Annotated in this window: 81 protein-coding genes (1 of these 81 only partly in view); 45 read left to right on the top strand and 36 right to left on the bottom strand. The window is 62.3% G+C overall.

Annotated elements, in window-relative coordinates:
* Window positions 1-150 precede the first annotated feature (150 nt).
* Both miaA and ACFP9U_RS04930 read left to right on the top strand, forming a co-directional pair.
* Complete coding sequence (miaA, locus tag ACFP9U_RS04925) at window positions 151-1,083, top strand: tRNA (adenosine(37)-N6)-dimethylallyltransferase MiaA (protein ID WP_378619483.1); 933 nt, start codon at window positions 151-153, stop codon at window positions 1,081-1,083.
* Between the two features lie 112 nt (window positions 1,084-1,195).
* Window positions 1,196-1,987: a GGDEF domain-containing protein gene (locus ACFP9U_RS04930; protein WP_378619484.1), complete on the top strand. Its 792-nt coding sequence runs from the start codon at window positions 1,196-1,198 to the stop codon at window positions 1,985-1,987.
* Window positions 1,988-2,105: 118 nt separating this feature from the next.
* On the opposite strand, the gene ACFP9U_RS04935 is transcribed toward ACFP9U_RS04930, so the two are convergent.
* The gene (locus ACFP9U_RS04935; protein WP_378619486.1) at window positions 2,106-3,884 is read right to left on the bottom strand and encodes an ATP-binding protein; all 1,779 of its coding nucleotides are present in this window, start codon (window positions 3,882-3,884) and stop codon (window positions 2,106-2,108) included.
* Between the two features lie 187 nt (window positions 3,885-4,071).
* Here ACFP9U_RS04935 and ACFP9U_RS04940 point away from each other — a divergent pair, with 187 nt between their 5' ends.
* On the top strand, window positions 4,072-4,893 hold the full coding sequence (locus ACFP9U_RS04940; RefSeq protein ID WP_378619488.1) for a DUF1194 domain-containing protein: 822 nt from the start codon (window positions 4,072-4,074) through the stop codon (window positions 4,891-4,893).
* A 115-nt stretch (window positions 4,894-5,008) separates the two neighbouring features.
* On the opposite strand, the gene ACFP9U_RS04945 is transcribed toward ACFP9U_RS04940, so the two are convergent.
* The 3 genes from ACFP9U_RS04945 to ACFP9U_RS04955 all read right to left on the bottom strand — a co-directional run bounded on the left by ACFP9U_RS04945 (window position 5,009) and on the right by ACFP9U_RS04955 (window position 6,639).
* The gene (locus tag ACFP9U_RS04945) at window positions 5,009-6,007 is read right to left on the bottom strand and encodes a GlxA family transcriptional regulator (RefSeq protein WP_378619489.1); all 999 of its coding nucleotides are present in this window, start codon (window positions 6,005-6,007) and stop codon (window positions 5,009-5,011) included.
* 161 nt (window positions 6,008-6,168) lie between these two features.
* Window positions 6,169-6,297, bottom strand: coding sequence for a hypothetical protein (locus ACFP9U_RS04950; protein ID WP_322452039.1), 129 nt, complete (start codon window positions 6,295-6,297; stop codon window positions 6,169-6,171).
* A 36-nt stretch (window positions 6,298-6,333) separates the two neighbouring features.
* Complete coding sequence (locus tag ACFP9U_RS04955; RefSeq protein WP_378619491.1) at window positions 6,334-6,639, bottom strand: hypothetical protein; 306 nt, start codon at window positions 6,637-6,639, stop codon at window positions 6,334-6,336.
* Window positions 6,640-6,643: 4 nt separating this feature from the next.
* Between ACFP9U_RS04955 and ACFP9U_RS04960 the strand changes: the two genes are divergently transcribed.
* Window positions 6,644-7,546, top strand: a complete 903-nt coding sequence (locus ACFP9U_RS04960; protein WP_378619492.1) for a LysR substrate-binding domain-containing protein — start codon at window positions 6,644-6,646, stop codon at window positions 7,544-7,546.
* 93 nt (window positions 7,547-7,639) lie between these two features.
* Complete coding sequence (gene ligD, locus ACFP9U_RS04965; protein WP_378619494.1) at window positions 7,640-8,551, top strand: non-homologous end-joining DNA ligase; 912 nt, start codon at window positions 7,640-7,642, stop codon at window positions 8,549-8,551.
* A 76-nt stretch (window positions 8,552-8,627) separates the two neighbouring features.
* Here the strand turns inward: ligD and ACFP9U_RS04970 are convergent, their stop codons facing one another.
* The 29 genes from ACFP9U_RS04970 to ACFP9U_RS05110 all read right to left on the bottom strand — a co-directional run bounded on the left by ACFP9U_RS04970 (window position 8,628) and on the right by ACFP9U_RS05110 (window position 22,017).
* Window positions 8,628-9,068 (bottom strand): hypothetical protein, encoded by a 441-nt coding sequence (locus ACFP9U_RS04970; RefSeq protein ID WP_378619497.1) that lies wholly within the window; start codon window positions 9,066-9,068, stop codon window positions 8,628-8,630.
* 238 nt (window positions 9,069-9,306) lie between these two features.
* Complete coding sequence (locus tag ACFP9U_RS04975; RefSeq protein ID WP_378619498.1) at window positions 9,307-10,374, bottom strand: tyrosine-type recombinase/integrase; 1,068 nt, start codon at window positions 10,372-10,374, stop codon at window positions 9,307-9,309.
* Complete coding sequence (locus ACFP9U_RS04980) at window positions 10,371-10,544, bottom strand: hypothetical protein (RefSeq protein ID WP_378619500.1); 174 nt, start codon at window positions 10,542-10,544, stop codon at window positions 10,371-10,373. Before ACFP9U_RS04980 ends, ACFP9U_RS04975 begins: the two co-directional genes overlap by 4 nt.
* Window positions 10,541-10,867: a hypothetical protein gene (locus ACFP9U_RS04985; protein ID WP_378619503.1), complete on the bottom strand. Its 327-nt coding sequence runs from the start codon at window positions 10,865-10,867 to the stop codon at window positions 10,541-10,543. Before ACFP9U_RS04985 ends, ACFP9U_RS04980 begins: the two co-directional genes overlap by 4 nt.
* Window positions 10,864-11,187, bottom strand: a complete 324-nt coding sequence (locus tag ACFP9U_RS04990) for a hypothetical protein (RefSeq protein WP_378619504.1) — start codon at window positions 11,185-11,187, stop codon at window positions 10,864-10,866. The genes ACFP9U_RS04985 and ACFP9U_RS04990 overlap by 4 nt, the downstream gene beginning before the upstream one ends.
* A 237-nt stretch (window positions 11,188-11,424) precedes the next feature.
* Window positions 11,425-12,012, bottom strand: a complete 588-nt coding sequence (locus tag ACFP9U_RS04995; protein ID WP_378619506.1) for a hypothetical protein — start codon at window positions 12,010-12,012, stop codon at window positions 11,425-11,427.
* Window positions 12,013-12,552, bottom strand: a complete 540-nt coding sequence (locus ACFP9U_RS05000) for a hypothetical protein (RefSeq protein WP_378619507.1) — start codon at window positions 12,550-12,552, stop codon at window positions 12,013-12,015.
* Window positions 12,542-12,814, bottom strand: a complete 273-nt coding sequence (locus ACFP9U_RS05005) for a hypothetical protein (protein ID WP_378619509.1) — start codon at window positions 12,812-12,814, stop codon at window positions 12,542-12,544. Before ACFP9U_RS05005 ends, ACFP9U_RS05000 begins: the two co-directional genes overlap by 11 nt.
* A complete protein-coding gene (locus ACFP9U_RS05010) occupies window positions 12,811-13,041 on the bottom strand; it encodes a hypothetical protein (RefSeq protein WP_378619511.1) in 231 nt (76 codons plus the stop codon). The genes ACFP9U_RS05005 and ACFP9U_RS05010 overlap by 4 nt, the downstream gene beginning before the upstream one ends.
* The gene (locus ACFP9U_RS05015; RefSeq protein ID WP_378619512.1) at window positions 13,038-13,472 is read right to left on the bottom strand and encodes a hypothetical protein; all 435 of its coding nucleotides are present in this window, start codon (window positions 13,470-13,472) and stop codon (window positions 13,038-13,040) included. The genes ACFP9U_RS05010 and ACFP9U_RS05015 overlap by 4 nt, the downstream gene beginning before the upstream one ends.
* Window positions 13,469-13,864 (bottom strand): HNH endonuclease signature motif containing protein, encoded by a 396-nt coding sequence (locus tag ACFP9U_RS05020; RefSeq protein WP_378619514.1) that lies wholly within the window; start codon window positions 13,862-13,864, stop codon window positions 13,469-13,471. The genes ACFP9U_RS05015 and ACFP9U_RS05020 overlap by 4 nt, the downstream gene beginning before the upstream one ends.
* A complete protein-coding gene (locus ACFP9U_RS05025; protein WP_378619515.1) occupies window positions 13,864-14,256 on the bottom strand; it encodes a hypothetical protein in 393 nt (130 codons plus the stop codon). The genes ACFP9U_RS05020 and ACFP9U_RS05025 overlap by 1 nt, the downstream gene beginning before the upstream one ends.
* Before the next feature lie 214 nt (window positions 14,257-14,470).
* Window positions 14,471-15,193, bottom strand: a complete 723-nt coding sequence (locus ACFP9U_RS05030) for a hypothetical protein (RefSeq protein ID WP_378619517.1) — start codon at window positions 15,191-15,193, stop codon at window positions 14,471-14,473.
* Window positions 15,186-16,319: a hypothetical protein gene (locus tag ACFP9U_RS05035; RefSeq protein ID WP_378619519.1), complete on the bottom strand. Its 1,134-nt coding sequence runs from the start codon at window positions 16,317-16,319 to the stop codon at window positions 15,186-15,188. The genes ACFP9U_RS05030 and ACFP9U_RS05035 overlap by 8 nt, the downstream gene beginning before the upstream one ends.
* Window positions 16,316-16,519 carry a hypothetical protein gene (locus ACFP9U_RS05040; protein WP_378619521.1) on the bottom strand — a complete coding sequence of 68 codons (204 nt, stop codon included), beginning with the start codon at window positions 16,517-16,519 and terminating at the stop codon, window positions 16,316-16,318. Before ACFP9U_RS05040 ends, ACFP9U_RS05035 begins: the two co-directional genes overlap by 4 nt.
* Window positions 16,519-17,529: a PD-(D/E)XK nuclease-like domain-containing protein gene (locus tag ACFP9U_RS05045; RefSeq protein WP_378619526.1), complete on the bottom strand. Its 1,011-nt coding sequence runs from the start codon at window positions 17,527-17,529 to the stop codon at window positions 16,519-16,521. Before ACFP9U_RS05045 ends, ACFP9U_RS05040 begins: the two co-directional genes overlap by 1 nt.
* Before the next feature lie 2 nt (window positions 17,530-17,531).
* Window positions 17,532-17,654, bottom strand: coding sequence for a hypothetical protein (locus ACFP9U_RS05050; RefSeq protein WP_378619527.1), 123 nt, complete (start codon window positions 17,652-17,654; stop codon window positions 17,532-17,534).
* Window positions 17,647-17,904, bottom strand: a complete 258-nt coding sequence (locus ACFP9U_RS05055) for a hypothetical protein (RefSeq protein WP_378619529.1) — start codon at window positions 17,902-17,904, stop codon at window positions 17,647-17,649. Before ACFP9U_RS05055 ends, ACFP9U_RS05050 begins: the two co-directional genes overlap by 8 nt.
* Entirely contained in the window at window positions 17,901-18,083 is a 183-nt protein-coding gene (locus ACFP9U_RS05060) for a hypothetical protein (RefSeq protein ID WP_378619530.1), read from the bottom strand. Before ACFP9U_RS05060 ends, ACFP9U_RS05055 begins: the two co-directional genes overlap by 4 nt.
* Window positions 18,083-18,385 carry a hypothetical protein gene (locus tag ACFP9U_RS05065; protein WP_378619532.1) on the bottom strand — a complete coding sequence of 101 codons (303 nt, stop codon included), beginning with the start codon at window positions 18,383-18,385 and terminating at the stop codon, window positions 18,083-18,085. Before ACFP9U_RS05065 ends, ACFP9U_RS05060 begins: the two co-directional genes overlap by 1 nt.
* The gene (locus ACFP9U_RS05070) at window positions 18,385-18,651 is read right to left on the bottom strand and encodes a hypothetical protein (RefSeq protein WP_378619533.1); all 267 of its coding nucleotides are present in this window, start codon (window positions 18,649-18,651) and stop codon (window positions 18,385-18,387) included. The genes ACFP9U_RS05065 and ACFP9U_RS05070 overlap by 1 nt, the downstream gene beginning before the upstream one ends.
* Window positions 18,648-18,935 carry a hypothetical protein gene (locus tag ACFP9U_RS05075; RefSeq protein ID WP_378619535.1) on the bottom strand — a complete coding sequence of 96 codons (288 nt, stop codon included), beginning with the start codon at window positions 18,933-18,935 and terminating at the stop codon, window positions 18,648-18,650. The genes ACFP9U_RS05070 and ACFP9U_RS05075 overlap by 4 nt, the downstream gene beginning before the upstream one ends.
* Before the next feature lie 120 nt (window positions 18,936-19,055).
* A complete protein-coding gene (locus ACFP9U_RS05080; RefSeq protein ID WP_378619537.1) occupies window positions 19,056-19,301 on the bottom strand; it encodes a hypothetical protein in 246 nt (81 codons plus the stop codon).
* Between the two features lie 43 nt (window positions 19,302-19,344).
* Window positions 19,345-19,581 (bottom strand): hypothetical protein, encoded by a 237-nt coding sequence (locus ACFP9U_RS05085; RefSeq protein WP_378619538.1) that lies wholly within the window; start codon window positions 19,579-19,581, stop codon window positions 19,345-19,347.
* Between the two features lie 65 nt (window positions 19,582-19,646).
* Entirely contained in the window at window positions 19,647-19,910 is a 264-nt protein-coding gene (locus ACFP9U_RS05090) for a hypothetical protein (protein WP_378619540.1), read from the bottom strand.
* A 10-nt stretch (window positions 19,911-19,920) separates the two neighbouring features.
* The gene (locus ACFP9U_RS05095) at window positions 19,921-20,184 is read right to left on the bottom strand and encodes a hypothetical protein (protein ID WP_378619542.1); all 264 of its coding nucleotides are present in this window, start codon (window positions 20,182-20,184) and stop codon (window positions 19,921-19,923) included.
* Window positions 20,185-20,744: 560 nt separating this feature from the next.
* Window positions 20,745-21,026 (bottom strand): CopG family transcriptional regulator, encoded by a 282-nt coding sequence (locus tag ACFP9U_RS05100; protein ID WP_378619543.1) that lies wholly within the window; start codon window positions 21,024-21,026, stop codon window positions 20,745-20,747.
* Window positions 21,023-21,241 carry an Arc family DNA-binding protein gene (locus ACFP9U_RS05105; protein WP_378619545.1) on the bottom strand — a complete coding sequence of 73 codons (219 nt, stop codon included), beginning with the start codon at window positions 21,239-21,241 and terminating at the stop codon, window positions 21,023-21,025. Before ACFP9U_RS05105 ends, ACFP9U_RS05100 begins: the two co-directional genes overlap by 4 nt.
* A 440-nt stretch (window positions 21,242-21,681) precedes the next feature.
* Complete coding sequence (locus ACFP9U_RS05110; RefSeq protein ID WP_378619546.1) at window positions 21,682-22,017, bottom strand: helix-turn-helix domain-containing protein; 336 nt, start codon at window positions 22,015-22,017, stop codon at window positions 21,682-21,684.
* Between the two features lie 96 nt (window positions 22,018-22,113).
* On the opposite strand from ACFP9U_RS05110, the gene ACFP9U_RS05115 reads away from it, so the two are divergent.
* From ACFP9U_RS05115 to ACFP9U_RS05165, 11 genes are all read left to right on the top strand, one after another.
* The gene (locus ACFP9U_RS05115) at window positions 22,114-22,350 is read left to right on the top strand and encodes a YdaS family helix-turn-helix protein (protein ID WP_378619548.1); all 237 of its coding nucleotides are present in this window, start codon (window positions 22,114-22,116) and stop codon (window positions 22,348-22,350) included.
* Entirely contained in the window at window positions 22,347-22,610 is a 264-nt protein-coding gene (locus tag ACFP9U_RS05120) for a hypothetical protein (protein WP_378619550.1), read from the top strand. Before ACFP9U_RS05115 ends, ACFP9U_RS05120 begins: the two co-directional genes overlap by 4 nt.
* A complete protein-coding gene (locus ACFP9U_RS05125; protein ID WP_378619551.1) occupies window positions 22,607-22,822 on the top strand; it encodes a hypothetical protein in 216 nt (71 codons plus the stop codon). The genes ACFP9U_RS05120 and ACFP9U_RS05125 overlap by 4 nt, the downstream gene beginning before the upstream one ends.
* On the top strand, window positions 22,819-23,415 hold the full coding sequence (locus tag ACFP9U_RS05130) for a GcrA family cell cycle regulator (RefSeq protein WP_378619553.1): 597 nt from the start codon (window positions 22,819-22,821) through the stop codon (window positions 23,413-23,415). The genes ACFP9U_RS05125 and ACFP9U_RS05130 overlap by 4 nt, the downstream gene beginning before the upstream one ends.
* Window positions 23,416-23,631 (top strand): hypothetical protein, encoded by a 216-nt coding sequence (locus ACFP9U_RS05135; protein ID WP_378619554.1) that lies wholly within the window; start codon window positions 23,416-23,418, stop codon window positions 23,629-23,631. It abuts the gene before it with no gap.
* Window positions 23,632-23,961, top strand: coding sequence for a hypothetical protein (locus ACFP9U_RS05140; RefSeq protein ID WP_378619556.1), 330 nt, complete (start codon window positions 23,632-23,634; stop codon window positions 23,959-23,961). It begins immediately after the preceding gene.
* Window positions 23,962-24,335: 374 nt separating this feature from the next.
* Window positions 24,336-24,707, top strand: a complete 372-nt coding sequence (locus ACFP9U_RS05145; RefSeq protein WP_378619558.1) for a hypothetical protein — start codon at window positions 24,336-24,338, stop codon at window positions 24,705-24,707.
* Entirely contained in the window at window positions 24,704-25,279 is a 576-nt protein-coding gene (locus ACFP9U_RS05150) for a hypothetical protein (protein WP_378619559.1), read from the top strand. Before ACFP9U_RS05145 ends, ACFP9U_RS05150 begins: the two co-directional genes overlap by 4 nt.
* Entirely contained in the window at window positions 25,227-26,138 is a 912-nt protein-coding gene (locus tag ACFP9U_RS05155) for a phosphoadenosine phosphosulfate reductase family protein (RefSeq protein ID WP_378619561.1), read from the top strand. Before ACFP9U_RS05150 ends, ACFP9U_RS05155 begins: the two co-directional genes overlap by 53 nt.
* Window positions 26,139-26,229: 91 nt before the next feature.
* The gene (locus tag ACFP9U_RS05160) at window positions 26,230-27,615 is read left to right on the top strand and encodes a helicase (RefSeq protein WP_378619562.1); all 1,386 of its coding nucleotides are present in this window, start codon (window positions 26,230-26,232) and stop codon (window positions 27,613-27,615) included.
* Window positions 27,612-28,616, top strand: coding sequence for a DNA-methyltransferase (locus tag ACFP9U_RS05165; protein ID WP_378619564.1), 1,005 nt, complete (start codon window positions 27,612-27,614; stop codon window positions 28,614-28,616). Before ACFP9U_RS05160 ends, ACFP9U_RS05165 begins: the two co-directional genes overlap by 4 nt.
* A gap of 2 nt (window positions 28,617-28,618) precedes the next feature.
* Here ACFP9U_RS05165 and ACFP9U_RS05170 read toward each other — a convergent pair whose 3' ends face one another.
* Window positions 28,619-28,873: a DUF982 domain-containing protein gene (locus tag ACFP9U_RS05170; protein ID WP_378619565.1), complete on the bottom strand. Its 255-nt coding sequence runs from the start codon at window positions 28,871-28,873 to the stop codon at window positions 28,619-28,621.
* 889 nt (window positions 28,874-29,762) lie between these two features.
* Here ACFP9U_RS05170 and ACFP9U_RS05175 point away from each other — a divergent pair.
* The 7 genes from ACFP9U_RS05175 (at window position 29,763) to ACFP9U_RS05205 (ending at window position 33,837) form a co-directional block, all read left to right on the top strand.
* A complete protein-coding gene (locus tag ACFP9U_RS05175; protein ID WP_378619567.1) occupies window positions 29,763-30,341 on the top strand; it encodes a hypothetical protein in 579 nt (192 codons plus the stop codon).
* Window positions 30,338-31,786 carry a replicative DNA helicase gene (locus tag ACFP9U_RS05180; RefSeq protein WP_378619569.1) on the top strand — a complete coding sequence of 483 codons (1,449 nt, stop codon included), beginning with the start codon at window positions 30,338-30,340 and terminating at the stop codon, window positions 31,784-31,786. Before ACFP9U_RS05175 ends, ACFP9U_RS05180 begins: the two co-directional genes overlap by 4 nt.
* Entirely contained in the window at window positions 31,783-32,094 is a 312-nt protein-coding gene (locus tag ACFP9U_RS05185) for a hypothetical protein (protein WP_378619570.1), read from the top strand. The genes ACFP9U_RS05180 and ACFP9U_RS05185 overlap by 4 nt, the downstream gene beginning before the upstream one ends.
* Window positions 32,091-32,534 carry a hypothetical protein gene (locus ACFP9U_RS05190; protein ID WP_378619572.1) on the top strand — a complete coding sequence of 148 codons (444 nt, stop codon included), beginning with the start codon at window positions 32,091-32,093 and terminating at the stop codon, window positions 32,532-32,534. The genes ACFP9U_RS05185 and ACFP9U_RS05190 overlap by 4 nt, the downstream gene beginning before the upstream one ends.
* Entirely contained in the window at window positions 32,531-32,779 is a 249-nt protein-coding gene (locus ACFP9U_RS05195) for a hypothetical protein (RefSeq protein WP_378619573.1), read from the top strand. Before ACFP9U_RS05190 ends, ACFP9U_RS05195 begins: the two co-directional genes overlap by 4 nt.
* A complete protein-coding gene (locus ACFP9U_RS05200; protein ID WP_378619575.1) occupies window positions 32,776-33,465 on the top strand; it encodes a hypothetical protein in 690 nt (229 codons plus the stop codon). Before ACFP9U_RS05195 ends, ACFP9U_RS05200 begins: the two co-directional genes overlap by 4 nt.
* 207 nt (window positions 33,466-33,672) lie before the next feature.
* Window positions 33,673-33,837 (top strand): hypothetical protein, encoded by a 165-nt coding sequence (locus ACFP9U_RS05205; protein WP_378619576.1) that lies wholly within the window; start codon window positions 33,673-33,675, stop codon window positions 33,835-33,837.
* Here the strand turns inward: ACFP9U_RS05205 and ACFP9U_RS05210 are convergent, their stop codons facing one another.
* Window positions 33,838-34,083 carry a hypothetical protein gene (locus ACFP9U_RS05210; protein ID WP_378619578.1) on the bottom strand — a complete coding sequence of 82 codons (246 nt, stop codon included), beginning with the start codon at window positions 34,081-34,083 and terminating at the stop codon, window positions 33,838-33,840.
* Between the two features lie 52 nt (window positions 34,084-34,135).
* Here ACFP9U_RS05210 and ACFP9U_RS05215 point away from each other — a divergent pair, with 52 nt between their 5' ends.
* The 20 genes from ACFP9U_RS05215 to ACFP9U_RS05310 all read left to right on the top strand — a co-directional run bounded on the left by ACFP9U_RS05215 (window position 34,136) and on the right by ACFP9U_RS05310 (window position 47,550).
* Complete coding sequence (locus tag ACFP9U_RS05215) at window positions 34,136-34,564, top strand: hypothetical protein (protein ID WP_378619579.1); 429 nt, start codon at window positions 34,136-34,138, stop codon at window positions 34,562-34,564.
* Window positions 34,497-35,831 (top strand): DNA-packaging protein, encoded by a 1,335-nt coding sequence (locus tag ACFP9U_RS05220; RefSeq protein ID WP_378619581.1) that lies wholly within the window; start codon window positions 34,497-34,499, stop codon window positions 35,829-35,831. Before ACFP9U_RS05215 ends, ACFP9U_RS05220 begins: the two co-directional genes overlap by 68 nt.
* Entirely contained in the window at window positions 35,828-37,672 is a 1,845-nt protein-coding gene (locus tag ACFP9U_RS05225; protein WP_378619583.1) for an anti-CBASS protein Acb1 family protein, read from the top strand. Before ACFP9U_RS05220 ends, ACFP9U_RS05225 begins: the two co-directional genes overlap by 4 nt.
* Entirely contained in the window at window positions 37,669-37,959 is a 291-nt protein-coding gene (locus tag ACFP9U_RS05230) for a DUF7681 family protein (protein WP_378619584.1), read from the top strand. Before ACFP9U_RS05225 ends, ACFP9U_RS05230 begins: the two co-directional genes overlap by 4 nt.
* 10 nt (window positions 37,960-37,969) lie before the next feature.
* Complete coding sequence (locus tag ACFP9U_RS05235; RefSeq protein ID WP_378619586.1) at window positions 37,970-38,188, top strand: hypothetical protein; 219 nt, start codon at window positions 37,970-37,972, stop codon at window positions 38,186-38,188.
* Complete coding sequence (locus ACFP9U_RS05240; RefSeq protein ID WP_378619589.1) at window positions 38,188-39,012, top strand: phage minor head protein; 825 nt, start codon at window positions 38,188-38,190, stop codon at window positions 39,010-39,012. Before ACFP9U_RS05235 ends, ACFP9U_RS05240 begins: the two co-directional genes overlap by 1 nt.
* Window positions 39,012-39,422, top strand: coding sequence for an HK97-gp10 family putative phage morphogenesis protein (locus ACFP9U_RS05245; protein ID WP_378619590.1), 411 nt, complete (start codon window positions 39,012-39,014; stop codon window positions 39,420-39,422). The genes ACFP9U_RS05240 and ACFP9U_RS05245 overlap by 1 nt, the downstream gene beginning before the upstream one ends.
* Entirely contained in the window at window positions 39,423-41,279 is a 1,857-nt protein-coding gene (locus ACFP9U_RS05250; protein WP_378619592.1) for a beta strand repeat-containing protein, read from the top strand.
* Between the two features lie 11 nt (window positions 41,280-41,290).
* Window positions 41,291-42,427, top strand: coding sequence for a DUF2213 domain-containing protein (locus ACFP9U_RS05255; RefSeq protein WP_378619593.1), 1,137 nt, complete (start codon window positions 41,291-41,293; stop codon window positions 42,425-42,427).
* Window positions 42,428-42,502: 75 nt separating this feature from the next.
* Window positions 42,503-42,964, top strand: a complete 462-nt coding sequence (locus ACFP9U_RS05260; protein ID WP_378619595.1) for a structural cement protein Gp24 — start codon at window positions 42,503-42,505, stop codon at window positions 42,962-42,964.
* A gap of 56 nt (window positions 42,965-43,020) precedes the next feature.
* The gene (locus ACFP9U_RS05265) at window positions 43,021-44,037 is read left to right on the top strand and encodes a major capsid family protein (protein WP_378619597.1); all 1,017 of its coding nucleotides are present in this window, start codon (window positions 43,021-43,023) and stop codon (window positions 44,035-44,037) included.
* A 65-nt stretch (window positions 44,038-44,102) separates the two neighbouring features.
* On the top strand, window positions 44,103-44,420 hold the full coding sequence (locus tag ACFP9U_RS05270; RefSeq protein WP_378619598.1) for a hypothetical protein: 318 nt from the start codon (window positions 44,103-44,105) through the stop codon (window positions 44,418-44,420).
* Between the two features lie 2 nt (window positions 44,421-44,422).
* Window positions 44,423-44,896: a DUF4054 domain-containing protein gene (locus tag ACFP9U_RS05275; RefSeq protein ID WP_378619600.1), complete on the top strand. Its 474-nt coding sequence runs from the start codon at window positions 44,423-44,425 to the stop codon at window positions 44,894-44,896.
* Entirely contained in the window at window positions 44,893-45,198 is a 306-nt protein-coding gene (locus ACFP9U_RS05280; protein ID WP_378619601.1) for a hypothetical protein, read from the top strand. Before ACFP9U_RS05275 ends, ACFP9U_RS05280 begins: the two co-directional genes overlap by 4 nt.
* Entirely contained in the window at window positions 45,176-45,565 is a 390-nt protein-coding gene (locus tag ACFP9U_RS05285; RefSeq protein ID WP_378619603.1) for a hypothetical protein, read from the top strand. The genes ACFP9U_RS05280 and ACFP9U_RS05285 overlap by 23 nt, the downstream gene beginning before the upstream one ends.
* A complete protein-coding gene (locus tag ACFP9U_RS05290) occupies window positions 45,552-45,770 on the top strand; it encodes a hypothetical protein (protein ID WP_378619604.1) in 219 nt (72 codons plus the stop codon). Before ACFP9U_RS05285 ends, ACFP9U_RS05290 begins: the two co-directional genes overlap by 14 nt.
* Window positions 45,760-46,182 (top strand): DUF3168 domain-containing protein, encoded by a 423-nt coding sequence (locus tag ACFP9U_RS05295; RefSeq protein ID WP_378619606.1) that lies wholly within the window; start codon window positions 45,760-45,762, stop codon window positions 46,180-46,182. The genes ACFP9U_RS05290 and ACFP9U_RS05295 overlap by 11 nt, the downstream gene beginning before the upstream one ends.
* A gap of 41 nt (window positions 46,183-46,223) precedes the next feature.
* A complete protein-coding gene (locus ACFP9U_RS05300; RefSeq protein ID WP_378619607.1) occupies window positions 46,224-46,955 on the top strand; it encodes a phage tail tube protein in 732 nt (243 codons plus the stop codon).
* Window positions 46,956-46,963: 8 nt separating this feature from the next.
* Window positions 46,964-47,380 carry a GTA-gp10 family protein gene (locus ACFP9U_RS05305; RefSeq protein ID WP_378619609.1) on the top strand — a complete coding sequence of 139 codons (417 nt, stop codon included), beginning with the start codon at window positions 46,964-46,966 and terminating at the stop codon, window positions 47,378-47,380.
* Between the two features lie 20 nt (window positions 47,381-47,400).
* Window positions 47,401-47,550 carry a hypothetical protein gene (locus ACFP9U_RS05310; protein WP_378619611.1) on the top strand — a complete coding sequence of 50 codons (150 nt, stop codon included), beginning with the start codon at window positions 47,401-47,403 and terminating at the stop codon, window positions 47,548-47,550.
* On the opposite strand, the gene ACFP9U_RS05315 is transcribed toward ACFP9U_RS05310, so the two are convergent.
* A complete protein-coding gene (locus ACFP9U_RS05315) occupies window positions 47,547-47,897 on the bottom strand; it encodes a hypothetical protein (protein ID WP_378619612.1) in 351 nt (116 codons plus the stop codon). The two genes, ACFP9U_RS05310 and ACFP9U_RS05315, sit on opposite strands and share 4 nt — an antisense overlap.
* 78 nt (window positions 47,898-47,975) lie before the next feature.
* Here ACFP9U_RS05315 and ACFP9U_RS05320 point away from each other — a divergent pair, with 78 nt between their 5' ends.
* Both ACFP9U_RS05320 and ACFP9U_RS05325 read left to right on the top strand, forming a co-directional pair.
* Complete coding sequence (locus ACFP9U_RS05320) at window positions 47,976-49,805, top strand: hypothetical protein (protein WP_378619614.1); 1,830 nt, start codon at window positions 47,976-47,978, stop codon at window positions 49,803-49,805.
* 10 nt (window positions 49,806-49,815) lie between these two features.
* On the top strand, window positions 49,816-50,073 hold the 5' portion of the coding sequence (locus tag ACFP9U_RS05325) for a hypothetical protein (protein WP_378619615.1). The gene runs 465 nt beyond the window's last position; the window shows 258 of its 723 coding nt (coding positions 1-258); the start codon lies at window positions 49,816-49,818; its stop codon lies off the right edge, out of view.

Genomic DNA, 50,073 nt, shown 5'->3' on the forward strand with positions numbered 1-50,073 from the left:
GCTGCCTCGGCCTCGGCCGCGGCGAGCCCGGGGGCGGGGACGATGTCGCAGGCGACATCCGGGGCGAGCCAGGCGATCTCTCTTGCACCGAGCGCCCGTCTGGCCATATTCGCCGTAGCGGGCGTCAGGGCGGCGGCCCTGGGATCGGAGATGAGCGTTGCGACGAGTTTCATGGAAAGGTCCGCTGCGGCCGGCCGGAAGACAGTGCTGAAGAATGCGACCCTGATAGCCGGCCCCACGGCCAGCGGCAAGTCGTCGATGGCGCTCGATCTCGCGCGGCGGACGGGGGGCGTCATCGTCAATGCCGATTCCATGCAGGTCTATTCCGTCCTGCGGCTTCTGACGGCGCGCCCCGGCCCGGAGGAGCTCGCTGCCGCGGAACATCGGCTCTACGGCCATGTCCATCCGAGCCGGGACTATTCCACCGGGCAGTGGCTGCGTGATGTGGAGGCACTCGTCGAGGCGGAAGATCTGGCCGGGAGGCAAGCGATCTTCGTCGGTGGGACCGGACTTTACTTCCGCGCGCTGACGGAAGGGCTTTCGCCCATGCCGGACATTCCGCCACAGGTGCGCCGGGCCTGGCGCACGCGCCTGGCGGAAGAGGGGAGCGCGGCACTGCACGCGGTTCTTTCTCGTACCGATCCCGAATCGGCAGAGCGCATCCGGCCCTCCGACGGACAGCGCATCGTGCGGGCGCTCGAGGTGCTTGAAGCCTCGGGCGAGGCAATCGCCTGTTGGCAGGCGCGGCGTTCGACCCCTTTGGTCGAGGCGGCCTCCGCGCGCAAGATCGTTCTGGAGCCGGACCGGGCCGGCCTTGCAGAAAAAATCGATCGAAGATTCGCGCGCATGCTGGAAGAAGGCGCGCTCGAAGAGGTGCGCGCGCTTGTTGGCCTCGACCTGCCGGCGGACAAGCCGGCGATGAAGGCGATCGGTGTGCGCGAGCTTGCCGATGTCCTTGCCGGCCGTGCCAGCGTGGCTGAGGCCGCCGCGCATGTCGGCACGGCGACACGCCGATACGCGAAGCGGCAGATGACCTGGTTCCGCCATCAACTCGGCCCCGACTGGGAGCGCCTGCCGGCGTGAATCGAACCCGGTCGGAAGAAGGCCGACTGCGGCGAATCTGCACGCACGGATTAACCTCCCCCTAAGGCGCCTCATGCCAGAAGATGTGAAAAGGGCATGTAGCGGGTAGGGCATGCGTTTCCACAAAGCGGAATCGGCGTTTTTTCTCTTTATCGCCCTGGTTTCCGGGGCCGGCGTTCTCCTGTTTTTCGCCTACGGGATGGTGCGCGCAAGAGCCCTCCAGCTGGCCGCCGTCGGTGGCGCGGCGGACCTGGATGCGTTCACGCATCTTCTCCTGACGACCGGTACGCTGCTCTTCGCGTCGGTCGTCTTCGGCCTGTTCTTCATTTATCCGCTCATCCGCACCCAGGTGCGTGAGGAGGGCAAGTTGCGCGCGATGACCGAATCGCTCAGCGCGCGTTCCGAACTGCTCCAGCACGCGGCCCTGACCGACAGCCTGACGGGCACGCAGAACCGGCGCTTCTTCGACGATGCGCTGCGCGAATATCTGCGCGAGTTCGGCCGTATCAGAAAACCAGTGGGGCTGATGGTGCTCGATCTCGACCATTTCAAGCAAGTCAACGACACGTATGGCCATGACGTGGGCGACCAGGTGCTGCGCGAGGTCGCGCGCTGCCTGAAGGACATGACGCGCTATCACGACGTGGTGGCCCGGCTTGGCGGCGAGGAGTTCGCCATCGTGACGCCGAACATGGATTTCGATTCGCTCGTCAAGCTTGGCGAACGCATCCGCAACGCGATCGCCGCCTTCGACGTGGAGGTCGGAAACCTGCGGCTGAAGGTCACCACCAGTATGGGGCTCGCCGTCTGGGACGGCAAGGAAGGGGCCGAAGGCTTTTATCGTCGGGCCGACAAGATGCTTTACGAGGCGAAGCGGCTCGGCCGCGACCGGGTCTGCGCCTGACGATACGCCCGTGCCTGGTTAGAGCAGCGTGCGCTCACATTCGCCCGCTTGGCTGCTCGATCTGCTCTAGCCGCAGTTGCGCGCCGCCAAGCGGTTCCATCTGCTCCAGGCGCCGGGGTTACCCGAGGCGTCCCCGGGGCCGAGCGGCGGGCTGGAAAGGACTTTCATAGACGCTGTGCGGGGCGCTCTCCGCCGTGCTTGCGAAGGCGCTCGTGCGGGTGCGCGCGCGCCGTCCCGTCTCGCGCATGCGCGCCACGATCGACTCAAGATCGATATCGTCGGTCGAGTGGCCATCGTGCGCCTGCCGCCCCTTACCGGGTGCATCCTTCACACCCGGCAGGAGCCAATCGGGTAGCCGTTCGAAGGTCATGCGCATGGTGGTCGCCACCCCGTCGCCGAAGGCGATCGCTTCGCGCTGGCCCATGGAGGACAGGAAGGTGAGGATCGAAGCCGAAGAATCGGCGATCGCCGAGCGGATGATGGACTGGTCCTGCTCGTTGGCCAGGCGCATGGCGAACACGGTCGAGCATTGCGAGAGCACGGCCGGGTCGAGGTCTCCGGGGCGCTGGGTCACCACGCCCAGGGAGCATCCGTATTTCCGCCCCTCCTTGGCGATGCGTGCCAGGGCGTGGCGGGTCGGGGCGAAGCCGAGTCTGGAGTCGGCCGGCATATAGCGATGCGCCTCCTCGCAAAGGAGCAGGAGCTTCAGGCGTCCCTCGCTCCAAAGGGTCAGGTCGAAGGCGATCCGCGCCAGGACCGAGCAGACCGAGTTGACCACCTCCGACGGTAGGCCGGCCATCTCGAAACAGGTGACCGGGCGGCCTTCACCGGGCACGCGAAAGATGCGCCCGATGGTTTCGTGGATCGAATCCTCGACGAGGCGCGAGGCGAACATGAACCGGTAGCGCGGATCGGCCAGTGCCCCCTCGATCCGCGTGCGAAGCTGGCGGTAATGGGGGCGGTCGGTCTTGGCGTCGAGCTGGCCCATGCGCTCGTCGATCTGGCCAATGAGGTCGGCCATGCGGTAGGGCACCGGGGTGTCGGCGGTGATGCCGCCGCCATCGCCCCGCTTGAGCATGCTGTCGCCGGGACCGCGATAGAGGTGTTTCGCACGGGTGACGAGGTCGCGCAGCAGTTCCACCTCCTCCGCCACCGGCTCGCGGCCGCGGAAAAGAACCTCCACCAGCTCCTCCAGCCGGAACATCCAGAACGGCAGATCGAGCGAAGCGCCGTCAAGGCGCACGCAGTAGTCGGGCAGGGCGGCGGCGAATTCGTTGTGCGGGTCCAGGATGAGGATGCGCAGATCAGGGCGTGCCTCGATGGCTTTGCGCAAAAGCAGGGAGACCGCGGTGGACTTGCCGACGCCGGTCGTACCGACGATGGCGAAATGCCGGTCGAGCGTTTCGTCGATCGCAAGGCGGGCGGCAATGGCGCCGTCCTGGGACAGATGCCCGACGGTGACAGCCGGGCGGCCGCCCAGATCGTAGACGGCTTCCAGATCGCTGGCGCGGATGCGGTGGGCGATGGCGCCGATATGCGGATAGACGGTGATGCCGCGGTCGAAGACAGGCGTGCCGTTCAGATCGCGCACCTCGCCGATGAGCTCGGCAAGAACCATGATCGGGTTGCTGCCGTCCTCGTCCCAGCGCCGCTGCGGCCGCTCAATGCCGTAGATCAGGCCGACGGTGCGCGTCTTGCCAAGATTGATGGAGATCAGCTTGCCGACCGTCCAGCTTTCGGCGACAGCCGTCTCGGAGCCTCCGATGGACACGGCAATGCCGGCGCGCGCGGCGACGCATTGCACGACGTGGCCCAGAACGCGCGCTGCGGGTTGTCCCGCGGCACGCCGCTCCCGCGCAGTGGCTGCGCCCGGGGCGCTCTCTTCAGGCTGATACATGAGGAATGCCCCTTTTGCCCAACGTTCCCATGCTAGTGCCGGCGGGGTTAAGGCGGGATGAGGGGGGATGGTTGAGGAGCCGTTAAACCGGCGATTCCGGCCTGCCGTGGCCGATCGCGGCCAAGGTGGCGGCTGCCGGGTATTACCGCATATTGCCGCGTTCGGCCCTCGGGCGTAAACTTGTCCCATGTGGACTTTGCATCCCGCTCGCGTCTTCTACGGCGTGCTTGCCGCGCTGGCGGCGATGCTGAGCCCGATTGAGGCAAAGGCGCAGGATGCGGTCGATGTCGAACTGATCCTGGCCGTCGACGTTTCGCTTTCCATGTCGCCCGGCGAGATGGAAATCCAGCGCCGGGGCTATGCGGCCGCGCTTACCCACGAGACGGTGGTCCAGGCGATCGAGAGCGGCCTCAACGGCCGCATTGCCATCGCCTATTTCGAGTGGGCGGGAGACACGACCCAGCGGCTCGTCGTGCCGTGGACAACCATCGCTTCCGCGGAGGACGCGGCGCGCGTCGCCGAGATGCTGATGGTCAGCCCGCCGCGCAGCGCCCGGCGCACCTCGATCTCGGGCGCCATCAATTTCGCTGCCGATCTGTTTGTGGAAAGCGGCTATCGGAGCATGCGCCGCGTGCTCGATATATCCGGCGACGGTCCCAACAACCAGGGAGCGCCGGTGGTCCAGGCGCGCGACGACCTCGTCGCCGCCGGCGTGACAATCAACGGCCTGCCGCTGATGACCAATGAGGGCTTCAGCACTTCCTACGACATCCGGGATCTCGACCGCTACTACAGCGGCTGTGTGATCGGCGGTCCCGGCGCATTCATGATCCCGGTCAACGAGTGGGCGCAGTTTCCCGAGGCCGTGCGCCGGAAGCTGGTGATCGAACTGGCCGGGACCGGGGACCCCGAGGTGCCCGTGGTCCTTGCTCAGGCAAGCGACGACTTCGACTGCATGATCGGGGAAAGGATGTGGCAGGAGCGCCTGTGGATGTGGGACGAGCAGTAAGATCTGCAGCCCTTTGCGATCCGAGCGGGTGCTCCCTCTCCCTCTCTCTCTCTCTCTCGCAACTTTGCGGACCAACCGGCTGCCGGCCGCCGGTCTTCCGTCCGGCGTTGCCGTGTCAGGCGGCGACGAGCTGTTTGCGGTCCGCCCGTTCCTGCTGCGGGGAGCGGGCATAGAGTTCGCGATAGCACTTGGAGAAGTGGGAGGCGGAAACGAAGCCGCAGGCGACGGCCACTTCCACGACCGGCATGGAGGACTGGACGAGAAGGTGGCGGGCCCGGTCGAGCCGGATCTCCAGATAATAACGTGCCGGCGAGCGGCCCATCTCCTGACGGAAGAGCCGCTCGATCTGGCGGCGCGAAAGGCCGACGGCCTCGGCGATCTCGATCAGCGACAGCGGTTCCGACAAATTCGCCTCCATCAGCTCGATGATGGTGAGCACCTTCGAGTTCTGTACGCCGAGCCGGGCTCTCAGCGGCAGGCGCTGGCGATCGGAGGGGCTGCGCACGCGGTCGGTCAGCATCTGCTCGCACACGCGGTTGACGAGATTGTCGTCGAAGTCTTCGCCGATGAGCTGGAACATCATGTCCATGGCGGCCGTGCCGCCGGCGCAGGTGTAAATGTTCGAATCGACCTCGAAAAGATCGGCGAAGACGTTGGCCTTCGGGTACTTCTCGGCGAAGCCGGGCAGGTTCTCCCAATGGATGGCGCAGCGCTTGTTGGCGAGCAGGCCGGCGGCCGCCAGGATCTGCGCACCGGTGCACAGTCCGCCCAGGGCGACGCCGCGATTGTATTCCTCGCGGAGCCAGGCAAAGACCGACTTGTTGACATAAGCATCGACATTGAGGCCGCTGCACACGACGACCATGGTCGGCCGCTCGCGGCCGGTCATCTTCTGCCGCTCATCGGACAATGACGAGGTGACGGCGACCTCGACGCCGTTGGAGGCGCGCACCGGCTTGCCGTCGACGCTCGCCAGCCGCCACGTATAGGCCTGGTAGCCGGCCATGCGATTGGCCGCCCGCAGGGGTTCCAGCGCTGTAGCGAAAGCGACCAGCGTGAAATCCGGGACAAGAAAAAATACCAGCGAGCGCTTGACCTGCCTATCGTCCCGCATTTCGTCCTCCTGCGGACTGCGACCTAATGCGATGTCGCCCAGAGGCAAGCCTGTCCCAAAAAAATCTTAACTGTCAATGGAGTGCGCGGTCGCGCAAAGAGAAATTTTTGCTTGTCCGGCGGCCGCGCTGTGGGCATGGCGGCCGCCGGACGAGTCAGCCTTCACGGGCGGGGGTCCGTCTGGGCGGGCGATTGCCGCCGTGCGGGCCTGCGCCCCGTGCGCGCGTGCTCGTGGATATCTCCGAACTCGCGCAGGAAAGACCTCAGCCTGGTCAGATAGTTCATCTTCATTTCACCGTCTCCTTTTCTCTATGACAGAGGGTTTGCCTACCAGCGCCGTTCCCAGAAGGAATCCCGCACCTGACGGGGGATCCGCCGGCGGCTCTCTGCGGCCGGCCATCCGATATCCTTCTGAATCTCGGCGGGCAGATTACTGATGAACTTTTCGGTGCGGCGACGCTCCCAGAGCGCCATCCGATGACGCAGATAATCAAGCATTGCAGCTTGTACAGACATGGCTTTCTCGCTCCTCTGTTGAGCCGGCCACCCGGCTTCGGGATTGACTATCGCCACAATCTCCTGTTCAATCAAACGCAATGAAATGATCATTTGGTTCAGGGAAATTGAAGGCAAGGCGATGAACGCTCCACTCAACCATCCGATGCCGCTGCTCGAACTCGACGTTTTGCGCACCTTCGTGGCGATTTCCGAGACCGGCAGCTTCACCGGCGCCGCGAATGCGGTTTTCCGCACGCCCTCGGCCGTGTCCATGCAGATCAAGAAGCTCGAGGAGATCCTGGGCCGCGCCGTCTTCGTGCGCGATGCCCGTTCCGTCACGCTGACGCCCGACGGAGAGATGCTTCTGAGCTATGCGCGCCGTCTCCTGGCGCTCAACCGCGAGGCGGTTTCGAAATTCGTCGCGCCCGATATCAGCGGCATCGTGCGGCTGGGCTCGCCCGACGATTTCGGCGAGCGGGTGCTGCCGAGCGTGCTCAGGCGCTTTTCCCAGTCGCATCCGGCCATTGCCGTCGACGTGGTCATCGACCAGAGCGTTAACCTGCGGAAGCGCATGGCGTCCCGCCAGCTCGACATAACGCTCCTGACCTGTTCGGGCGATCTGGAACGCGAGGTAGGAGTCGAGGTCCTGTTGAGCGAACCCATCGTCTGGGCCGGCGCCAAGGGCGGATGCGCGCATCTGCGCGAGCCGCTGCCGGTCTCCCTCTGGGAGGAGGGATGCGTGTGGCGCAACGCGGCCGTGACCGCGCTCGGCGAGCTCGGCCGCGATTATCGCGTCGCCTATATGAGCGCGCACACGGCCGGCCAGAGGGCGGCCATTCTCGGCGGGCTGGCGGTAGCGCCCCTGCCGAAGTCGTTTATCGGCGAGGATCTCGTCGAACTCGGCCCGCAGGACGGCCTGCCGAAGATGGGCAACTACAATCTGGGTATGGTGGTCACGCCGGATGCTTCCGCGCCGGTCAAGGCGGCGGCCGACCATATCCGGGCGACCTTCGAGTTGTTCAACGAGACGGGGCGGTTCTAACCGGCACGAAGGAACCTGCGCGGGCGGGGCGGATTGAACGGGGGGCAGGGTGCCCGGCTCCCTTGCGCCGCCGTGCCAGCACCGGAGGCCGAGATGCAGAAAAAGGGACGTACGCTTCTTGCCGGCGTCGCGCTGTCCAGCCCCGACAAGATACTCTTTGATGCGCAAGGGCTCACCAAGGCCGACATCGCCGCCCATTACATGCGCGTCGCCGAGCGCATGCTGCCTTGGACGCGCAAGCGGCTCGTGAGCCTCGTGCGCTGCCCGGAGGGACGCAGTCGCGAATGCTTCTTCCAGAAGCATGGCGGCAAGGGCTTTCCGGCCGAGGTAAAACGGCGGGAAATCGTGGAGAAGAACGGCGGCAAAGCCGAGTATCTCTACATCGACGATCTTGCAGGCCTCATCGCCGGCGTCCAGATGAACACGCTGGAGTTCCACGTCTGGGGCTCGCGGATCGACCGGCTGGAGAAGCCCGACCGCCTCGTTTTCGATCTCGATCCCGATGAAGCGCTGGAATTTGCAGACGTGCGGCGCGCGGCTTTCGACCTGCGCGAGCGTCTTTCCGCATACGGTCTCAAATCCGTGCCGCTGGTCACGGGCGGCAAGGGCGTGCATGTTGTGGTGCCGCTTGCCCGGCGCGCCGAATGGCCGCAAGCCAAGGCTTTTGCCCGGTCGGTGGCCAGGACCATGGAAGCGGAGGAGCCGGAGCGCTTCCTCGCGCAGGCGGCCAAGGCCAAGCGCAAGGGCCGCATCTTCATCGACTGGCTGCGCAATGAGCGCGGCGCCACGGCCATCGCGCCCTATTCGACACGCGCAAGGCCGGGCGCGCCCGTCGCCGTACCCGTCTCATGGGCGGAGTTGTCGGAATTGGCGGCGGCGGACACGTTTCACGTCGCCGATATGGAGGCGCGCATGCAGGCACCCGAGCCCTGGGCCGAAACCGCGGGCTGGCGACAATCCCTTACACGCAAGGTCCTGGCGACCGCCGGAGCGGGCGATGAATAGCGGCCGTAGCCGGATGAACCCCGCCGCCCGAGGCGGCGAGGCCGCGGTGTGCGGCCGATCCGCGGCCGCTTCGTACTCAGGCGGTGGCGCCGAAGAAGCGCCAGATGGCCTGCTTGAAATTCGCGCGCGAGCGCTTTCTTGCCGCATAGCGGCGAAGACGGTCGGCCACCGCGCCGCCGGTCATCCTTCCGAAATAGCGGCAGTCGCACAGGAGCCGATGGGCGTCGGAATCGCTCATGCCGAAGAAGTCCATCGCATCGCCGAGCCCGTCGCTCTTCAGCCCCTGTTCGCGCAGGACCGGATCGCTGAAAGCAACCGTCAAGGGCGTGTTGGTGCCCCTGTAGGCCCTGCGTTCCTGCGGAGACAGATACTCGATCTGCATCAATGGGTTCAAAAAGCCGCCGTGCATTTCGAGAAGCGCCGCCCAACGTTCGACTCGCTCGTGCTGCGACATGTGCGAGGGGATCGGACATGTCGTGACGGCGGCTTCCATTTCCTGACGAGTCTGGTGCTTCATCGTGTCCTCCATACGATCGTCCACCACACCTACAGAGAAGCAGATAGAGCATGGCTCCGGTTCCGACAGTCCGGCGACCTTCATCGTGTTGATCACGAATTATGTCAAAGGAGGACCGGCGGAAAAGCCGGAGCGTCTTGGAGACGGGATCGGTGGAGGAAAGGACTTGCAGGAGGAAAATGGTGCGGTCGAGAAATGTGCCAAAAACGCAGAAATTCAATATCTTAGGTTCCCGCACCTAGCCAGCCCGACCCTTTGATTTCATTGAAGACTTTTCACCGTGCGCCCGCACCTTTTCGGCCGCCGCCTGTGCGAGCTTCCGGCGATCGGCCGTCTGCGTGTAGTGGCGCGCCATCGCGCCTCCCGTCCAGCCGAACAGAGCCTCGAGCTCTCGCTCGCTTGCGCCCGCCTCAGCCGCCCTTGTCGCACCGATCTTCCGTACCCCATGGGCCGACTTGCCTTTCAAACCAGCATCGTTGCAGGCGCGGCGGAAGAAGTTCCCGAACGTCTCTTTCGTGAGCGGCTGGCCTCTCTCCCCGATGATGAACGCAAAATCGCCGGTCGGCCCTCGACGCAGCGTCTCCTCAAGATCCGGTAAGATCGGAATGCTGACCTCGGTGTCGGTCTTCTCCGTGCGGATCGTCGCGACTCCATCGCGCACATGCTGCCTTCCCAGGCGCACGGCATCGCCGCGGCGCAATCCGGTGTAGAGGAGGATATGGAGCCATACGCGCTCCTTGGTTCCGGCTGGCCAGCGCTTTTCGTAAGCCTGCACGTCCTCTTCTGTCCAAGCCTCGAATCCACCTGATTTCGGCCGTTTGGGGTTCGTGACGCCAGCGGTGGGATCTACGGTTACGAGCTCGGCCTCGAGTGCCCAGCGGAAAAGCCCGCGCATCGCGTCGAGGAAATTACGTGCCTGGGCAGGTGTACCGACCCTCTTCTCGCGTCCGGCGACGATCGTTTTGCGCGTGACCTTCCGATAGTCCGCGCCTCCCGACTTCTCCAGCACATGCTTGAAGATGTTGTCTCGTTGCCGTCGGGTGGCTTGGGAAAGGCTGAGATAAGCCGAGGTCTCTCGATAGCGAGCGATCAGCCATTCAAGGCTAGCTGTGTTCGCCACGCGCCGTTTCGGCCGAGGAGACCCGGCAAGTGCAGCCTCGTATTCCTCATCAAAGCTTGGATCATCCAGCGCGGGGAGCCGGACGCGCACCCCTTTCCCCCGACGGAAGTAGATCACGCGCTTGCCATGGCGCGTCCATTCCTGATGAACGAAAGGGGGCAACTTGCGAGGCATATCGAGCGTCAAAGCTCGATCTCCTCTTCCTCGTCAATCTGCTCTTTGCCCTGTGCATGGTCAGCGGGGATAGCGGTCACAACCACCTCACCGATCTTGACCTCGACGCGCATGCCCTCCTTGCGCGCGGCCCGGAGGATGGCGCGCACCTGGTTCTCGCGGAGGGCGAGCGCCTTCGTCATCCCCGCTCCTCCTGTAGAGCGCGGCGACCGGCTCCATTGATGTCCACCGGAAAGGCCGCATCTACAGCCCGCGCCTCCTCCCAATCCCGGGCGATGAGCAATTCCCGTCCATCAGCCAGCGCAATTGTGCCGGGCCGGAAGCCATGGCCACAACATGACGCTACGGTACGAATTCCCGCATTGTTGAGGGCGCGCACGATTGGCGCAATGCACGGATCGCACCAAATCGCTGGCTTGCCGGAGCGGTCGCGCTCAATGACCACCATCTTGCGCTCGCGGTCGAGGTGGCATTCAGGATTTCCGCAAGAAGTTGAGCGTGTCATGTCCGCCCCCTATTCTTCAGGGCGCGGATAGCTTCGGCAATCTTGTTGGGGGTTCCGAAGACAAACTGGCGCTCCATTTCCTGCGCCGCCCTTTCCAAGCTGTCGTCATCGAGAGAGCCGGGGCCGACTATGCGGTAGCCTGCGGCGGTGAGAATGTCTTGCAGATGGTCGCCTGCGGCCATCAAGTCGAAGGAACCGTCGATGGTGGTACCTAGGGCGTATTCTCCGTTGTGCTCCTCAAATGTGCCGATGTAAGCGTTGCCATCGGAACGTGAGAGAGCATCGTAAATTGCCCGCGCAATGATCTCCCGCCCGCTCATCTACTCGCCCTCCGGGGAGGGGGAAGAGGCGAGGTACGCGCGACCGGCGTCGGTTATCTCATACAGTATTGGCCGATCTAGAGATTGACCATGTGCGCCAACCGCCCTGGCGTAGCCATCTCTGATCAGGGACGGCATCCTGTTCTGGTTTCCGTCCCTCGCCTCATCAAGAGTGAGCGGCCCGTGTGCGGCAAGCCGTTCGAGCATTCCTCTTGTCAATCTATCCAGCCCGCTCATTTACTTCGCCCCCGGGTAGGCAAATAGCGGCGTCTGCGTGTAGCCGCCCTGAACGTCGCGCTCTTCTAGCGGGTGAAATTGCAGCTTGTCTGGCCCGTTACCGTAAATCTCATCGTCGGGACAGTGCACGATGTAGGCCACCGGCTCCGCCCCCGCTTCCTGCGCCGGGGATGGTGAGGACGCAAGGATGCGCTTTTCAGCGTCCAACATGGCAAGCTCGACTTCTTCCATGCCAGCGTCCCAGCCATCGCGGCAAATCTTGTGCGCGACTTCCCTCACCATTTCAGGATCGAGTGTCCAGCCACGAACGCCACTGTCATTTCGCGGGAGAGCCTTCACGCCCACCGCCCCGTCCTGAGCGGAGAGGGCGGCTTCGAGGGCGGCAATTAGCGGCCTGTCTTCTTCGCCCTCAGGAAGATCAAATCCGCCCCCGCCGCATTGGCTGCACCAATCGGGGTCATAGCCGTCTTCTCCAAAACCGTGATGATAGCCAAAACCGTCACAGCGCGGGCAGTCTATTGTGCGGGGAGTGGCTTCTGCCTTGCGGAAAGCTGCCTTTGCCGCCTCTATCTGCCTATCTGTCGCCATCTATTCGGCCTCCTTCACTGCGCGGGCGGTGCGGAGATCGCCAACGGTTGGTCGATTGAACGCCCCGACATCTAAGATGTGGTCATCTGGAAAATCATGTTGGCCGTCGTGGCTATGGTACGCGTCTGCCGCTTTCGCAAACGGCTCCAGCGCCTTCTCCATCGCCTCCACACGGGCGCGGAGACGAGACACTTCGGCCTCGGCGGCATCGCAAATGATCTCCAGACGACGCTTGCTTGCTTCGGCGGATTCGGCGCGGGATTTGAATGCATCTCGCTCACCAAGCACTTGATGGAGAAGTTCGTCGTGAGCATCAAATTGACTGTTCGCGTGGTCCCGCTCACCCCGTAGCTGGCGGATGAGGGAGGCGGCTTCGGAAAGAGCCTCAAAGAATCGAGGTTCGGTTGTGAGCGCGATCAACTTCCCGTCTTTGTCGCGCATCTCAGCATAATCGGGTGTATCGGTGAACGCGAGCGGGAGCCTCTCAAGCACCTCCTCAACATCAAGGGCGGCTGTGTCTGTGGTGGTGCTAGCGGTCATTTTTCGCCTCCCGCATCATGTCGGCCATGAGATTGAGCATGTCAGGCGCGTCCATTTTTTCGATGTCTTCCACGTGCTTGGTGATGACGCCGCATGCCTGCGCCGCAACCACTCCAAGAACCTGGAACGCGACCATGCTTGCCTGTTGCCGGCTCTCGCACAGTGACAGCACGTCCAGCATGACCTTAGACACGCGGTCGCCGGCGTGCTTGGCGAGGTCCATGCCGACCTGATGATGGGCGGCTGTGTCTGTGGTGGTCATTTCTGCGCCTCCACGGGCTGCGGGCGCATGTACCAATCAACCATTTCGTTGAACTGCTCGACTGGAATATCCACCCATCCCCCACCGCTCGGCGCGTGAATGGAAACGGTATCTCCATGGTGCAGGATGGACCAAACTCCCGAATCTTGCGGGTAGTTGTCCGACTCCATTGACAGGAGCTCCTCCGTATCCCTGACGTCATACGGGCGTTTGGTTTCGGTGCTCATGCCCCGCGTCCTTCATTGCTCGTGGCCTGCCGACGCTTGGGATTTTGAGCAACAGCAAAGGCGGTGATCGAATCCTCACCCTCCCAGATGAAGTGATCGGCACGGTTCGGGCCGCCAATATCGCCATCCCGATAGGTGACCCAGCAGACGAGGTCATCCGCGATCGGCTTTTCGTCACCGAAGTGCTCTATCCAGTCGGAGGGCACCGGATCATCAGCCGTGAAAGGAGGGACATATTCCGGCTCCGCTGGCGCAGTCTTCTCCGCAGCCAGGAACTCAGAATGCATGTCTAGGAGTGCTGAAAACTCGCCAATCGAGAGGGAGTTGATCCATTCCTCATACGCACGCGGCGACATTGAAGAGAAGTCAACCTCGGCGGCCTTCGCGCGCACGCTGTTTCGATTTCTCTCTGCAATAGTCGTTCGCGTCATGCCCTGCGTCCTTCCTTCACGATTTCGCCCGTCCTGGTGTCGATGACGGTCCCGTCCAGCTTCTGCTTGAAACGGCTCGACCAGCCTCGCGATTGTTTCTTGATGCCGAGCGCCTTGTCCTGCTGGCGCAATGTCTTCGACGCGACCGGGATGTCTCGGGTCCGCGTCTTGTGATCGTGGCACCTGAGGCAGACGGCCGCGCAGTTCCCGAGGCTGTTGTCCTTGGAGTTGGCGTCAAGGTCGATGTGATCGAACTGGACGCCATAGGACAGGTTTGCATTGCAGCGCTGGCCCGGTTTGAGCCCGTACCATTCGCCCACGGCCTCGCAGAAGCCGCCGGAGCGCTTGAGGGCTTGGCGTTTGATGGGCTTGGTGAACTCGCGGCGCGCCATCAGATAATCTCCTCAGAGACAAAGCCGGGGTGCTTCGATGCCATGTGCCGGCGCAAATTCTCGAATGATCTGTTGCAGCAAGGGCAGACGCCGGCAGCAGCGCGGTTTTTCAGGCGGGTAATCTGGCCTTTGCGGGCGGAGGCGGATCGCTGCGCCGCCTCTCGCTGGTTCCGCTGCCACCCGATTTCATCATCTTTCTGGGCAAGTTGCTGCTTTAGCCTGTCGCGCTCTCGACGCAGGCGTACCTCCTCGGTTTCTCCTTCCGGAAAGTGCTGTGGGTGGCCGTAAGGACAGTAAAAAGAGATGTCCGGTGATTTCCTGGCCGCTGAATACAGATCGTCGGGAAGCCACATGTCCGACTTGCAACGGCAACAGGTGAGTTTGATGCCCATCAATTCACCCTCCAATCGTCCCGACCGGCGAGGACGGCCGTCATGAACTCGCGCTTTGCCTTCTGGATGGACGCGGAGCCGCGCTTATGGCTGCGGCGGTATTCGCGCTCCTGGCGGTCCAATTCGGCCATCAGTGGGCAAGCACGGCGGATTGCCTGCCGTTGGCGCCAGGATTGCCATTGGCGAATTGCTTTGCGGATGAGGCGACCGGGGATCATGCTGCCTCCCGCTCGATCTGGTCGATGTTCTGCTTGATGACGCGGAAGGTGAGGGCGACGACCCAAGGGTTTTCATCCCAGCCGAAGCCGCGATCCTCATTGAGACTATCCCATAGGGTCGCGAAGCTTGAGACCGGCCCCGCGCAACAACCCACCCAGTTCTCATAGCTGCGCCAAGCTGGCTCGCCTTTGAAGATGCGATCTCGCTCAACACCCTCCGCGATCGCATCTTCCTCGCTGATCTGCTGCACCCGCTGCACGCGGACATCGGTCACGAGCAGGGTGAGGCGGGATGCCCAGCGGGGCATGTGGATGGAGGGCCGGCGCTTAAAGCCCCACGCATTGAACTGCTCGTGCTCAAAGCAGGCTAGATCATCGGCGTCGTAGTAGAACGGATCCCAGGTATCCGCGCCATCGCGCATCATCTGTGGCGTGCGTTCGGGCCGCTCCCACCCCTTTTCTCGCACCCAGAGCCGGTCGCCGGGGCAGATTGGCGTTGCCCCGCCGTACAGAGGAGACCCGCCGTTAAACTCCGACAGATCGTCGAAATCCGGATTGCTGCTTTCGCCAATCCGTTTCCCGTTGAGATAACTCGGGAACATGGGCCAGCCGCCCCCAATCTCGTATGCTGGCTTGATGACGCGGCGCGTCTGCGTCTTCCTGCCGTCGAGCAGGGCGCGGACCATCGGGCCGCTGAATAGGATTGGATGGTCAGCCATTGAGCAGCCCCTCCAGATACCCGCGTGCCTTGTCCTCGGGCAGTTCGTCTTTCGCCACCTTGTCGGCCGTCTGGAGGCAGGCGCGCACGAAATCGAGGTTGTCGGGCAGCGCGTCTTTCCACCAGTCCTTCATCTGCTCGAGCGTCTGCCTGCGCTCTTGAATGGTCAGATCCGGCTCGGTCGCGGTGCGGAGGAACGCAGTCAGGCACGCTTGCGGCGTGTAAGAAGGATCGGAGGCCGGCGCCGCGGTCTCGGAAGGAGCCGCCTCATCGCTGGCAACGCTTTCAGTGGCGCCGGCCTCCGATTGGTCCGCCGCATCGGCGGGAGAGGTTGCGGCGGCATCCGTTTGGGTCTGAGGGGCGGGATCGGATGCCGCCGCGTCATCGGCGGGGGGATTCGCCGACGGTTCTTGAATGTCTTCGCTCTCGCAGCCAGAAAGCGTTTGCGTCTCGCGGGTCACATGGTCCGCGTCGAAGCCTTCACGCTCGCTGTCGTCGCCCTGTGGCTGATGCTGGGACTTCAGGCGGTCCATGACGGAGGGCGTAACGTCCTTTGCATGATCGGGGCCTTGGAATTGTTGCGCCTCGTCGCGGTCATAGACGCCGAGGATCACTTCCGGCGTGTGCCGGCGCCCCCATGCGCGGGCTGTGTAGTAGCAATGTTGCTGATCCGGGTCGGACTTCCAGAGCGGCGAGTTCTTTGGCGTGATGTCCTTGAACTTCGGAGAGCGGACCTCAAGGACGTCGCCATCGAGCTTGCCATAGGCGATGCAGACGCGCTCATCAGCTTCGCCCTCAAAGCGGAACTTGAGCCGGCCCTCGATGCCCGATCGCGTGTTGATCACGGCCATGATGAGTTGCGCCTCATAGGCTATCTGGCCATTGACGGCGTAGGACTTGGAGGCCACCGCAAAGGGCGACATCTCCCATTCAAGTGCCTGGAGCGCCACGGCCATGCACGCGCCGGCATTCCCGCGCAGATGCTTGGGCAGCGCGATGTCGGCCTTGCACATGACTTCGGCAAACCTGACGACCTCGCCAAGGGTCTGCGGCGCGATCTTCGATCCATTCCCGGACGCGATGCTGACCTGATTGATGGACGTTTCGCGATTGGCGACCTGGTTCATTGCGGCTTTTCCCTATTGACCGGCAGGGCGATGAAGAACCTGCCCATTGCTGTTTCGCGCTTGATCTGGCTGATGCTCCAGTTCTGGAGCCATCCGGCGTTCTGCGGCTTGTTGCCGTTGAAGACGACATCGCCGGTCATGATGAAATCGATCACCATCATGGGGTCATGTATGCGGCCGCCGCGCTCCCACTTCGCCATTACGCGGCCTCCTGTTCGCGCAGATCGTTGTCGATGCGCGTCTTGGCCCAGGCAGGCATTTCGACGTAGGAGATGTGCTGATCGAACCCGTCATAGCCGGGCCACTCGTTGCGCTTCAGGCACTCGCGCAGAAGATTCAGCCCCTGCCGCGCCTGGCGCTCGCCAAGGTCGATGTCCGTATCCTTGAGCTGCATCACCCGGACATCGTAGGGGGGTGCCTTCTCGACAAAGACGAAGGTGAAGGACGTGAAAGCGTCGGGGCCAAGCACCTCGCGCACGATCATACGCATCAAGCCGGCTTGGACGTGGTAGCCGTGGGCGAAGATGGCGCGCGAGAGGCTCTCATTGTCCACCGATGCCGCAGTCTTCAGGTCCACATAGTCGCCGGACGAGACCGGAACGGCATCGGGGCGCGCCTTCAGCCAAATATCGCCGTCTTTGTGGAAGATTGATCGCTCAATCTTACCGTTGAGGATGCCGAGCCGGATCGCCTCCTTGCGGGAGAGAGCATCGGCCATATGCCGAATGTGGTTGATCTCGGTATCGGTAATAACCGTTCGCCCGGCCTCGGCTTGGTCGGTCAACCATGCCTTGCACCAGTTGGAATTGGCGTTCCAAGCCTTCGGCTCTCCCGTCTTGCTGTCGGGATATTTGGCAGGCCGCAGGGAATACCGCTCCGCGAAGCCATCCTCGCCCAGCAGGAGCATGTGAGCAGCCTTGCCGAAATCGAGCGACGATTTGGTTTCCGGCTCCTCCCGATTGGGATTGTAGGGCGATGTCCACCAATACTCGGCCGGCCGACGAAGAAGGGTGCGCAGGCCAGAACTCGAGATCGAGAACCCGTCGAACAGTTCCGGGTCGTGGTGATAACGCTCGATATCCACGCCGGCATACACGCCCGGCTCGGTGATCTTCTCCCCGGTCCAAATGCGGTCACCGTGCAAGCCGCCTACGATTTGCTCGGCAATGCTTCCGATGGATTGCATGGCATCGGTGTCAATGTCGGTCATAGCTAAAACCTTTCGTAGTAAACCCGTGTGAGTGCGTAGATCGCGAGGCCCATGGCCGGGCCGCCGGGGCCGATTGCCAGCGCAAGCGTGATCATCAGGGCGAGGAGGAGTGCGGTCTCATGCATCGGAGCCTCCCGTCTTCGCGCGCACGGCAAGCATGGCGTCAGCCGCTCGATATGCGCGTTTGGCAGCAGCGACCTGGATATCGTCGGAGAGGTCGGAACTCGCGTGGTCCGTGAACCACTTCGAGGCGTAGATGCCGGCGAGCGCTTGCCCTGCGAAATGGTCGCGGAGGGACATTCCAGGCTCTGCGAACTGGAAGTCGGGCTGAACAGCGATCGGGAATGCCTGTCCGCCGTCACCAATATTGCTCATGCCGCGTTCCTTTCCATCTTGATCAGCTCCGGCGCCGCGCAAACCCGCTCGGCTTCCTCAAGGGACAAGCCGGCGTCGATGAGCGTCAGAAGGCGCCTGGTGTGCTTGCAGGACATCGCCTCGCGCTGGGTGCGCGACGTGTCGATGAGGGCGATTTCGGACAGGTGATCACGAAACATCACGCGCCTCCGAGAAGGTGGCCGCGACCGGCTGCGATCATGTCCCGGCGATAGGTACTGTCGTCCGGGCCGCTACTCGACATGAGGCGTTCTTGATGCTCGACCCATGCCGCCTCAGCGCGGTTGTCGTGCCAGTCCTCGACGGCGTCGATGCACTCAAAGAGGGACTTGCCGCTGCAGACGGTATCGCCAAAGTCCTCGCTGCGGGCGATCCAGCCATCATCAGTTTCCACGATGATGAGGTCGCGATAGATCACGAAACCCTGTGTGGTGTTGATCCGAGCGGTTGCCATCGTGCCCATCACGCCGCCTCCCGCTTCTCGTCTTCCAGAAGATCGTCAAGGATGCTGTCGTCGGCCTCGACCAAGCCCTGGATCTTGTGCGCGATCTTCAGGAAGGCATCGGCAAGCTCCGGGTCGGGATGGTCGTAAAGATCGATCCCGTCGCTGGTCATGCCGGTGACGACGAACGTGGGGCCGGCGAGCGTCCGCTTCAGGCAGACCTCGATTTCGACCTCGAAGTCGTACAGCGGCGCGATGTCGGGGTAGCGGGTGAGTTTGAGGGTCATGACCGGCCCTCCGCCTTGTCGATAGCGGCGTCGATCTCGCGCATCGCGGGGTGATCTGGCCCCAAATCGCGCAACTCCGACTTCGCCTCTTTCAAGGCTTCCAGCATGTCAGGAGCGGCCGCAAACATATCCGGCCCATAGCTCCCGAAGTAGCCGGAGAAGTGGACGTAGATGTTGCCCCAGTCACCCTCGGCGTGAAGCCAGTCGCTTGCCACCACGAACTGTTCTTCATGTCCGGTGCGATGAACGGACAATGGCCCAGGCGTGTGCTTAACGTCCACCATCAGAACCTCCCGATCAGCTCGGCCGCGCCCGTCGCGGCGACGTAGAGCGCCATCATCACCGCCATCGCGGCGGTCAGATTCAGCGCGTCCTCGATCAATGCGAACATGGTTCATCTCCCATCAGTCCCGGCTCGTGCCGGGGGTTTCGGGTTGAGGAGTGGGGAGGGAGGCGTTCCAGCGGCGAGCAACTTCCTCGGCGAGTTTGTGCGCCTCATAGTCCTCACCGAACTGGATTGACCGGTCTCCGATGCTCAGGATCGTGCCGCCGCCGTATCCGTAACCGTCGCCGCTAAAAGCGGGCAGCGTGGTCACAACGGCCTCCTCGGAGAAAAACCGATCGACTATTTCCTGCAAGCGCGTCTTCATCTCGTCCTCGTCTCTGATCACCGGGGCCTGGGTGGGGGAAGGGTTAGCAGTGGCAGTTGCCGGGGACCGCGGGATTGCCGCGCCTCTTTCCGCACATGAGGCAGTTGCCCGCGCCGACCTCACGACGTCTGGCACCAAGCCCGTCATCGTGGTGCGTCATCGGCTCTCCGCAGCGGTGGCAGTGATCGTCCGGGCGTCCGCCGCTTTTCATCGACGCGACGCCGCAGCACGAGGAAAAGGGGGTGCTGTTGAAGGCATTTGCTGTCTTGGTGAATGCCATTGTTCATCTCTCCGTATCGGAAGGGCTCGGGAAGCCGGCCAAGTGACGCCGGTAACCTGAGCGCTTCAGGCGCCACTCACTGCGCGCTGCCCGGCTGCAACTGCTTCATCGCGTGTGGGGTATTCGCCGCCGTCAGCGCGCATCGGGTTGCCGGCGAGCGTGAGCGTCACGCCATAGCGATCCGGGTAGATGTTGCCCTTCCAGTCCGTGCAGGCCGGGAGGAGGTGGATCGTGTAGCTTCTGGCTATCGGGCTCATCTTCATTTCCTCCTTGCGGGTCTCACCGTGGGGTGAGGGTTCGTGAAACCGGCCCGGGAAGGCCGGAAACATGAAACCTCCGTCAGTTGAGAATACCGCTGAGACCCTTGTCGGTGTCGGGATCGGAACCGCCCGTCTTGCGAGCACCGTAGCTGCTGGTGTCGATGCCGAACTGGTCAGCCACGGTCGGGTTGCTCGAACCGGCGCGGTCGTATTCGCCGTCCTCGTTCTGGAACTGCGCGGCCCACTGGCTGATGGCGTCGAGCAGATTGGTCGGCTGGTCGGCCTGCGCGGCGGAAGCCGTCATCAGTCCGGCGGCGAGGGTGGCTGCGAGAATGGATTTCATGTCGTTCTCCTTTTGCTGTGGTTGCTCTGATCGACGCCCCCAGATCGGCCCTGAGCTTCTTCGTGGCGGCTGTTCGATGGAGGGAATAGTTGCAAATCGTGCAACCAACGTCAAGCGAAAAAGTTGCGACTTGTGCAACTATTTTTTCTGGGCTAGAAAAGCAAAACCCCGGCGCGAAGGCCGGGGCTGCAACTTAAAGAGAGCGGATGGTTGAAGACGGTGGCGCTCTCGCCGTTTGGAACGCGGTATCTGGATACCACTGGGCGCGAGCATAGTCCAGACCCCACTCCGAAAGACCGAAGGGGTGCTCGCCGTGGCGGAACCAGCCGTCACGAGAAAGTGCGGTCGAGAGTTGGCACTGGTATTTGACCAACTCACCCGAAGCGACGGGCGGCTCCGGCAGCCAAGATCGTCAGGGTTGGGGGCTAACCCACCGGATGCTGAGAAGCACGGGGGCTTAGTCCTCCTACACCCTCACTCCGGGACCCTCCATCAACCAAGACCTGATAGAGACACTTCAGAAGAAAGATAATCTGAGACGTTGAAGAGTAGGTGCTGGGCTACTCGTCGTTGAGCACGCCGGGGTCCGTAAGGCCCATCGAGATAGACCAATCGCGCAGCGCCTCGTTCACGGCATCGTCGCGCGACACGCCACGCGCCGCCGCCCATTCGTCGATCACATCTGCAATATCCCGGGTGAGAATCGTCGTGCCGACCTGCTGGGTTTTATTCTCCACCCGGAGAGCTGCGCGGCGCAGGAGGATCTGCAGATCGGAGCGGGACAGATCGTCGATCCCGTCTGCCGCGTCCATAAGCTGCTGAGCGAACGCTGAACTGGTCATTTCTTTCGGCTCCCCTTGGAGAGGATAGCCACAGTATCAGCCAGGAGTTTCAGCGCAATCTCGCGATCGCCATCAGTCAGGTCAAATGATCGCTCGAGCCGCGCCGCGATCTCTGCATTGATGCTTCGGTCGTTCTCGACGGCGGCGAGCTTGATCCGCTTCATGAGATCGGCGGACAATCGGAGGTGGAAGCTGGGCGGCTCTGAAGAAGGCATGCCCTGCTTTATGGCCGAAAGGCTAAGCCGCTGAAATGGTTCCTCTGTCTGGTATGAATGTACCGTTAATAGTGCCGTCCGTCCCCGCTATTCACAGGCCGTCACAATCCAGCAGCCTACTGTGCATAAGCAGGAATGCGAAGTAAGCCGAAGGTGGTAGGGTTAAAAGATGGGACCGGGAGACCCCAGAACAGTCGAGTATGAGCTATGTCAAAACGGACTGAATATGACGCAGCTAGAATAAGCAGGCGGGCGCTCATAGTAGGGATCGCCGCAACAACTTCTGGAGGCCGGGCGGGGGCGAAAGAAAACCCTAGGATGAGGGTTGGAGTTGCTGCGGAAGCTCTGGCGAAGTCGATGGAGACCATCCACGGAGGTGCATGGATGGTGAGCGTTGATCATGAACGGCGGGTGATCCTTATCATGTCCGAGAATTGAGGTCAGGTGCCGGTCTTCTTGTCAGGGAATGCGCTTTCGAGGATGCGCCTGGCGCGCTGCCTCTCTTCCTCGTTTCGCTCTCGGAAGAACGTGGCAAGCCAATCATCATCAGGATGGCGGAAGAGACCGTCCGTCGTGGTATGGAACAGAGCAGCCAGCCTTTCCAGATAGTGATCTGACGGAAGCTTTCCTTGGAACCATCGCGTTACGAGGCTTTTGTCGGCCCCGATTTCACGCGCGATGTCTGCCCGCTTGAGGTTCCGGCGCGCGGCCCACTCTGCGATGTAGTGCTTTCTGACCGGCTCTTTGTCCGTATGGATACGCACGGGGTTGGACATCGTGCAACCATACTTCCAAGGGGCTTGGCCAGTCGTTAGCATGCGGTGCAACTTTTCTTCTTGACGGTAGTTGCAAGATTTGCAACTATTCGCTTCATGACGCACGAAGCAAAACACCCCCTGAAAGCCCACCGAGAGGAAACCGGCGACACGCTGGAAAAGCTGGCGCGGCACCTCAATGTGCATAAGACCACGATCATGAGGTGGGAAAACGGGGAAGTGTTGATCCCTGTTGATCGCCTTGCCGATGTCGAGCGCATCACTGGTATCCCGCGCCACGATCTGCGCCCCGACATCTTCGGCGCCGCTCCCGCCAAGGAGCCGGCGGAATGAGCGACTGGAACTTCGACATCTCCCAAGCCCCCAAGGGAAAGACCGAATACGTCACGACCGGCAAGACCGACAAAGATGGTCGCCCGGTCCTGAAGAAGGTCCATATCGCCCCTCGCATTATCGCGGCCGGCAATGGCGACGTCGTCACGCTGAGCCGCTGGCTACCAGATGAGAGCCGTTGGGAGATGTTCACCAAGGATGCTCCTCCGCTCGCGTGGCAGCCTTGGCCTGAGAATCCGTTCTCGGAGATGCCCGAATGACCTCTTTCACCAACACAGATCGCCGCCACCTCCTCCCGGCGGCGACAAGAACCGGGGAAGCGCGCCCGTCTTCCCCGGTTCCCTATTCCACCGCCGAGCTTGAGCGCCGTCCCGGCTGCTTGCTCGGCCTTTCCATCGTGATGGTGGGCGCGGCGCTCTCTTGGTGGGGCCTCGTCACCTTCGCGAGAATGGCGTGGGAGCAGATGCAATGAATATGCATTTCGGCCCCTCTGGCGCTGTCGTGCGCTGGGAAGACGAGCAAAAGCAAATCATCGCGAAGATGCTCAAGGACGGGTCGACGGCGCGCGAGATCGCCGCACAGTTCAGCGTCACCCGAAATTCCATCATCGGCATTGTCGGACGTGACAAGGCGCTTCGGGAGATCGGGTTTTCCCGCAAATCCTACGCTACGCGCAAAAGCGGAGCGTCGAAGGCCGAGCAGATCGTTGGCGCGCTCAAGGCAAATCCTGACGCGGATTATGATGGCATCGCAGCCGAACTTCAGACGGTTCCCGTTTATGTGCGCCAGGTCGCTCGGCGGTATCACCTCCTGCGTGCCGCGCCGCGGTCGCCATCCCGGCAGAGAAAGCGTGCTGCCTTCAGCGAGCCTATACCGGATCACGCCCCACCGCCCCGTGTCGTCGCCCTCGTCGCCCTCAAGACGAATGAATGCCTCTACCCGATAGGTGATCCGAAGGAGGCCGGTTTCGGCTTCTGCGGTCGTCCGGCAGGCGAGGGTACGCGCTACTGCGCCTTTCATCACAGGCTTTGCCATGCGCGCCGTGATGTCGAGGAGGCGGCATAGATGAAGCGCAATCCTCGTAAGAGCAAGCGCACAACCGCGCACCTCAATCTCAAATTCACCGTCCGCGACGTCGACTGGATATTGGCCGAAGCGCGCAAGGATCGCGGTGCAGAGGATATCGCGAACCGCCTCACCAGGAGCGGCACATACGCGACAGTCGCGGAGGTCGAGCGCATCTGCGCCGATGCCGGTGTGTTCGTCAGGAGGACTGGATAGATGTCCTACGATCTCGTTCCCGGCATGCGCGTCGTTTGCGTCAACTCTGAAGATCATCGCCGCTACGGCGACGAAATCATGCCAGAGGTTGGCGTCGTCTATACCATCCGTATGGCGGGGCTCGATGAAATCGACGGCAATTCTCTCCTCAGGCTTCGCGAAATCATAAATGAGGAACGGCTCTATTGGTGCGCGGCATTGGGCCGCCACGTCTTTCTCGAGCCATGTTTCGACGCGGAATGGTTCCGTCCCCTCGACGAGCGCCGCCTCGACGTCTTCCGCGAGGCTTTGAAGAAGGCTCCCGATCCGAAGGTTAGGGAAGAGGCATGACGACATTCTTCGTCGCCCTCCTATGCCTTGCTAGCGGCTTCGTGGCCGGTGTTCTCGCGTGCGATCGGGAGCATGCACGTCGAAAAGGGTCGCCAACCTGCATGTGCGGTGATCTGACGTTTCGCGGGTCTCCTGAAGACGCGGTGCGGCGAGGGGGTGCATGATGCCCCGCTCGCGTCCGCATATCCGAACAGATCGAGTTGGATCGCAGAGTGATCTTGGCGGGTCTTCCTGCGTTCCATACGTCATTCCTTTCTTGCCGTTCGATATCGAGCCGTTCCGGCCCGCGAACGAGGAAACCCCCGCTCGCTACGAGTGTGAAAGTAGCGACGGAGTTTTGGAAAATGTCCCAAAAGCCTTGGGAGAAATCACAAATGTCTGAGTTGGTTTTTGCGTCGAAGACAATGCAGGAGGTGATCGCGCCACCTGGCGCGGCGCCCAGTATCAGCGCCCGCATTCGGGAAGCCGCACGCAAGCTGCGGTGGACGTATTGGCGGGCTCATAGCGTCTGGTACGCCGATCCGCGCGTATCCATCAAACCGCGCGAACTCCGCAAAATCGAGGAAATTTCAGGTGTCAGATACGGGCAGGAAGAAGCCGAAGAGATCGACCAACTCATCGCCCGCGCCGACGAATTTTTGGCGCGACGAGATCCGCATCCCGACAGCGCGCTTGCTGCTGCGCTACGCGCGTTCATTGGCGCTCTGGATCGCGCCGGAAATCAGGAAGGAAAGGCAGGACGATGACGAAGGCTAAGGCCAAGCAGGAAGAGACGCCCGGCACCGGGCATAACAGCGAGTTGACCGAGAACGAGCGCAAGTCGCTCTTCTTCCATCACCTCAGAAAGCGCATGGAGCACAACCGCCGTATCGATGAGGCGAAGGCCGAGAAGAAGGCCGACGGTAAAATCGCCCAGGCGGACGATGTTGTGCTCGGTGATTTGGATTACGCCATCAAGGCTCTCAATGCCGACGACAAAGCCACGATCACCGAGCGTTTCATTGCGGAGGGCGAAATCCTGTCATGGCTTGGCCTGACACCCGGATTTCAGACCGATCTACTCCGCGACCGGGCGCCGGCGATTGAGCGCATCGAAAAGCAGGGTGAGCTCGCCGGATTGGCAGCGAAGGACCGCGAGAGCGGATACGGCCCCGGCTCCGACGAGGATCAGGCGTGGCTCCGAGGATATGACAATGGCCAAGCCATCATGCGCGACAATCTCGAGGCCGCAATGACGAAGAAGAACGCCGTGGCCAATGGCGACGATGGCGACGAAGAACCCTTCCCCGACGAGGAACCGGCCGAAGCCGCCGAGTAACCCACCGCGTAGCCCGGCGCCGGCTCACAGGCGCTCCTCAATTCCACCTTGGGCAACAATGAACATAGACAGCAGCAAGAGCATCCTTCGCGAGGCTATAGACCGGTTCAGCCCGACGCACATTGTTTCCATGGTGTCGGGCGGTAAGGATAGCGCGGCGTCCGATCAGGTGGCCCGCGAATCGGGCGCGAAGGTTGATCTCGTCATCCATGGCAATACGCGTTGCGGCATTCCCGAAACCACTCAGTTCGTTCGCGAAACCTACGGGACGCTTGGCGACTATGTCGAGGCAGACGCCGGCACAGCCTATGAGGATTACGTTTTCCGCAAGGGCTTCTTCGGCCGGGGCATCGGCGCGCACGGATTCTCCTACCGTGTCCTGAAGGCCACGCCGTTCCGCAAGGCCGTATCGAAGTATATTCGCAAAGGCCGCAAGGGCGTCCGCATTTTGCTCCTTAACGGCGCGCGCAAGGACGAAAGCGAAAACCGTCAGAAGCATCTGAAGGTATTCCGGCAAGACCCGGCTGCGCCCGGCAACATCTGGGTGAACATCATCCATGATTGGTCGCAGGACGACCGGGACCGCTATCTCGACAACCGGGCCACGCCGATCAATCCAGTTGCGAAAGCGCTCTGCCGCTCGGGCGAGTGCATGTGCGGCACGATGCAGACGGCAGCGGAACGCACAGAGGCAGCGGTTCTCTATCCGCAGTGGGGAAAATGGCTTTCAGAATTGGAGGCCGAAGCGAAGCGCCTTCACGGGTTCGGATGGGGCGAGCCGTTCCCTCAGCCGCGCGATGAGCGCCAAGGCGATCTGTTTCAGCCCATGTGCAAGGACTGCATGAGGGCCGCGGCATGACCGAGCAACAGAAGCATTTCGCACTCATGGCCGTGCTGGCGGGGATCTTCATGGCGCTGTTCATTGCGGCGCTGATGATGGGGGCGCGGTGATGGACGCATACGCGACCTTCCTCGAACGCAAGCGCATGGTCGATCCGATGACCGGCGTTGAGGGCACGATTGATCTGCCCGGCTTCCTCTTTCCGCATCAGGCCGACATTACCCGCTGGGCGCTCCGCCGCGGTCGGGCGGCCATCTTCGCCGGAACCGGCCTCGGAAAGACGCTGATGGAGCTCATCTGGTCGCAGCGCGTGTCCGAGTATACGGGCAAGCCCGTTCTTCTTCTCGCGCCGCTGGCCGTTTCCTATCAGCACGAGCGCGAGGCGACCGCCTTCGGCCTCTCTGCCAAGGTTGTGTCGGCCCGGTCGGATGGCGCGATCGACGTCACCAATTACCAGAAGCTCGACCATTTCGACCTTTCTGCCTTCGGCGGTATCGCGCTGGACGAAAGCTCGATCCTGAAAAGCACGGACGGAAAATATCGGACGCGGCTGATCGAGGAATGCGCGCAGATCCCATTCCGCCTTGCAGCGACGGCGACGCCGGCTCCGAACGATTTCATGGAGCTTGGCAATCACGCCGAATTCCTGGGCGTCATGTCCTACACCGACATGCTCGCGACCTTCTTCACGCATGACGGTGGCGACACGCAGAAATGGCGCCTCAAAGGCCACGCGGAGGAAGAGTTCTGGAAGTGGATGGCCTCGTGGGCGGTGATGCTCCGCAAGCCGTCCGACCTTGGATATCCCGATGTCGGATATGAGCTTCCGCCCCTGAAACGGCACCAACACGCCGTGACGGTCGACTACGCCCCGAGCATGGATACCGGGTTTCTGTTCCCGATGGAGGCGCGGACCCTGCAGGAGCGCATCGCAGCGCGCCGGGACAGCGTGTCGGAGCGCGTGAAGCTCGCCGCATCGATCACGCCGGCTGATCGGCCTTTCGTGTGGTGGTGCAATCTGAATGCCGAGAGCGAGGCTCTGGCGAAGGCCATTCCTGGCGCCGTCGAGGTTCGCGGGTCCGACAAGGACGAGGACAAGGAGCGCAAGCTCAACGCCTTCACGGCCGGCGATATCCGCGTCCTGATCACCAAGCCATCGATCGCCGGGTTCGGCATGAACTGGCAGCACTGTGCCGATACCGGCTTCGTCGGCCTCAATGACAGTTTCGAGCAGATTTACCAGGCCGAGCGCCGGTTCTGGCGTTTCGGGCAGACCAAGCCCGTCAACGTCCATTTCATCGCCGCCGAGACGGAAGGCGCGGTCGTAACCAATCTGCGCCGCAAGGAACGCGATGCCGAGCGGATGGCCGCCGCGATGGTCCGGCATATGGCCGATCTGTCGAGCGCCGAAATCCGCGGCACGGCGCGCACCGTCCCTGACTACAACCCGACGCAGCGGCTTGCGCTGCCCGACTGGATAGGAGAGCCGGCATGAGGCAGGCCGACGACATCAAGGCCGTCGATCAGGTCGTGACGAAGGATTACGCCATCTACCATGGCGATGCGTGCGAGCTTATCCGCGCCGTGCCGGATGGATCGGTTCATTTCGGCGTCCACTCTCCGCCTTTTGAGGGGCTGTACAAATTCAGCGCCCACGATCGCGACCTATCGAACAGCGAGGGCGAGGACTTCTGGCGGCACTACGGTTTTATCATCGATGAGCTTCTGCGGGTGACGATGCCGGGCCGGCTCCATTCCGTCCACTGCATGCAGCTTCCGACATCTAAAGTGCGCAACGGCTTCATCGGCATGCGTGATTTCCGCGGCGAGGTCATCAAGGCATACGAGCGCGCCGGCTGGATCTTCCAGAGTGAGGTCTGCATCTGGAAAGATCCTGTCGTCGCCCAGCAGCGCACCAAATCAATCCGGCTCCTGCACAAGCAGATCATCAAGGACAGCACGATAAGTGGGCAGGGGCTTGCCGATTATATCGTCACCTTCCGAAAGCCCGGCGACAATCCCGAGCCTGTAAGCGGCATGTTCGATGCCTGGGTGGGCGATGGAAGCATCGATATCAGCCGGAACGCTTATGAGCGTGATGCGGCCCGGATGCGCGCCGAAGGCCGCCAGCCCTGGTCATTCGAGCAGTGGGCTTCGGTGCTGGTTTGGCAGCGTTACGCCTCGCCAGTCTGGACCGATATCGACCAGACGCGGACGCTCCAATACCGCAATGCTCGCGATGAGAAGGACGAGGTTCACATCTCGCCCCTGCAGCTCGACGTCATCGAGCGCTGCATCGACCTGTGGAGCAACCCCGGCGACGTGGTTCTGACGCCGTTCCTCGGCATCGGCAGCGAGGTCTACGCCGCGGTCGAGATGGGGCGCCGCGGGATCGGTTTCGAGATCAAGGACAAATACTTTCAGCAGGCGGTGAAAAACATCGCGGAGCTTTACGCGGCACGCACGACCGACCTTTTCGCGGAGGCCGCCGAATGATCTCACTCCGCCAAAATATCCGCCTCCTTCGCCGCGGCTATGAACGCACCTCGCGCTACCTCGGGATCGCACTTCCCCTTGAGGCACGCGAGCATCATCTCCATCGCCTTCACATACGCCGGTCCCTTCGGCGCTCGCTTCGGCCAATGGCTCATGAGGATGGTCGCAGCCTTCGCGGCATCACCCACAGTCCAGCGGACGCTACCGGCTTTACCGGCGAAGACGACGACGGGCTCGCTCCACGAAATCTCGGCCATGCCCATGAATGCGCGGGCGGGGAGGTGGTTGCATGCGCGTGAGGCTCAATATAGCCGGCCATCGCTTCGGTAAGCTTGTCACCGTGGAGCATTTGCCTGGAACCAGAAAGGATCGCGCCAAATGGCTATGTAGGTGTGACTGCGGTCGTGAGACGGCGGTTCACCAATATTCGCTACGAAAGGGTCTCACGACGTCGTGCGGCTGCGGCCGTCGGGGCGTCACACCTCACAACGTGATTGATCTTGTCGGTAGAGTGTTTGGCAGGCTCACCGTCGTGGCGGCAGCCGGAAAGTATAAGACGGGCCAGATTCTATGGAGATGCGCGTGCGAGTGCGGCCGCTCGACTATCACCACGTCGACCAAACTGAAGAGCGGCCACACAACCTCATGCGGCTGCTATAAGCGCGAGGCGACATCAATCAGGTCCCGCAAGGACGGTCTGTTCGTTGGCGGTCGGCATCCTCTGTTCGACACCTACTCGAATATGATCTCGCGATGCACGAATCCGAATGACGCTGCCTTCGACGGGTATGGTGGCCGCGGCATCTCTGTCTGCGACCGGTGGCTGAATGGCGAAGGTGACAAAACCGGCTTCGCTCTCTTCCTCAAAGACATGGGCCCGAGGCCGTCGTCGCGGCATAGCCTGGACCGCTATCCAGACAATGACGGCAATTATGAGCCTGGGAATTGCCGCTGGGCCACGCCGAAACAGCAAGCGCGTAACAGGCGGTCAAATCGGCTCGTCGAGTGTGACGGTGCCATGGTGCCGCTTTCGGAGTTCTGTGAGCGCAGAGGACTCCGATTCGAAGTGATCAACCACAGGCTTGGTCGCGGCTGGTCTTTTGAACGTGCGATTTCCCAGCCGCTGCGCGGAGGAGGCTCTCTCACATGCTAATTTTAGGTTTGGATCCGAGCCAGCAGTGTGGATACGCCCTCTACGACACCACGGCCAACATATCGGCCATCCGCTGCGGCGTGCTCCGCGCCAAGGGCGATTTCTACGAGGCAAAGGCGGCCGATCTCGCCCGTCAGCTCGTGAAACTGATCAAGACGGAGCGCCCCGGTTTCGTGGCCATGGAAATGCCACTCCGCATGCAGCCGGGCGGGAAGGCCCGCAAGACCAAGTTCATGGGCGAGGACGTCGAAGAGGAGCAGCCCAAGGGCTCCGGCATCAACGCCGTCATCTCGTCAAACCAGATGGTCGGCTCCCTCATCGGCATCGTCGGAGCCTATGGCCTTCCATTCGAGATCATGAGCCCGTCGAACTGGCGCAAGGCTGCCTATGGCTTCGGAACGCGGCCAGGATGGGGCCGCGCCGACTGGAAGAAGCATGCCCGCCAGAAGTGCTCGCAGGTCCGCATCACCGTGACCAATGACGACATGGCCGAGGCGTGCTGGATCGCCTTTGCTGGGGCCTCTTCGCAGACCTTCAAGATGATCTCGCAGCGCACGGCGGAGGTGGCATGAACGCCAACGTCGATCCGATCCGCGAAGTCCCGCACAACATTGAGGCCGAGCAATGCCTCCTTGGCGCGGTGCTCATCAACAACACATGCTTCGATCTGGTGAGCCGCATCGTCCAGCCGGAGCACTTCTATGAGCCCATCCACCGGGAGATATTCAAGGCGGCCGGCGAGCTGATCACCGTCGGGCGCCAGGCTACGCCCGTCACGCTCAAGGACTTCCTGCCCAAGAATGAGAAAATAGGGGAGATGACGCTTGGGCAGTATCTCGCCCTGCTGTGCTCCGAAGCGTCCAGCGTCCTTCTGGCCCGCGACTATGCCTTGACGATCTATGACCTCTGGATCGCCCGGAAGATCATTGCGACATGCGAGGATGCGATAGGGCGCCTCTATGAGCGCAAGCCCGGCATGGACCCGCTTGCTGAGGCCGGCGTGATCGAGGACACGCTTGCCAAGCTCCGGGGCGAGCGCGTCGGCTCCAGCGGCACCGCGGCGCATGGCCGACAGTATCTCGAAAGCATGACCGCGGCGCGCCAGCGAGGGAAGGTGGGGGGCGTGCCGATCTGCCTGCAAGAGATCGCCTCCGTCATCTCCGAGCCCTGTTTCGAGGCCGGGAACCTATACGGGCTGCTTTCGAGCTCCGGGGAGGGCAAAACCAGCCTCACGCTCCAGATCATCGCCCATGCGCTCAGAAAGGGGCATCCGGTCCTTTTCCTCAGCTATGACCAATCCCCAGACCAGTGCATCCGGCAGATGATCGCCCAAGAGCACGGCATAGAGGCGCGCCGGCAGCGCGCGGGCGATTTGTCCGAAAAGGAATGGGAGACGGTCGTCGACTTCTCCGGCTGGATCGATCGGCAGCCATTCGAGGTCGTCAAATGCACCGACCAGGGCGCGCCGCAGCTTCTCGCCTTCGCTCGAGGCTTCGTGAAGCGCTACGGCAACGGGAATATCCCGCTGGTGGTGGTGGATCACATCGGCGCGGTCACCCCCGAGGACAAGAGGACCGACGAAGGCAATAAGGCGAAGAGCATCAACAGCATATTCAAGGCGGGGGCTGGCCAGACGAAAGCCGCATGGCTGATCCTCAACCAGCGCAATAGCTACGGCATGCGCAGGGACAATCCGCGCCCGATCTCGGCGGACCTCTTCGGCGGCGACCCGGCGAAGCAGGCATACGATGCCATCTTCTACGTCTATCGCTACCTGAAATTCCTTGAGGAGCGCAGGGCCATCGCCTCATCGGAGAGCGATTGGAAGAAGATCACGAAGGTGTTTCCGTCGGCCGTGCGCGAAGACGGCGAGGACATTGCCCAGATCGGTGCCATCAAGGTGAGGTTCGGCAACGCCGCCATCACGCGCAACCTGATCTTCGAGGCCCGATTCACCCGCTACAAATCGGAGCAGCAGAACGACCAACCCGAGCTTATCGAGGGAGCCATGCTTTGAACGAGTTCGCAGGCTATACGCGACCTCTGCCCTGCGGCGGCCATTGGGCCATGCTCCGCTTTGCCCGCGATGCCCGGCCGAAGCCGCTCCAGGGCGAAGGTGGGCGCCCCATCGTGTTCCCGAGCGAGATTGAGGCCCTGCGCGCCGTCAACAAGCACCTTCTCGCGTATTTCAACGGTGAGCTGCGGCGAGACGGCGAAACGCTCTCCACGGTCCAATCTGCGGCGAATGCGCTATTCCCGACGCTGGTCAGGCAGAAGGGCTCGAGCCGGCTGACGAAGGTGGAGACGGTGAGGAGGCGCGCATGAGGACCATCCCGGCACACATAGAGGCCCTGTGCCGAGAATTCGGCATCGAAATCATCGACCGCCATCGCTATCCCGTCCCCGGCCAGACCCGCGCCGTCGAGACCATGGCCCGCATCTACCGGCGCCACGGGGAAACTCACCTCCGCATGGTTCTCCTCACGCTCATGGAGACGGCGAACAATCGCGCCCTTCTGGATGAGGTCGCGCTGTGGATGACGAGCGACATGGTGCGCTTTCGCGGGCTTGAGAACATCGATTCCGAATGGCTCGAGCTCTGGGATCGCACGCCGGTCGGGCAGTTGCAGTTCATCTGCCAAGAGCTCAGCGGCATCGTTCCCCAGCGCTATGCTCTTGGAGGGATGATGTTCGAGCGGGTTTGGCGTAGATTCGATAAGAATGCGGATCAGCTTGATTTGCTGGATGACAGGAGACGCGCGTGAACGATAATGCGGAAAAGTTGAGCGAAGTCGAGGTGATGGCTCTCCGGTATCTGGCGGACGCTCCCGGTGGCCGGCATATGTTCGTTGAGCCCAATCTCGCAAGGGCGATCAAAAGCATCGCTGAGTTCCATTCTTGGGCGTTAAGCGACTTCGCTCGCTCGCCTCAGGACGGAGACCATTCCGTTGTCGCGGAAATCTCTGAGGAAGGTCGCGCGGCGATTGAGCGTATAGGGGCGACGGAATGAACCAAGGCGAGATCGCAGAGCGCTTCATTCGAGCCGCCGAGATCGAGATGGCCACGCCAGGGCGCGTCGGGCCGGCCCCGGCGCGGTCCCTCCAACTCCCCTACATCCATGATTGGGTCGACAAGCTCGGCTGGCGCAAGGAAAAGGGCGACAAGCTCGCCCCCGGCGAGGATCCGCTCACCGAGGAGCGCCGACGGTTCTGGGAGCGCTTCGGCCTTCGCGCCTCGGCCGAGGAGCTGAGCCAACTTGACGAGCTCCGCACATGGTTGATGATGGTGGATGATGAGGGCGAGCGCCGGGCACTCCTCGCCTGGTCGATGGCAAAGGCCGGTGGGAGGAAATTCAAGCGATGGTGCTTCAAGATCGAGGGCATCCACCCCGAGACGGGCAGAAGGCGGAAAAACCGCGCCATTGCTCGAATTTCTGCACGGGTTGCCCGCAGGGTTGTGCAGCATTGCGATGACGATGAAAACACCCTGTTGCCCGAAGACCCCGAAAACGGCGATATTGACGCCAACATCGCGGGCCGTGTGCAAGAGCAGAACGGCATCACATCATGGGCCGCAGATGACGCCTTCACATCCTTCCTGAGCAATGATCCGGCCGACTTCTCCTGGGCGCGAAAGCGATGGGAGAGGCGCAGGCAGCGCGAGGCGAAGAAGCGGAAGCAGGAAGAGGCGGCATGAGCGCCGATGCCAAGATCCCGGACGTTACTGTCACGATCAGGAATGGGGATTGGCGGTGCCGTGGATGCGGTCAGCCGCTCGGCGCTCTTTGGATGGGCAATGATGCAGCTTGGGAGGTACATCTTCCCGACGGTTGCTCGACGCCGGATCAGTGCGCAGGCCGAGCGGTGACGATGCTCGAAAGCGAAGGCGGAGCGACGTAATCGTATGTCCGACAGGCCCCCGATCGTCACAGAGGTGATGGAAGATCTGGACGCCGCCTTCACCGGCGCGCCGCACGACGATTACATCACAAGGGACGAGCTTCGGGAGTATATGGAGCTGGCCTTGACCGCCTATCACGAGAAGCTGATGGATCAGCTCGGCGGGTGATCACTCGACCTTCGCGGCCCTCAGCGCCTCAACCATCCGGGCGCGCCAGTCAGGATCAGCCTGCCACCGCTCAAGCTCGCTGCGCTCCATGCGGAGGGTGAAGGCGACTTTCGGATTATCTGACTTCGGCCGCCCGCCGGCGCCCTTGCGGGATGCCTTCGCGGAAGGCTCTGAGGGTTTTTTCGCGATCGGTTTCGAGCGCTGATCATTCGGCGCTGTTGTCTTGATGCGGTGCATGATGCTCATGCGAGTTTCCGTACACCGAAACAGAGTTTCTGTACACGGAAAGGTGGGTTTCTTGACCAAGAATAAAAAGGGCGGTCGACCTCCGGCGCTCCAGCCCGACAAGCGCACATTGGCGACGATCCGAGGTCTCGGTCGCATCCAGGCCACGACGCGCGAGTGCGCAGCGGTCCTCGGGGTTTCTCATCCGACCTTCCTCGCCTTCATCCAGCGCCATCCAGAGGCAGCCGACATCCTTGAGCAGGGGAAGGAGTTGGGCAAGCGTTCGCTTCGCCGGCAGCAGTTCAAGGCGGCTGAGGGCGGCCATCCCACGATGCTCGTCTGGCTCGGCAAGCAATATCTCGACCAGACCGACAAGCAGGAGGTGAATGCGTCGGTGAAGGCCGATGTGACGCACCACGACGCGAGGTCGAAGCTTGAATCTCTCATCGATCGCCAGCTTGCCGCCCGGGCAGATCAAGCGGGCACTGGCAAGCCTCACTGACGAGGAGTGCGAGCAACTTCTCCACGACTGGAGGTTCTTCGCCAGGCCGCAGCAGATCGCGCCTGAGGGCGATTGGCAGACATGGCTCATCCTCGCCGGCCGCGGCTTCGGCAAGACGAGGACCGGGGCGGAATGGACGCGGGAGCAGATCAAGGCCGGGGCAGCGCGCGTTGGTCTGATCGCGCCGACCGCCTCGGATGCCCGGGACGTGATGGTGGAGGGCGAAAGCGGGCTCCTGTCGGTCTGCTGGGCCGGTGACAAGACATTCGAGGGCGAACCGCTCGGCAGGCCATCCTATGAGCCTTCCAAGCGCCGCCTGACATGGGCGAACGGGGCCATCGCGACCCTGTTCTCGGCCGAAGAGCCGGAACGCCTTCGCGGCCCGCAGCATGATCGACTGTGGGCCGATGAGTTGGCGGCGTGGAAGTATCTGCGTGAAACCTGGGACATGGCCATGTTCGGCCTGCGCCTCGGGGATCAGCCGCGGACCTGCATCACCACGACGCCGAAGCCGTCGCCGTTGCTGAAGGAGATCGTCGCAGACGCGAGGACGGCGATTACGCGGGGATCGACATTCGACAATGCGTCGAACCTGGCGCCAACGTTCCTGAAGGCGATCAAGGAGAAATACGAGGGCACGCGGCTCGGCCGACAGGAGTTGAGCGCCGAGATCCTAGACGATCTGCCCGGGGCGCTCTGGACCCGCGATCAGATCGACAAGACGAGGGTGCGCACGGCGCCCGAGATGAGCCGCATCGTGGTCTCGATCGATCCCAGCGGCACACGCGGCCAATCGGACGAGGGCGACGATATCGGCATTGTGGTGGCCGGCCTCGGTATCGACGGCCGCGGCTATATTCTGGCCGACCGGACATGCAAGCTCTCGCCTGATGGCTGGGGCAGGCGGGGCGTCAACGCCTTTCACGAGTTCAAGGCCGACCGGATCGTGGCCGAGCGCAACTTCGGGGGCGCCATGGTCGAACACGTCATCATGACGATCGACAAGAAGGTGCCGTACAAGGAAGTCACCGCCAGCCGCGGTAAGGTTGCCCGCGCTGAGCCAGTGGCCGCGCTCTACGAGCAGGGCAGAGTGAGCCATGTGGGCGGCTTTGCCGATCTCGAAGACCAGATGTGCCTCATGGCGCCCGAGGGCTATGCCGGCGAGGGATCGCCCGACCGGGCCGATGCTCTCGTCTGGGCGCTCACAGAATTGATGCTGGGTTCCTCCAGCTACACCGTCTCCGACCTGAAGAAGGCTCTCGCATGAATGAAGTTGCAAAGCCGCGTGTTCGGGTGACGACCGACGGCGTGGTCACATTCGCGGATGGCTTCGCCAACTTCCTGTCGGGGCTGGGCGCGGGCAATCCGAAGCAGGCTGCCAATGGGTATGCTCTCCTGCGCGAGTGCTCGCAGTTCGAGCTCGAGGCGGCTTACGAGGCGAGCACGTGGTTCGGCAAGATCGTCGACATCCCGGCCGATGATGCAACGCGCGGCTGGCGCGGATGGCAGGCCGAGGATGACCAGATTGAGGCGATCGAGCGCGAGGAGAAGCGGCTCAACGTCAAGCAGAAGCTTCACCAGGCGCTGATCTGGTCGCGGCTTTATGGCGGGGCGGTCATCATCCCCGGCGGCCTTCCGGGCAAGATCGATCTGCCGCTGAGGTCGCAGGATATCCGCAAGGGCTCGATCAAGTTCCTGACGGTGCTTCACCGGCACGAGATCAACCCGCACGGGATCATCCGCGACCCGCTGAGCCCGTTCTATGGGCAGCCCGAGCATTGGACCATCAATGACACTTATGGGCGCGACGTAAGGCTGCATCCATCCCGTGTGATCCTCATCAATGGCCGCAAGGCCTCGACCTGGCAGGGTGGACAGCAGATCTGGGGCAACAGCGTCTGGACGCACCTGCGGGACGCGGTGACCAATGCTGACGCCGGCGCCGCGGTGATCGGCGCGCTCATGCAGGAAGCCAAAATCGATGTCATCCGCATGCCGCAGATGATGGCGAACATGGCGACCGCCGAATACGAGGCCATCCTGCTCAAGCGGTTCCACATGGCCGCCATGCTCAAGAGTGTGTCGAATGTGCTCCTGCTCGACAAGGACGACGAGTGGGATCAGAAGTCGGTCACATGGTCCGGGCTGCCAGACGTCATGTCGACATTGCTGACCATCCTCTCGGGCGCCTCGGATATCCCGGTCACGCGCCTGATCGGCACCAGCGCCAAGGGGCTTAACGCCACCGGCGAGGGCGACCTGCGCAACTACTACGACAACGTGAAGGCCAAGCAGGAGCTTACGCTATCCCCGGTCATCGAGCCGCTTGACGAGATGCTGATCCGCTCTGGCCTTGGCGATCGGCCCGATGAGGTCTGGTACGACTGGAATCCGCTTTGGCAGCCTACAGAGAAAGAGCAGGCCGAGATCGACAAGTTGGAGGCCGAGACGACGAATATCTATGCCATCTCCGGCCTGATTCCCTCCGATGCGCTTTCCACAGCCACGCAGAACCGCATGATTGAAAGCGGGCGGTGGCCGGGGATCGAGCAGGCGCTCCAGGAGGCCGAGGAAGAGCTTGAGGAGCCGACGCTCGATCCTGACGAAGGCGACCTTGAGACAGGACAACCGGGCCAGCAGCAAGCAGCCGACGCGGCGCCTCGCACGCTCTATGTGCGCCGCAACGTCAGGAACGCAGCCGAGATCATCCGCTGGGCGAAGTCGCAGGGCTTCAACACGACGCTGCCGGCCGACGACCTGCACGTGACCATCGCGTTCTCACGGCAGCCGGTCGACTGGATGGAGGTCGGCCAGTCATGGTCGGATGAGGTGAGAATCGCCACCGGTGGCCCACGCATGATGGAGAAGTTTGGCGAGGCCAATGTGCTCCTGTTCGCCTCCTCCGAACTGTCCTGGCGCCATGAGGAGATGAAGCGGGCGGGAGCCTCGTGGGATCATCCCGAGTATCAGCCGCACATCACCATCAGCTACGCCGAGGATGCGCCCGACTTGGCCGATGTCGAGCCGTATCAGGGCGAGATCGTGCTGGGGCCGGAGATCTTCGAGGAAGTCAACGAGGATTGGCAGGCAGGAGTGATCGAAGAATGAACACTGTAGATAGCGCATCCGACGACCGTACGGCGAACAATGCGGTTCGCCACAAGTACCGCACGCTTTCCGAAGTCGAAAAGGCGCAGATGGTCGCGATCAAGGACAAGGGCGCGGAGTTCCTTGCGCTGATCGACAGCATGCGGACGGAAGGAACCCTGATCCCAGACTGCAATCGTCCGAATGACCCGCCGCTGTATATCGGTCAGGTTGACCGGGAACTCGACATTGCCGCCGAGCGCGTCGAGGAAGCCGTCATGTGGGCGGTGAAGCACATCACGGCTTGAGGAGCGAGACATGACCGATATACAAGCGCAGGACTCACGCTTTAATCTCCGCTGCCAGGCCGCGATCAAGGCGGTGAAGGCGTTTGCCGACGAACACGGCCCCATAGAGGCGAAGCGCACCGTCGACAATGGCCGACAGGTCGAGTTCCTTGCCGAGATCGGCGGAAGGCTTGCCGGCTGCACTGCGGAGAAGATCAGGCCGGATCAGACGTTCACCGGCGAGTGGTGATGTCGCAGATCGAGCTTGCACGCCAAGCCAAGGCCGCCGGCGTCCGCCGCAAGCGCATCGAAGCGCCCAAGATCGAGCCGACAAAGGCCCAGCAAGACGACCTGGCGCGGCTGTACATGCGCACGGTGCGGATTTGGGTGTCAGGCACCGCCGAGCGCATAAAGCCCGCCTATGGCCGCGCATTGGCCGAGCAGCGGGCATCTGATGCGCTGGTGCGGGACAGGGCCGGTGATGTGGAGGTCGAGATCGAGGCCGTGAACAATGAGGCGGTGCGCTCGGTCTTCACCTTCCGGGGCTTGTTCCAGCAATGGGCTGAGCAACTTCAGCTCTGGCACATGCGCCGGTTCGTGTCCGCGCTGACCTATTCGACCAATGTGGACTTGACCACGCAATTGCACCCGGCAGACGTGGAGGACACCGTTGAGGACGTGATCGCCCGCAACATGGCGTTGATCCGGAATGTGAGCGACCAGACACGGGGCAGGATATCCGACATCGTGTTTCGCGGCCTTCAGAACCGGACGCCGACGCGAGAGGTGGCGCGAGAGATCGCCAAGGCCACCGGCATGGCGCGGCGCCGGGCGCTCAACATAGCGATGGATCAGACACAGAAGCTATCGGCCTCGCTTGATCAGCAACGGCAGTTGCAGGTTGGCATGACCCGCTTTGAATGGATTCACTCGGGCAAGAAGCATTTCCGTCCCGAGCACCTGGCCCGCAATGGTGAGGTGTTCAAATGGAATAGCGGCGTGGGCCGCGACGATCCGCCCGGTCAGGCTCCGTTCTGCGGATGCAAGGCCAAGGGCGTGCTGGAGGTCGACTGATGGTCAAGGTCACCGGACTGAAGAAGCACACGCAGCGACTCAAGAGCGCGGCTGACGTGGCCCGCGAAGTGACGAGCGCGCTCTATAGCGCCGGGCAAGAGATCGAATTGGACGCCGAAAACAGCATCACACAGGGCAGCGTGTCGGGCGCGGGGCACGTCCCTTCGCTGCCCGGCGAGCCGCCGAACCGGGATACCGGTTTTCTGGATACCAACATCGAGACCACGATCGAGACGCATAACCCGCCGAAAGTGCATGTCACCAGCAACGCGCCTTACTCGGCTGCGCTGGAATATGGAACATCGAAGATGGCCGAGCGCCCGTTCATGCGTCCCGCCACCGAGAAGAACCGCAGAGAGGTCGGGCGCATGGTCGCCCAGGCCGTCCGCGTGAAGATCAGGAGAGGCTAGATGGCAGACAGCTACCTTGATACCGCCGGCGGCATGCAGCAGGTTCCCGACGTCAATGTCGTGGAGAAGCCGGAACAGCCATACACGGCCACGGATGGCTCCATGCAGAGCGCTCTGGCGGTCAACGTGCTCTCCGGTGGTATTCCGGCCAATGGCGTGCCGTTGGTTGAGGGGGAGACCGTTGACGTCCTGAGCTCCGATGGCAGCACGCAGCTTGCCCAGGGCACCGCGGATATCGACACCTCGACGGATCCGAACACGCTCAACGGGATCGATTTGGCGGCCAACCTGGCAGTTCTTGCGGATGGCGCCTCGATCCCGGTGCAGGAGACGGATGGAACAGCGATCGGTAACGGCACGCTGCATGTCGCGGCCAACCAGGAGACGCATTTCACCTATGACGGTGGTGGCTCTGGAACGGCGCTTGCCGATGGCGATCCGGTCAACTTCGATTCCGCTGACGGCACGACCATCCTCGCGACAGGCACAGCCAGCGTAACGGGAGGCAATCTCGTCGGCGTCCTTGCTCCTGCCACGGTTGCGGTGGTGAACGACGCAGGCACGGTTCCTCTGACGAACGACACGGGCTCGGCGCGCGGGAATGTGAATGCCAGTGTCGCCGCGAATGTGCTCACGCTGGCCCTGCCGACACAGGCCGATGTCGTCACCGACGGGGCGAGCGCTCCGGTCTTGAACGCTGCGGGCGATACGACGCTCGCGACCGCCTCAGCAAAGGTTCCCATTTCGGTTTTCGACGGCCTCAAACTGGCTGCCACGGATGCGGTTACTGCTGACGCGGCTACCGTCTCGCTCCAGGACACGGGCGGCAACGCGCTGGATAGCGGGACAGCGGCGGTCGCAACGAATGCGCTTACCGTCACAGTGCCGGACAGCATTACAGGGGGCGGTGGTGGCCCTGCTCCAGGCGCCGATGTCGGGGTCTGGAACGCAGCCAACAACGACCGGATGTTTATCGGCACGGCGAACTATGACACCGGGCCGCTGAAGATCCTTGCGCCGGGAACGGTCGCCACGCTGAACGACTCTGGGCTTGTCTCGCTACAGAATAACGCTGGGACGGCTCGTGGCACGCTTAATGTCAGTGTGAGCGGCAACAACGGTATTCTCAGCTTCCCGGCTCAATCGGACCGTGTGAATGACGGCGATCATGTAAGGCTGAACTACTCCAACGGCGACGACACTGGCGAGACACTTGCGGTTAAGGTTCCCGGCGCGGCGCTGGAGGCCGTCCAGATCGACCAGGCATTCACCATCGTGAAGGCGCTGGGATGGGTCACCGTCACTACCTCCGACGGGTCCAAGAGCGCGCAGGGGCTTGTTTCGCTCACTGCTGACGGGCGCCTCGATAATGCCGCCTTGGGAGCATCGGATACGGTCGCCAGCGCAGGCGATGCCGTCAACGCCAAGGACGGCCATGGCACGACCGTTGCGGGAACGCTCAATCTCAACGCCAATGGTGTTGCTGACAATGTGGAGATGGTTGGAACTGCTACAATCATTGAGAACGGCGGCTCTGTCACGGTCCAGAACATGGATGGCAGCATCCAGGCGGATGCGGACGCGACCGTCACGGAAGGCAATTTGAATTTCGCGAGCTTCCAGGGCACCACGACGCTCGTGAACCAGGGATTGAATGTCACGGTCGCGAATTCGGATGCCTCCAATCCAAAGCCCGCGCTCGCGCAGGTCGGAGGCGGACTGTTCAGCGGCGTCAACCTGGCGAACGATACGGATGCAGTCGTGTCAGACGGCTTCACTTGTCCGGCGACCGGGTCTGGGTCGACCGCGACCATCCATGTTTCCGCCGGTGGCGACATCAGCGTCACTCTGAGCTGAGGAACCAGCCAATGAAATTCACCGATACGGTCGCCATCGCGGGCACGCGGCGGCGCGATGACGGCTATCTGGTCGCTGATGCCAGCGTCGCCCGCACCGGCATTCAGCTCTATGCCGGATGGGAAGTTGGCAAGCCCGAGATGGACGTGGTGCGCGTCTATCGGCCCGAGGAAGAGGTGTTTTCCTCCGATGCCATGGCGAGCTTCGCCCATCGCCCGGTGACGAACGACCATCCCGACGAGGCCGTGACCGCGGACAACTGGAAAGAGCATGCGGTGGGCCAGACGGCCGAGGAGGTTGCCCGAGACGGTGCGTTGCTGCGCGTGCCGCTCATGGTGGCCGATGCATCCGCCATCAGGGACATCGAGGACGGCAAGCGCGAGCTGAGCTCCGGTTATAACGCCATGCTTGATTGGACGGCGGGAAATACAGCCGACGGCGATGCTTTCGATGCCGTCCAGAGGAACATTCGAGCCAATCACGTTGCCATCGTGCGCCGAGGGCGCGCCGGCTCGGACGTGCGCATCGGAGACGATGCGAGCAAATGGGGCGCGAGCCCCGTCAACACCCCTGCAGATCATGGAAGGAAAGTCAAAATGACTGACACTCTGCGTAAGGTGATGGTCGATGGGCTCCAGGTCGAGACGACCGACGCCGGCGCCCAGGCCATCGACAAGCTGACCAAGGACAAGGCGGCCGTCGAGCAGAAGCTCGCCGATGCCGAGGCCAAGCACGAAAAGGCTATGGCGGACAAGGACGCCGAGATGGCGAAGAAGGACGCCGAGATCGACGACCTGAAGAAGAAGGTTCTCGATGAGGACGCCCTTGACGCCAAGGTAGCGGATCGCGCCGACCTGGTTTCCAAGGCCAAGGTCATTGCGCCCGACGTCAAGACCGATGGCGTCAAGGACGCCGATATCCGCAAGGCCGTCGTCAAGGCGAAGCTGGGAGATGAGGCGATCAAGGACAAGTCCGACGCCTACATCGACGCCCGTTTCGACATCCTGGCAGAGGACGTGAAGGGCGACGACCAGTTGCGCGACACCATCACGCATCTGCGCCCCAACGCCATGAACGACGAGGCCAAGGCCGAGAAGGCCGCTCACCAAGCCATGCTCGATCGGCTGAGCCGCAAGAAGTCGGCGTAAGCGCCGGCTCCCTCAACCACTCACACGCAACCGACGGGCGGCCGCTGAGCCGCCTTTTTCATTGGAGAGAAGCACATGCCTCCGCTTCAGACGACTATCCCGAACGAGATGGCCGCCGGCATGGTCGGCCGCCGTCAGAACATGGAAGAGTGGAACGGCCTCACCGGCTTGGCCGAGGACGTCACCGCGAACCCGATCGGCTTCGCCCAGCCTGTCATGCGCGGCACCGCCGGCGAGCAGGTGAAGAAGTACGACGGGGCCGGCGTCTTCCGCGGCATCACCGAGGCCGACGTGACGCTCGGTGCCGATACCTATCCCGAGGGCTACAACACTCCGGTGATGGAGTCCGGCGTCATCTGGGCGCTTGCGGGCGGTGCCTGCACTGCGGGCGGTCCCGTTTATTGGGCCGCGTCGACGGGCAGGTATTCCGATACCAACACGGACACCCTCATCCCGAACGCCGAGTTCGACAGCGCCGCTGCTGCCGATGGCGATCTGGTGAAGATCCGCCTTCGCCGCATCCCGGCCGCCCCGTAATCCAACCCGATTGAACGCCGCCAGGCAGTCTCAGTCCCCGAGAAGGATTTTTCGCAATGGAACCTTTCAACATCCTCGATGCTGACCCGGCTGCGGTGTTCAGCTTCGCGCGCAAGCAGAGCCATGTGCTCAATGCTCAGATCTACGAGATCGAGTATCCCGAGATGGATTACGCCGCTCTCGTGCCCGTCAACACCAACTATCCCGAATGGGCGTCCGGCGCCGACACGCTGGTCGGCGACATCGTTGGCAAGGCCGAGTGGCAGTCCGGCTATGCCAAGGACATCCCGTTGGCCGACACCAAGCTCGGCATCCAGTCCGTCAACTTCGACATGTATGCGGTCGGCTATCAGTGGAACGTCGAAGAGCTCGGCAAGGCCGCGTTCGTCAACTTCCCGCTGACCGGCCGCCGGGCCGAGGCCGCGCGCCGGGCATCGGAGGAGTTCATCTGGAACAACGTACTGACCGGCTCGACCGTCAAGAGATGGACCGGACTGCTCAACAGTCAGTATGTCACGCCGGTCGCGGTGCAAGCCGACGGCACGGCCGCGCCGAACACGGCATGGGTACTCAACGACGGCACCGGCAACAAGACGCCGGAGCAGATCGTTCGTGATGTCAACTATCTCATCATGGGCCCGCTTTCTGCGCCGAACACGCCGCTGGCGTCCACACTGGCCGACACGGTGCTTCTGCCGCCTCTGGCGTATCGCTACATCGCGAGCACGCCCTATGGCGTCACCAGCCCGAATATGACCATCCTTCGGTATATCCGTGAAAACAACGAGTATACTGCCCGCACCGGCAATCCGCTTATGATCCGCGAGGTCAATGAGCTTGCCACTGCGGCGACGGAAGGTGTTGCGGGCGGCGGTCGCGCCATCGGCTATCAGAACAGAGAGCAGGTCCTCGAGCTGCCCATGCCGATGCCGTTCCGCTTCCTGAGCGTTTATCAGGACGGCCCGCTCAACTACGTGGTGCCCGGCATTTCCCGTGTCGGTCCCGTGGACGTGAAACGTCCGCTTGCCATGCGCTACGGCGATGGCGTGACGCCTGTGCCGCCGGCACCCTGATCATCTGACGAAATCGTGGCCTCGGCTCCGGCCGGGGCCGTTTCAACTTCACCGGAGAGACGGCGATGCACCACATCAAGAACCTGACCAACTCGCCCTATGACATTCGCGTCAAAGGCGGGAAGGTCGCCCGCTTGCCGGCGCGCGGCGAGATCACGGTCGACATCGATCCGATGCATCTGCCGCTCTACCGGACGCTGGGCTATTTCCAGATCACGGAAGGCAAGCCCAAGGCGAAGCGCCAGCGCAAGCCCAAGGCCCCCCCAGATCCCGCGCTCGTCAAGCTGCGCGAGGAATACGCCGACCTTTTCGGCACCAAGCCTTACATGGGCTGGAAGGCCGCCGAGATCCAGAAGCGCATCGACGCGAAGCTGGAGGAATAACCGTGGCCGCTTACGATCCGGTCACGCCTGCCGAGTTCAAGGCGGCCAAGCCTCAGTTCGATGCCGTCGATAATGCGACCGTGCAGCAGTATCTCGACATGGCCGCGCTCTGGGTCGACAAGTCCTGGGTGGCATCGAGCTATCGCCCGGCAATCATCGCGCTCACCTGCCACCTGATGACGCTCGCGGGCCTCGGGAACGATGCCGACAGCAGCGCGCACAAGGACGGCACAGCAGGTTTCCAGACCATCAAATCCGGCACGCTCACGCTGACCAAGTTCGCCAAGGACAGCAACCAATCGGATTATCAGCGCTGGATCACGAGCACAGCCTGCGGCGAGTATTTCTGGATACTTTTCCAGATGAACAAGCGCGGCCCGCGCGTTGCTGTCGTCTCAACGGGCATATGCCCTTCACCGTATGCAAAGGACTGGCCTGGGCCGGTCTATGGCTGGCCGGGAGTATTCTACTCATGACCATTCCGACGCCGGAAAATGCGAACCTCGAAATCCGCATGGATGCCAAGGGCAGGCTGGGCGCCTATTGGAAAGGCGAGCGTCTACCCACCACTGACATTCAGATGAGCAACCCGCGCGGCGAGAGGGCGACCGTTTCCCTTTCATTCCTCGGCCCTTCGGTGAAGCTCAACACCGATACGGAAGAAGCGCCCGTCACGGTCACGGTCAATGTTGGCGCCGCCGACCCCGCCAGCGTCAAGGCGGTAGAAGACATAATCCGCAACATGGATATTCGACGTGTCCGGTCTCCTCGGAACTGACGCCCTTCAGGGCATCTTCGGCTCGGTCCTGTCCTCGATCTATGAGGATGGGCAACTGATCCGCGTCGTCATGCAATGGCAGCCGGGCGGCACGGAAATTCCCGTCGAGCAGCCGCCGGTGGCCTGTAAGGTCCAGGTGGACGTCTGCACCGAGGCGATGCGCCAGCAGGAAGGCTATTCCGACACCGATGTACGCCTGCTTGTGCTGCAATCCACGGTCGCCGGTGCCGATCTGACCTCGGATGACATTATCGTTGCGAAGGACTTCCGCACCGGCGATTGGCAGCGGTGGAAGCTGTACGGCCTGACGCAAGATCCGGCGCGCGCCTATTGGGAAATGCGAGGTATCCGAGATGCCAACTCCTAAAAGCCGCTGGTTTCGCGTCACGGCCGAGCGCTTCGACTGGATCCCGCGCAAAGGGCTGATGAAGTCCTTCAAGCGCGGCCAGGTCGGTTACGAACCCATGGGCTGCGTCACCTATGGCCTGTCCATCGGCGCGATCGAGACCATCGCCAAGCCGAAGAACGCCAAGATCGGCAAGGACGGAAAGATCGAGTGGGATGGCAACTGACATCACGCGGGCGCTGAAATACAGCGTCATCTTGCACCTTGCCGCTGATGGCGCTCTGACGGCTGTCGTGCCCGCTGAGCGCATCCGCGCACTCCAGGTGCCGTCACAGATACGCTGGCCGTTCATTCGCTACGGCAGCCCGATCACGACCGGCTTTGAGGCGACGTGCTGGAGTGGGGCAAGCAACCGTGTCACGCTCCATGCCTTCGCGGAAACGTCCAATGCGGGGGCAGGGGAGGACATCGCGCTCGACATCTGCGCGCTGATCGTCGATCGCATGAAGATCTTCGCGCCGGCTGACCTGCGCCTCATCGAAAACGAGTGGCTGTCCACCGACATCGTGCGCGATGGCGACGAGGCCGACCGCTGGCACGCATTCTCGCAGTTCACGATCACGGCCGTCCCGGCCTGATCCCTATCCCTGCATCAAAGCCCTGAGAAGGAGCCATCCCCATGGCGAACGAAGACTATTCCATCCGATTTGGAAGCCAGCAGCTTCTTATCGAGAACCCGCCGGACAGTGGCATATTCGGCGCGCCGTGCGGCATCACCACGCTTGGCAAATCGATGACGGCCAACACGTCGGACGTCGATCTGCCGCCCTGTGACGATCCCGACGCGGTGACCTGGCTGGGCATCGATCCGGTTTCCAAGCGCCTCACCCTGACTTTCAGCGGCACGCTGGCCCAGGAGACCTTGCCGATCTGGGACGCCTGGTCGATGTCCGAGGGGATCGACGACGCCTTCCGCCTCGTCCGCTGGTATCGCAATATCGGCGCTCCGAACCAAGGCTATTGGGAAGGCAAGGCCCTCCTGACCGAATATGCCGAGAACTCGGAGAACCGCGGCCGCTGGACCGTCTCCGGCACGATCGTCTTCGACGGGCGCCCCGAATGGCATTCCATTCCGCCGGCACCGGGCGTCACCACGCCGGTCTCCATCCCGACCACGGCGCCGGAAGTCGGATCGGCCTTCGCTGCAACGCCCGGCACCTATACCGGCACGCCCGATCTCACCTATCAGTGGTTCGCGGATGATATCGCGATCGACGGCGCGACGACGGTCAGCTATTCGCCCATCGCAGGTGATATGGGCAAGGTATTGCATGTGGTCGAGACGGCGACGAACGTCTCCGGCAGCATCAACACCAAGTCGGCCGATTCCCTTCCCGTCGTGACGCCGTGAGGTGATCCGTGGGCAATCCGAAAGCGGAAATTACCCTTGAGTGGGCGGACGGGGAATACCTGTTCGCCCTCAAAGGTGCGCAGATCGAGGAATTGGAAGCGGTCTGCGGCAAGGTCGGGTTCGGCGCCATCTACCAGCGCGTGATGAACGGCTCCTGGTTTTGGTCCGATCTCTATCACGTGATCAGGCTAGGGCTCATTGGTGGTGGCCTGGGCGCCGTCGAGGCCAAACGCTTGACCGAAACCTATATCCAGCAGCCATTGGGCTCCGGGCCGAATTGCCCCTTCAGTGTCGCGAGTTCGGTTCTGGGCGCCGTCATGTTCGGCTTTGAGGATATCCCGCCAAAAAAGCCGAAGGCCGGGGAGAACCCGGCGAAAGAAGAGAGTTCGGAGACTTCCGGGCCGGGTTACTCCAGTACGGAGTAGATCCCCGCGCGATCGATACCATGAGCCTTTATGAGATTACCACCATGCTCGAGGCTCTGGAAAAGCGGAACGAAAAGCACAAGCCCAAGGAAGTTTCCGACGAGGAATGGGAGCAGGCTGCGGAAATGCTCCAGTCGGTGACGGCGAATGATCCGAACGTGAAGATTTAATCGAGAGGATTGCCGAGGCGCCGTTCGACTTCGGCTTGCATTTCGAGACATTCCTTGAATGCTTTCGCATCGACCTCGAAGGAAAAATGCCTGTTCACGCAGCGATTGAAAACGAGGGCAAAGGGCTTTCTCTGCCGAATAGCTACTTCGAGTTCAATCAGAATATCATCGGCTTCAGGATCGATCCCGAAACGCGATATCCACTCGCGCGCAATACGTCGTGCGCGGATCTCTTCTATTTCGCGATCAATGGCCCTGATCTCTTGATTGATGCGTGAACTCTTGTCGTCGACGCGCCCTGATTCTTGGGCACCAGCGCTCATCGTGAAACTGATCGTCAGAACCACCGCAATCCATAGTCGCAACGCCGCCTCCCTTTCCCGTAGGGCGCGGACGCTAGCGCATGCGTCCTAGAGGATCAATGCATGGTCGTCACCACAGCGGACAAGGTTGTCGTCGAGCTCGAGGCGAAGAATGCCGAGTATGATCGGCGTATGCAGCGCTCGGCCCAGATAACGGAGCGGGGATTCGGTCGCATAAGGCAAAACGCCCAGCGAATGCAGACTTCCGTCGTCAACAGCTTCCGTAACAGTGCGGCATCGATCGCGCTTGTCCATGGCCCTCTGGGCGGTGTGGCCTCAAGGTTCTCGGCCGCCGCCACACTGATGGACCGTGGCGGCGTGGCGGCCGGTGCGCTTGCCGTCGGCCTGGGCGGCGTTGCGTTGGCTGCGCGCAAGGCGATGACGGAAATCAGCAAGGCCTCGGAATTGGCGAAGGCTGCGGACCGTGTCGGCCTGACGACAACGGCATTTCAGGAATTGCAATTCGGGATGGAGCTTGCCGGGGTCAGCGCCACAGAGTTTGAAAGCAACATGGAGCGCTTCACCCGGCGCATGGGCGATGCCGCGACAAAGGGTGGTCGGCTGGCCGACATCATGGAGGCGAACGGTATAGCCATCCGCAGTGCGGACGGCCGCATACGTTCTTCGGAAGCCCTCCTTCGTGAATATGCCGAGCTGATCAAGAATGCTGCGACAGAACAGGAGGCCATGACACTCGCGACAGAAGCATTCGGGAGAAGCGGTGGCAAGATGGTTCTCGCGTTGCGAAACGGCGCGGCCGGTCTTGATGATATGGCAGATGCCGCAGCCAACGCGGGCGGCGTGATCGATGAAGAACTTTTGCGCCGGGCCGAGGAATTGGACGACGAATTCGCGGCCCTGTGGCGCACCTTCGAGATCAATGCCAAATCAGCGATCCTCGCCGCCTCCGCTTACCTGAGAGACATGGGTAGTGAAATCGGAGCTATCACGGATGCCCTCAATGACCTGATCAGCAATCCGTCATTGCGGAACGCATCACGGGCACTCTTCGGTGAAGGTGCAACGAACTTCGCCCTGGGAATGGACGCCGATGCACGTATTCGTCAGGCGCATGGAGGGGGAGATCCGCAACGAGATGCACGACTGGAGCGGCAGCTTCGGGAAAGATACGGTGTCGATCAGCAGACAACCGTCGTTCCGATCAAAGATGACGAGAAACGGGCTGGATCGCGAAATCGAGCGGCGGCCGCGGCGATCCGTGAGGCGGAGGCTGTTAGAGATCTTATTGCCGATCTGGAATTTGAACGTTCACTGATCGGACTTACCGATGTTGAACGCGAAAAGGCGAACAATCTCCGCAGAGCCGGCGCGGCAGCGACCGATGAGCAGCGAGAAAAGATCGCAGCGCTCACAGAAGCCATTCATAATGAGAACGCCGCCATACAGGCTCAGGAGGAGGCTTATGAGCAGCTTCAGCAGATCGGCGTTGATGCCCTAGAAAGCATCGTGAGCGCGTTTGAGGACGGCAAGCTTGAGGCCGAGGAACTGATCGGCATCCTCATTCGTGTCGCGCAGCAGTTGCTCCAGTTGAAGAGCCTGAGCGGTGGTGGCGGTGGTCTTCTCGGGCAGATCCTCGGTGCGATTGTCCCTGGCTTTGCCAACGGCACGAGCTCGGCGCCCGGCGGCCTTGCAATAGTCGGCGAGCGCGGCCCGGAGCTCGTCAACCTTCCGCGCGGCTCGCAGGTCGTTCCGAACCATCGAATGCCTATGGGCGGGACATCCGTCACCATCAACGCGCCAATCAACGCGCCTGGTGCCGACGCAGCGCAGCTTGCCCGTGTCGAGCAGAGCGTGAAGGAATTGGCGCGCAACGTGCCGAAGATGGTCGACAAGCGCACCGACACCCGAAACACCCGCAACACCCGGCCGTAGGCGAGCAGACATGGCAAGATTGCTGCACTGGCCTATGGGCCTGCCCGAGAACTTTCGCGAGCCTTTGAGCGGGCCGCGATCGATCGGCTCGGGATCCAATACCTCGATCGGCAATTTCACGCAGACCGTCGGCTCTCCCTTCGGTGCATGGCGGTGGCGGTTTCAGTTCGCGAACATGCGGGGCCAGATCGCCCGGCGCTATCGCGGCTGGATCACAGCCTTGCATGGCGGTGCGAACGCGACCCGTGTTCCGTTTTGCGATTGGGAC

The organism is Nitratireductor sp. GCM10026969, assembly GCF_042660605.1.
In the GTDB taxonomy this organism is placed as follows: domain Bacteria; phylum Pseudomonadota; class Alphaproteobacteria; order Rhizobiales; family Rhizobiaceae; genus Chelativorans.

Coding starts and splice junctions, on each gene's coding strand:
- miaA (WP_378619483.1), top strand. CDS start 151: ATGAGCGTTGCGACGAGTTTCATGGAAAGGTCCGCTGCGGCCGGCCGG.
- ACFP9U_RS04930 (WP_378619484.1), top strand. CDS start 1,196: ATGCGTTTCCACAAAGCGGAATCGGCGTTTTTTCTCTTTATCGCCCTG.
- ACFP9U_RS04935 (WP_378619486.1), bottom strand. CDS start 3,884: ATGTATCAGCCTGAAGAGAGCGCCCCGGGCGCAGCCACTGCGCGGGAG.
- ACFP9U_RS04940 (WP_378619488.1), top strand. CDS start 4,072: ATGTGGACTTTGCATCCCGCTCGCGTCTTCTACGGCGTGCTTGCCGCG.
- ACFP9U_RS04945 (WP_378619489.1), bottom strand. CDS start 6,007: ATGCGGGACGATAGGCAGGTCAAGCGCTCGCTGGTATTTTTTCTTGTC.
- ACFP9U_RS04950 (WP_322452039.1), bottom strand. CDS start 6,297: ATGAAGATGAACTATCTGACCAGGCTGAGGTCTTTCCTGCGCGAGTTC.
- ACFP9U_RS04960 (WP_378619492.1), top strand. CDS start 6,644: ATGAACGCTCCACTCAACCATCCGATGCCGCTGCTCGAACTCGACGTT.
- ligD (WP_378619494.1), top strand. CDS start 7,640: ATGCAGAAAAAGGGACGTACGCTTCTTGCCGGCGTCGCGCTGTCCAGC.
- ACFP9U_RS04970 (WP_378619497.1), bottom strand. CDS start 9,068: ATGAAGCACCAGACTCGTCAGGAAATGGAAGCCGCCGTCACGACATGT.
- ACFP9U_RS04980 (WP_378619500.1), bottom strand. CDS start 10,544: ATGACGAAGGCGCTCGCCCTCCGCGAGAACCAGGTGCGCGCCATCCTC.
- ACFP9U_RS04985 (WP_378619503.1), bottom strand. CDS start 10,867: ATGACACGCTCAACTTCTTGCGGAAATCCTGAATGCCACCTCGACCGC.
- ACFP9U_RS04990 (WP_378619504.1), bottom strand. CDS start 11,187: ATGAGCGGGCGGGAGATCATTGCGCGGGCAATTTACGATGCTCTCTCA.
- ACFP9U_RS04995 (WP_378619506.1), bottom strand. CDS start 12,012: ATGGCGACAGATAGGCAGATAGAGGCGGCAAAGGCAGCTTTCCGCAAG.
- ACFP9U_RS05000 (WP_378619507.1), bottom strand. CDS start 12,552: ATGACCGCTAGCACCACCACAGACACAGCCGCCCTTGATGTTGAGGAG.
- ACFP9U_RS05005 (WP_378619509.1), bottom strand. CDS start 12,814: ATGACCACCACAGACACAGCCGCCCATCATCAGGTCGGCATGGACCTC.
- ACFP9U_RS05010 (WP_378619511.1), bottom strand. CDS start 13,041: ATGAGCACCGAAACCAAACGCCCGTATGACGTCAGGGATACGGAGGAG.
- ACFP9U_RS05015 (WP_378619512.1), bottom strand. CDS start 13,472: ATGACGCGAACGACTATTGCAGAGAGAAATCGAAACAGCGTGCGCGCG.
- ACFP9U_RS05020 (WP_378619514.1), bottom strand. CDS start 13,864: ATGGCGCGCCGCGAGTTCACCAAGCCCATCAAACGCCAAGCCCTCAAG.
- ACFP9U_RS05025 (WP_378619515.1), bottom strand. CDS start 14,256: ATGGGCATCAAACTCACCTGTTGCCGTTGCAAGTCGGACATGTGGCTT.
- ACFP9U_RS05030 (WP_378619517.1), bottom strand. CDS start 15,193: ATGGCTGACCATCCAATCCTATTCAGCGGCCCGATGGTCCGCGCCCTG.
- ACFP9U_RS05035 (WP_378619519.1), bottom strand. CDS start 16,319: ATGAACCAGGTCGCCAATCGCGAAACGTCCATCAATCAGGTCAGCATC.
- ACFP9U_RS05040 (WP_378619521.1), bottom strand. CDS start 16,519: ATGGCGAAGTGGGAGCGCGGCGGCCGCATACATGACCCCATGATGGTG.
- ACFP9U_RS05045 (WP_378619526.1), bottom strand. CDS start 17,529: ATGACCGACATTGACACCGATGCCATGCAATCCATCGGAAGCATTGCC.
- ACFP9U_RS05050 (WP_378619527.1), bottom strand. CDS start 17,654: ATGCATGAGACCGCACTCCTCCTCGCCCTGATGATCACGCTTGCGCTG.
- ACFP9U_RS05055 (WP_378619529.1), bottom strand. CDS start 17,904: ATGAGCAATATTGGTGACGGCGGACAGGCATTCCCGATCGCTGTTCAG.
- ACFP9U_RS05060 (WP_378619530.1), bottom strand. CDS start 18,083: ATGTTTCGTGATCACCTGTCCGAAATCGCCCTCATCGACACGTCGCGC.
- ACFP9U_RS05065 (WP_378619532.1), bottom strand. CDS start 18,385: ATGGGCACGATGGCAACCGCTCGGATCAACACCACACAGGGTTTCGTG.
- ACFP9U_RS05070 (WP_378619533.1), bottom strand. CDS start 18,651: ATGACCCTCAAACTCACCCGCTACCCCGACATCGCGCCGCTGTACGAC.
- ACFP9U_RS05075 (WP_378619535.1), bottom strand. CDS start 18,935: ATGGTGGACGTTAAGCACACGCCTGGGCCATTGTCCGTTCATCGCACC.
- ACFP9U_RS05080 (WP_378619537.1), bottom strand. CDS start 19,301: ATGAAGACGCGCTTGCAGGAAATAGTCGATCGGTTTTTCTCCGAGGAG.
- ACFP9U_RS05085 (WP_378619538.1), bottom strand. CDS start 19,581: ATGGCATTCACCAAGACAGCAAATGCCTTCAACAGCACCCCCTTTTCC.
- ACFP9U_RS05090 (WP_378619540.1), bottom strand. CDS start 19,910: ATGTTTCCGGCCTTCCCGGGCCGGTTTCACGAACCCTCACCCCACGGT.
- ACFP9U_RS05095 (WP_378619542.1), bottom strand. CDS start 20,184: ATGAAATCCATTCTCGCAGCCACCCTCGCCGCCGGACTGATGACGGCT.
- ACFP9U_RS05100 (WP_378619543.1), bottom strand. CDS start 21,026: ATGACCAGTTCAGCGTTCGCTCAGCAGCTTATGGACGCGGCAGACGGG.
- ACFP9U_RS05105 (WP_378619545.1), bottom strand. CDS start 21,241: ATGCCTTCTTCAGAGCCGCCCAGCTTCCACCTCCGATTGTCCGCCGAT.
- ACFP9U_RS05110 (WP_378619546.1), bottom strand. CDS start 22,017: ATGTCCAACCCCGTGCGTATCCATACGGACAAAGAGCCGGTCAGAAAG.
- ACFP9U_RS05115 (WP_378619548.1), top strand. CDS start 22,114: ATGACGCACGAAGCAAAACACCCCCTGAAAGCCCACCGAGAGGAAACC.
- ACFP9U_RS05120 (WP_378619550.1), top strand. CDS start 22,347: ATGAGCGACTGGAACTTCGACATCTCCCAAGCCCCCAAGGGAAAGACC.
- ACFP9U_RS05125 (WP_378619551.1), top strand. CDS start 22,607: ATGACCTCTTTCACCAACACAGATCGCCGCCACCTCCTCCCGGCGGCG.
- ACFP9U_RS05130 (WP_378619553.1), top strand. CDS start 22,819: ATGAATATGCATTTCGGCCCCTCTGGCGCTGTCGTGCGCTGGGAAGAC.
- ACFP9U_RS05135 (WP_378619554.1), top strand. CDS start 23,416: ATGAAGCGCAATCCTCGTAAGAGCAAGCGCACAACCGCGCACCTCAAT.
- ACFP9U_RS05140 (WP_378619556.1), top strand. CDS start 23,632: ATGTCCTACGATCTCGTTCCCGGCATGCGCGTCGTTTGCGTCAACTCT.
- ACFP9U_RS05145 (WP_378619558.1), top strand. CDS start 24,336: ATGTCTGAGTTGGTTTTTGCGTCGAAGACAATGCAGGAGGTGATCGCG.
- ACFP9U_RS05150 (WP_378619559.1), top strand. CDS start 24,704: ATGACGAAGGCTAAGGCCAAGCAGGAAGAGACGCCCGGCACCGGGCAT.
- ACFP9U_RS05155 (WP_378619561.1), top strand. CDS start 25,227: ATGGCGACGAAGAACCCTTCCCCGACGAGGAACCGGCCGAAGCCGCCG.
- ACFP9U_RS05160 (WP_378619562.1), top strand. CDS start 26,230: ATGGACGCATACGCGACCTTCCTCGAACGCAAGCGCATGGTCGATCCG.
- ACFP9U_RS05165 (WP_378619564.1), top strand. CDS start 27,612: ATGAGGCAGGCCGACGACATCAAGGCCGTCGATCAGGTCGTGACGAAG.
- ACFP9U_RS05170 (WP_378619565.1), bottom strand. CDS start 28,873: ATGGCCGAGATTTCGTGGAGCGAGCCCGTCGTCGTCTTCGCCGGTAAA.
- ACFP9U_RS05175 (WP_378619567.1), top strand. CDS start 29,763: ATGCTAATTTTAGGTTTGGATCCGAGCCAGCAGTGTGGATACGCCCTC.
- ACFP9U_RS05180 (WP_378619569.1), top strand. CDS start 30,338: ATGAACGCCAACGTCGATCCGATCCGCGAAGTCCCGCACAACATTGAG.
- ACFP9U_RS05190 (WP_378619572.1), top strand. CDS start 32,091: ATGAGGACCATCCCGGCACACATAGAGGCCCTGTGCCGAGAATTCGGC.
- ACFP9U_RS05200 (WP_378619575.1), top strand. CDS start 32,776: ATGAACCAAGGCGAGATCGCAGAGCGCTTCATTCGAGCCGCCGAGATC.
- ACFP9U_RS05205 (WP_378619576.1), top strand. CDS start 33,673: ATGTCCGACAGGCCCCCGATCGTCACAGAGGTGATGGAAGATCTGGAC.
- ACFP9U_RS05210 (WP_378619578.1), bottom strand. CDS start 34,083: ATGAGCATCATGCACCGCATCAAGACAACAGCGCCGAATGATCAGCGC.
- ACFP9U_RS05225 (WP_378619583.1), top strand. CDS start 35,828: ATGAATGAAGTTGCAAAGCCGCGTGTTCGGGTGACGACCGACGGCGTG.
- ACFP9U_RS05230 (WP_378619584.1), top strand. CDS start 37,669: ATGAACACTGTAGATAGCGCATCCGACGACCGTACGGCGAACAATGCG.
- ACFP9U_RS05235 (WP_378619586.1), top strand. CDS start 37,970: ATGACCGATATACAAGCGCAGGACTCACGCTTTAATCTCCGCTGCCAG.
- ACFP9U_RS05240 (WP_378619589.1), top strand. CDS start 38,188: ATGTCGCAGATCGAGCTTGCACGCCAAGCCAAGGCCGCCGGCGTCCGC.
- ACFP9U_RS05245 (WP_378619590.1), top strand. CDS start 39,012: ATGGTCAAGGTCACCGGACTGAAGAAGCACACGCAGCGACTCAAGAGC.
- ACFP9U_RS05250 (WP_378619592.1), top strand. CDS start 39,423: ATGGCAGACAGCTACCTTGATACCGCCGGCGGCATGCAGCAGGTTCCC.
- ACFP9U_RS05255 (WP_378619593.1), top strand. CDS start 41,291: ATGAAATTCACCGATACGGTCGCCATCGCGGGCACGCGGCGGCGCGAT.
- ACFP9U_RS05260 (WP_378619595.1), top strand. CDS start 42,503: ATGCCTCCGCTTCAGACGACTATCCCGAACGAGATGGCCGCCGGCATG.
- ACFP9U_RS05265 (WP_378619597.1), top strand. CDS start 43,021: ATGGAACCTTTCAACATCCTCGATGCTGACCCGGCTGCGGTGTTCAGC.
- ACFP9U_RS05270 (WP_378619598.1), top strand. CDS start 44,103: ATGCACCACATCAAGAACCTGACCAACTCGCCCTATGACATTCGCGTC.
- ACFP9U_RS05280 (WP_378619601.1), top strand. CDS start 44,893: ATGACCATTCCGACGCCGGAAAATGCGAACCTCGAAATCCGCATGGAT.
- ACFP9U_RS05290 (WP_378619604.1), top strand. CDS start 45,552: ATGCCAACTCCTAAAAGCCGCTGGTTTCGCGTCACGGCCGAGCGCTTC.
- ACFP9U_RS05295 (WP_378619606.1), top strand. CDS start 45,760: ATGGCAACTGACATCACGCGGGCGCTGAAATACAGCGTCATCTTGCAC.
- ACFP9U_RS05300 (WP_378619607.1), top strand. CDS start 46,224: ATGGCGAACGAAGACTATTCCATCCGATTTGGAAGCCAGCAGCTTCTT.
- ACFP9U_RS05310 (WP_378619611.1), top strand. CDS start 47,401: ATGAGCCTTTATGAGATTACCACCATGCTCGAGGCTCTGGAAAAGCGG.
- ACFP9U_RS05320 (WP_378619614.1), top strand. CDS start 47,976: ATGGTCGTCACCACAGCGGACAAGGTTGTCGTCGAGCTCGAGGCGAAG.